Origin of the sequence: Peteryoungia algae, assembly GCF_030369675.1 — a bacterium.
Classification (GTDB): Bacteria; Pseudomonadota; Alphaproteobacteria; order Rhizobiales; family Rhizobiaceae; genus Allorhizobium; species Allorhizobium algae.
On the sequence record NZ_CP128477.1, the window covers coordinates 4,037,194 to 4,093,857 of the forward strand.

A 56,664-nucleotide genomic window follows, 5' to 3' on the forward strand; every position below is an offset into this window, starting at 1 on the left:
CGTAGAGAACACGACCACGGGTCGTCAGGCCGAACCAGTTGCCATCGGTATCGCGATACTGGGCCGGAATCTGGCTGTTGATGTCGTCGTCGTTCAGCGGCTGTGTCACGCCGCCGTCCTTGGCTTCCGTGAGCCGCGCAATATCGACCGTCAGGATGACGTCGGCAGGGGAGTTGGCGCCTTCGGCCGTGATGCGCTCGACGAGGCCCTTGTCGAGGAAGAGCACGTTCGTCTTGATGCCCGTTTCCTTGGTGAAGGCATCCATGAGCGGCTGGATCAGCTCCGGCTGGCGGTAGGAATAGATGTTGACTTCACCTTCGGCGAAGGCGGCACCGGCCGAAAGGGCGAGCGCCGAAACGGCGCCGAGTGCGAGTGCGCGAGCATGGGTCATGTAGGGCCTCCTGGTCATGATTGTTGAGGCGCATATTCATGAATTGAGATAAGCTGTCAATTGCACTCGACTTTAATCACAAACACGTGAGGTCAGAACTTGAGTATTTTGGAATTGTTCAAAACTGCAAAAGCGGCTATATAAGGCCAACAAAACAGAGGAATCGTGCATGCGTTTGACAAAGCAGACAAATTACGCCGTGCGCATGCTGATGTACTGCGCCGCCAATTCCGAACAGTTGAGCCGCATCCCGGAGATTGCGCGCGCTTATGGGGTATCCGAGCTCTTCCTCTTCAAGATCCTGCAGCCCCTCAACAAGGCCGGTCTGGTCGAGACGGTGCGTGGCCGAAACGGTGGCGTGCGCCTCGGGCGCCCCGCCGAGAAGATCACGCTGTTCGATGTGGTCAAGGTCACCGAGGACAGCTTCGCCATGGCAGAATGTTTCGAGGACGACGGTGACGTCGATTGTCCGCTGATCGACAGCTGCGGGCTGAACTCCGCTCTGCGCAAGGCGCTGAATGCATTCTTCGACGTGCTCTCGCAATACACGATCGACGATCTGGTCAAGGCGCGCCCGCAGATCAATTTCCTGCTGGGCATAGACGATCTGGAGCCGCGCAATGTGAGGCGCGCCCCGGCCGCCTGACAAAGCAACAGTCGAAACCTGGATCAACCCGCCGCAAGGCGGGTTTTTTCGTTGCGAGACAAGCGTTTGCCCCCGCCTTGCGTCCCTCCGCCGCTATGCTACGCTTACGTCCACGGCAATATAAGTCTGCTTAATGGCGTCACGGCTGAATTGCCGTGCTGCCGGGGTCTCTGGGGAGAGAGCATGTACGACTACGTGATCATCGGCGGCGGCTCGGCAGGTTCGGTGCTGGCGGCGCGCCTGAGTGAGGATCCGTCCGTCACTGTCTGCCTGCTGGAAGCCGGAGGACGCGGAGACGGCATCTTCGCCCGCGTGCCGATGGCAGCTGCAGCCGTCATTCCGGGCTATGTCAAAAGCGGCAACTGGCGCTTCTCGACTGTCCCGCAGCCGGGCCTCAATGGTCGCAGGGGCTACCAGCCGCGGGGGCGGGGTCTTGGCGGCTCGAGCCTCGTCAATGCCATGCTCTATGTGCGCGGCAACAGTCGCGACTACGACGACTGGGCCGCACTCGGCTGCGACGGCTGGTCCTGGGATGATGTGCTGCCCTGGTTTCGAAAGTCGGAGGACAATATTCGCGGTGCAGACGATCTGCATGGGCGCGGTGGTCCGCTGCAGGTCTGCGATCAGAACTGGACGCGCCCGATCAACCAGGCCTTCCTCAAGGCCTGCGAACAGAACGGCCATCGGCAGAACGAGGATTTCAACGGTCCGCAACAGGACGGGGCCGGCGTCTACCAGGCGACGCAATTCTGGAACGGACCGAAGCGCGGCGAGCGATGCTCGGCAGCCGCAGCCTATCTGCATGACGTGATGATGCGGCGCAATCTGACAGTGGTTACCGAGGCGCATGTCTCGCGCATCATTGTCGAGCGGGGCAGGGCGGTCGGCGTCGCCTATCGTCTGGGCAAGGAAGATCGTGTCGTCCGGGCGAGCCGGGAAGTCTTGCTGTCGGCGGGCGCCCTGCAATCACCGCAGATCCTGATGCTCTCGGGCATCGGCCCGGCAGAACATCTCAAATCGCACGGCATTTCTGTCGTGCTCGATTGCCCGGACGTGGGAGCCAACCTGCAGGATCATCTCGATTATACGATGATCTTCCGCTCGCCGGACACCGATATGTTCGGCATGGGCATCATGGCGACGGGCGACCTGATCCGGGCCGCGAACGAATGGCGCACCGAGCGCATGGGACATTTGCGGTCGACCTGCGCGGAATCAGGCGCCTTCCTGAAAACCGATTCGGCTCTCGACCGGCCGGACATCCAGCTGCATTTCGTCGTCGCCATGGTCGACGACCACGCGCGCAAGATGCATTGGGGGCATGGTTATTCCTGCCATGTCTGCGTGCTGCGCCCTCATTCCCGCGGCACCGTGCGGCTGGCGAGTGCCGATCCCTATGCGGCCCCGCTCATCGACCCCGCCTTTCTGTCTGACCCGCGCGACCTCGTGTCCCTGCGCAAGGGCGCGCGCATGATGTCGGACATCATGGACGCCCCGGCACTTAACAAGTATCGTGGAGAGGAACTCTATCCCGCCGGCGAGTCCGACATGGAACTCGACGCCGCCATCCGTGCCCGGGCCGACACGATCTACCACCCCGTCGGCACCTGCCGCATGGGCTCCGATGATCGTGCGGTCGTCGATCCGACCCTGAAGGTGATGGGCATCGAGGGGCTGCGCATTGTCGACGCTTCCGTCATGCCGCGCCTGATCGGCGGCAATACCAATGCCCCGGTCATCATGATGGCGGAGAAGATCGCGGCAGCCATTCGGGCAGAAAGACTGCCGGCCAGGAATCGGACGGCGGCCAGAGACGCGACGTCCAGCGAGAGCGGATTGCATTTCGCCTGAACCTTCCTATTGTCACGGCCCTTGGGTGAGGGTGCTTGAAGAGGAAGAGAATGCCGCAAGAAAATGGGCCAGCCGCTCTGCAGGCCATCATCGTCATGGGCGTCAGCGGCTGCGGCAAGTCCTCGGTGGGCGCGGCGCTGGCGTCGCGGCTTGGATTGCCCTTCATCGAGGGCGATGCACTGCATCCTGCGAGCAATGTCGAGAAGATGGCCGAGGGAACGCCGCTGACCGATGAGGATCGCTGGCCCTGGCTGAGTGTGATCGGCAAGCGCATGGCAGACGCCTTGTCGCGCGGCGAGGGGATCGTCGTCTCCTGTTCGGCGCTGAAGAAGATCTACCGCGACCACCTGCGCGCCGCGACAGGCGGACGCCTCGCCTTTGTCTATCTCGAGGGATCGCGCGATCTCCTCAATCAGCGCATGGGAGCCAGGACAGGTCATTTCATGCCGCTTGGCCTGCTCGAGAGCCAGCTGGCCACACTTGAAGTGCCGACGGGGGAAGCGGGCGTGCTGACGGTCTCCATCGATCAGGCGCTCGGCGCTATCGTCTCCGAGGCCCTTGATGGTCTGGCACAACAGGTGGCGCCGGATCAGGGCTGAGACGACCCGCTCCGGCGCCTTCCCGAAAACTCACGCTTTCAAGGCTGCAGCATAATCGCTGGCATAGGTGGCAAGCGAACGAGCGGCTTTGCCCGTCAGCGTTTCGACATCCTGCGTCACTGAAGCCGTCCAGCCTTCGCGCACGGGATGGAAGATCGAGGCAAGGAAGCCGGCATAGTCGGCGGGCACACCAGCACCCGTCAATATGCCGATAAAGGCGTCGTCGCTGATGGCGCTGTAGGTTACGGGCCTGCCGATAGCGCCGGAGAGGATCGTGGCAGCATCTGCATAGCCGAGGGCTTCCGGGCCGGTGAGGTTGAAGGCCCGGCCGTCGAACTGGCTTGAGGTCAGGGCAGCCGCCGCACTATCGGCAATGTCACGGGCATCGATGAAGCTCGATTTGCCGTTGACGGCCGGAAGCGCGATCTGGCCGTGGCCGATGCCGGCTTTCCAGAAAGTGTGGAAATTGTCCGAGAACCAGTTCGGACGCAGGATGACATAGGGCACGCCGGACTTCTCGATGAGGATCTCGATCTGGCGATAGGGGATGCTGTCATCGGCATCGACGCCCAGGACGCTCTGGAAGACGATCTTCACCTTGCGGGCAATCGCGGCCTCGACGACCGGTAGAAGCAGGTCTTTCACCGCCACGCTACCGCCCGGCAGCATGATATAGGCGCGATCGATGCCGTCAAAAGCATGCGCAAAACTGGAAGGGTCGGCAAGATCGAAAGCGACGCCTTCAGCGCCATTGACCGCCTTGCCCGAGCGGCTGGCCGCCTTGACCGTCTCGCCCTTGGCGATGAGTGTCTTGACGAGATGGTTGCCTACATTGCCAGTGGCGCCCAATACGAGAATTTTCTTCGACATCTTGCTGTCCCTCAATTCGCTGAGTGCAGGTTTCATTTGGAAACCAGCTTACGAATTGATATATACGCACTCAGAGAAATCGGGAAAGAAGGCACTTTCAGGTCACATGGTTTCCCTTCGGAAACCGCATGTCCCCTTGGGGGGACCCCATGAGTGCCGCAGGAGCAACGGATATGCAGTTTGGCTATGACGTCTATCAGGAGAATTGCCCGACACGGCATGTGCTGGACCGGCTCGGCGACAAATGGGCGCTGCTGATCCTCGACCGGCTGGAAGGCGAGCCGGTGCGTTTCAATCACCTGCGGCGGGACATTACCGGCATTTCGCAGAAGGTCCTGTCCCAGACCCTGAAGAAGCTGGAACGGGACGGCCTGATATCACGCACAGTGTTTCCAACTGTGCCGGTCACGGTGGAATATGCGCTGACGCCGCTCGGGCGCACGCTGGGGGAAACGGTCAACCTGCTGGCCCACTGGGCCGAAAAGCACATGGATACGGTGCTAGCCGCGCAGCAGGCCTATGATGCACGCAAGCCGTAAGCGCTGACTAACCCTCATGGCCCATCAGCGGACTGTATAGTTCGGGGCGACGATCGCGAAACAGGCCCCAGCTGGCGCGCTGCCGGGCGATGCCGTCCAGATCGAAAGTCGCCGTCAGCACGGTCTCGGTCTCCCGGTCTGCCGTCGCCACGATTGCGCCGGTCTGGTCGCAGATGAAGGACGAGCCGTAAAAGGTGAGCGAGGTCCCCTTGCGGCCATCTTCCTTGCCGATGCGGTTCGACGCGATGACCGGCATGATGTTCGCGGCCGCATGGCCCTGCATCACACGCTGCCAGTGCCCACTGCTGTCGAGGCTCGCATCCTGCGGCTCCGAGCCGATTGCGGTCGGATAGAAAAGCAGCTCCGCCCCCTGCAGCGCCATGGCGCGCGCCGCTTCCGGGAACCACTGGTCCCAGCAGATGCCGACGCCGATCGCCGCATGCCGCGTTTCCCAGACCTCGAAACCGGTGTCGCCGGGCGAGAAGTAGAACTTCTCGGTATAGCCGGGACCGTCAGGAATGTGGCTCTTGCGATAGATGCCGAGCACCTCGCCGGTGGCATCCACGATGGCGACACTGTTGAAGAAGGTCTGCCCCGCCTTTTCAAAGAAGCTGACGGGGATCACCACATCAAGTTCTTCGGCAAGTGCTGCGAAGTGCTCGATCAGCGCATTGTCATGCGCAGGCTTGGCCAGATCGAAGAATTCCGCAATCTGGTCCTGGCAGAAATAGGGCGTTTCGAACAGCTCCTGGATCAGCACGATCTGCGCGCCTTGGGCGGCTGCCTCGCGCACGAGCTTCTCGGCCCGAGCGATGTTGCCGGGAAGATCCCAGCTGCAGGCCATCTGGGTCGCAGCGACGGTGACTGTGCGGGCCATCTCTTCTCTCCTCAAACGCCGAGCTTGTCGCGCAAACCGTAGTACCAGGCACCGAGCGCCGTGAACGGCACGCGGAACATGCGGCCGCCCGGGAAGGGATAGGCCTGCAGCGACGACCAGACGTCGAAGCGGCTCATCTGGCCATGCACGGCCTCGCCCAGGATCTTGCCGAGCAGATGCGTGGTCGTCACCCCATGGCCGCTGTCGCCATGCGAGAAGTAGACCGTGTCGGAAAGCTTGCCCATATGCGGGATGCGCGTCAGCGTCAGTGCGAAATTGCCGCTCCAGGCAAAATCGATCTTGACGTCCTTCAGCTGCGGGAAGGTTTTCAGCATGTTCGGCCGGATCACGCCGGTCAGGTTTTTCGGGTCCTGGCCGCCATAGCCGATGCCGCCGCCATAGAGCAGGCGGTTGTCGGCCGTTCGACGGTAATAATCGAGGACGTAATTGGCATCCTCGACACAGTAATTCGCCGGCAACAGCTCCTCGATCATCTTTGCATCCAGCGGTTCGGTCGCCATGACCTGGCTGGAGACCGGCATCATTTTCTCGGTCACCTTCGGCGCAATGCCGGCCATATAGGCATTGCCGCAGACCAGGATGTGCTTGGCCTTGACGATCCCGCCTTCAGTGCAGACGAAAGGCTGCGGGCCGGTGTCGAGATGCACGACCTTCGAGTTCTCGAAGATCTTCGCGCCCAGGCTTTCGGCTGCAGCCGCCTCGCCGAGCACGAGATCGAGCGGATGCATATGGCCGCCGTGACGGTCGATCATGCCGCCGACATAACGGTCGGTCCTGGCATATTTCGCCACCTCCGGCTTGGACACCATTTCCAGACCGTCATGGCCATGCTTCATCCAGTGCGCCCGGACCTCCGCCATCTCCTTCACCTGCTTGTCGGTGAAAGCCGCGAAGAAGCCGCCCTCGACGAGATCGCATTCGATCCCGTATTTGGCGACGCGCTCGCGAATGATCCGGCCACCTTCGAGCGACATCTCGCCCAGCCGATCCGCCCGGTCCTGACCATAGCGTTTGGCGATTGTTTCGAGATCGCGGCTATAGCCGTTTACGATCTGCCCGCCATTGCGGCCCGATGCACCGAAACCGATGCGATCGGCTTCGAGCACGATGACGGCATAGCCCTTTTCCGAAAGCTCGAGCGCTGCCGAGATGCCGGTAAAGCCGGCGCCGATGACGCAGACATCGGCCGTGTGTTCGCCGTCCAGCGACGGGCGCACGCGCTTGTCACGGGCAGAGGCCGCATAATAGGAGGCCGCATGGCCGGGATTGGGTCCGATCGACTTGTTCATGGGGATCACCTCATACGGTCCGGATATAGGCGTCGTATTCGACGTCGGTCACACGCAATGAAAACTCAGAGAGTTCCTGATATTTGCAGGCGGAATAGAGGCTTCTGTATTTAGGTCCAAGCGCCGCATAGGCGAAGCTCGACTTGGTGAAGCGCTGCAGCGCATAGTCCCAGTTCGTCGGCAGGGGTTCGTGATTCACCGCGTGTTCGTCACCGGTGATGGCACCACCCGGCGAAAGCTTTTCCTTCATGCCGGCAAGTGCCGCAGAGAGGATCATCGCCAGGACGAGATAGGGATTTGTGTCGGAGCCAGCGACGCGATGCTCGATGCGGGTGGCCGGCCTGGAAGCGGTGATGACACGCACAGCCGCCGAGCGGTTGTCTATGCCCCAGGACGCATAGGTCGGAGCATGCTCGGACGGCCGCAGGCGGCGATAGGAATTCTGGTGCGGCGCAAAGATCGCCATGCTCTCGCCCATGTTTTCCAGAAGCCCGCCGACCGAGTGGAACAGCGCATCTGACGGTCCATCCTTGCCGACGTAGATGTTCTCGCCCTTGTCGTTCAGGATCGAGAAGTGCACATGCATGCCGCTGCCGGCCTGCATGCCATAGGGCTTGGCCATGAAAGTCGCATCGAGGTCGTTGGCGCGAGCGACGCCCTTGACGATGCGCTTGAGCAATACCGCATAGTCGGCGGCCGCCAGCGCATCCGGCACATGGTTGAGGTTGATTTCGTACTGGCCAGGGCCGTTTTCGCGCAGCGTTGTATCCGCGGGCACATTCTGCGCGCGTGCGGCGGTCGAAATGCCGTGGAAGACCTCTTCAAAGTCCTGCAGTTCGGAGATCGACAGCACCTGCGTCTGGCCTGTATGCCAGCGGCCGTCACGGGTGTTCGGCGGGCGCACCGGGTCGAGTGCCGACCGCACCGGGTCGATCAGGTAAAATTCGAGTTCGGTCGCGACGACGGGCGTCAGCTTGGCCGCCTTGAAGCGATCGAGCACATGGCCGAGCACCTGGCGCGGGTCGGCATAGAAGCTCTCGCCTTCCTGGGTGTGCATCTGGAGGAGGACCTGCGCGGTGGGGCGCGAAAGCCAGGTGACGCGGGACAAAGTGCCGGGGACGGGAAAGCAGATGCCGTCGGGATCGCCGGTGCCTTCGGCAAGCCCTGCGGCGTTGACGTCGCGGCCCCAGACGTCGAGCGCATAAACCGAGCGCGGCATCGCCATGCCCTTGGTCAAGACGTCGATGGCGCGCTCGCGCGGGATCCATTTGCCACGGGGCACGCCGTTCACGTCAATGACGAAGGCTTCAAGTACTTCAATATCGGGATTTGCCGCGAAGAATTCGCGGGCCTGTTCGGCCATGTCCATGGGTCACCGTGTGCTGATGTCGTTCGGGTTCGAAGCACGCTGTAAAGCGCGAGCAGATGCCTGTCCGCTAACGGTAGACACTTTTCGCGTTATGGATCAAACACCGGCGCATGCCACTGCCCGCTTCTTCCTGATCCCTCCGGCCGGCCGCATGCTGGCGATGCGTCTTGGTGTCCGACCTGTTTCCGTTGGGAAACAATTTGATCAAATTAAGAGCTCTGACTACCACCCCGGCGTCAAAAAGGCCAGCCCCCTGCGAAGGGGGCTGGCGAGAATTCGACGGTCATGCCCGGAAACGCTGAGGACCCCAGGCACTTGTATCGATGAATGTCTTCTCCCCATCCATCATTTCCGCGATCAGACGACCCGTGACCGGACCGAGCGTCAGGCCGTGATGGGCATGGCCGAAGGCGAACCACATGCCCTCATGACGCGGCGCCTTGCCGATGACCGGCATCATGTCGGGCGTGCAGGGACGCGCGCCCATCCAGGGCTCGGCGTCGAGACGTTCGGCGAGCGGGAAGATCTCGCGTGCCACCTTCTCCGCCCGCGCCAGCTGGACCGGTGACTTCGGCGCATCGCGATTTGCGAACTCCGCGCCGGTCGTCAGGCGAATGCCCTTTGCCATCGGCGCGAGGAAATAGCCGCGCTCGGCATCCATCGTCCAGTTGTTGAGAACGGCATCGCCTTCTGGCGCATAATGCATGTGATAGCCGCGCTTGACGCCGAGCAGGAAGCGGTAGCCGAACTTGCGGGTGACCTCTTCCGACCAGGGACCGAGCGCGAGCACCACATCGTCGCCTTCGACCGTGCCGTCATCGGTCTTCACCTTCCAGCCCTGACCGGAGGCTCCGGTTTCCAGGGTCGTTGCATCGCCCTTGACGAAGCGCCCGCCGAGGGACTGGAAATAGGTGAGATAGGCCTTGGTCAGGCCCTGCGGGTCGGTCACCGACCACGGATCATTCCACTTCAACCCGCCGACGAAATCGCCGCGAATATGCGGCTCTTCCTTCGCCAGATCCTCGCGGCTCAAGGCCCGGTAGCTCACGCCGTATTCGCGCGCCAGTCGCTCGGCTTCGGCCAGTTCCGCGTCGCGCTTGCCGGTGGTGCGGAAAATCTCCATCCAGCCGTCCTTGCGGATCAGGTTTTCGGCTTTGGCCGCCTGGATCAGGTCCTGGTGCTCGCTGATCGAGTTTTCGATCAGCGGTGCATAGGCCTTGGCGATCGCCTGATGGCGGCTCTTGTTCGAATGCCACCAGTAGCGCGAGAGGAAGGGCACGAGCTTCATCATCGCGCTTGCATGATAATGCGCGTCGATGCGGTTGTTGAAGCCGTAGCGGATCAGCATGCCGAGTTGCTGCGGAAAGCCGTAGGGCACGACGCCCTCGCGCTGGATCAGGCCGGCATTGCCGAACGAGGTCTCCTCGCCGGCACTGCGGCGATCCACCAGCACCACCGACCGCCCGCGACGGGCGAGATGGATGGCAGTGGAAACGCCGATGATACCGGCGCCGAGCACGATGGTGACCTTGGGCATGGGAGTTGTATTTCCTGACGGTGTGATTACGGGACAAGGATGCATTTCAGCCTGTTGCGGCGCAAACGAAAAATCGCCGCATTTGCCGCAATCCTCAAAATCCTTGGCAGATCCGAATCATGCCATATCTCAGGTGGATGCAATGTCCGCCAGCGAAGGGAACCCGATGCGCCTGCTCATTCTTGGCTGTGCCTGGCTGATGGTGGCGATCGGCGTCATCGGTGTCTTCCTGCCGGTGCTCCCGACCACCCCGTTCATGATCCTTGCCGCCGCTCTCTTCGCGCGGTCCTCGCCGCGTTTCGAGCAATGGCTGATCGACCATCCGCGCTATGGTCAGCCTCTCCTCGACTGGCGCAGGGAAGGTGCGATCGCGCAAAGGGCAAAGCTCGCCTCGGTCTCGCTGATGACGCTGAGCTACGGGATCGTGCTGTTTTTCGGACCGCCGCAGCTTTGGCTCAAGCTGTTGATCGGCGTGATCCTCCTTGTCTGTGCAGTCTTCGTACTTACACGGCCCGCGCCAGGTCGGTGATGCCGGAAAGCTTGGGATCGGGCAACAGCGAGTGGGCTGCCGCCACTTCGAGGATCTGCCGCGCCGACTGCGGTCGCCCGAAAAGGTAGCCCTGTCCTTCCTCGCAGCCCATCGCGGCGAGCATTTCGCTCTGCAAGGCGTTCTCGATCCCCTCACATACGACCTTCAGCCCCAGGCCATGGGCAAGCGTGCTGACCGCCTGCACAATGGCCTGCGCAGATGGATCGCTCACCATGTCGCGAACAAAGGACTGGTCTATCTTCAGTTTGTCGAGCGGCAGATTCGAGATGTAGCTGAGCGAGGAATAGCCGGTGCCGAAGTCGTCGAGCGCAATCGTCACGCCGAGCGCGTGCAGGGCACCCAGTTTCAGCAAGAGGTCGTCGGACCGTTCGAGGAAGATCGACTCGGTGATCTCGACATGCAGACGATGCGGTGCCAGCCCGCTCAGGGTCAGGGCTTGTCGAATGTCGGAAAGCACGTCGCCGCGCAGGAACTGCACCGGTGAGATGTTGACGGCGACGCTGACATGCGCGGGCCAGGACATGGCCGCGCGGCAGGCTTCCTTGAACATGTGCTGGCCGAGATCGCAGATGAAGCCGTTCGCTTCTGCGATGCCGATGAACTCGCCCGGCGAGATCATGCCGAGCGTCGGATGCTGCCAGCGCAAGAGCGCTTCTGCTCCGATCAGGCGCCCGGAGGCCAGCGCGACCTGCGGCTGATAGAGCAGGAAGAATTGTCCCTGATCGAGGGCGCCGCGCATTTCCGCTTCCAGCAGCCGCGAGCGGGTCCGGCGCAAGGCCGATGCCGGTTCATAGGCTCGAAAGCCACTGCCGCCGACGCGCTTGGCGTCGCTCAAGGCGAATTCCGCCGCTTCAATCCACTTGCCGGGATCGCCCAGATCGGAGGAGCCACTGCAGGCGCCCACCCGCACGTTGATCTGGATTTTGATCCCGTCCACGCCGAAGGGTGTGTCGAAGAGGGCGAGCAACTGTTCAGCAGTTTCCTCCAGCCCTTCGCGCGTCCTGGACCCCGGCGCCGCGAAACACAGGACATCGCCGGCGATGCGTGCGGCCAGCCCATTCATTCCCAGATTGCGGCGAAGTCGGGCTGCAACGGCCTGCAGGACGCTGTCGCCCTTCTCGCGTCCGAGTGTCTCGTTGAGATGGCTGAACCGATGAAGGTCAATGGCAAAGATTGTGAAATCGCCCCCGGTCTCGACCATGGCGTCGGTGAGGCCCCGCCGGTTGAGCAGTCCGGTCAGATCGTCGATCCGGCTCATTTCCTCAAGTTTGGCCGCGTAGAGCCGGCGCGCCGTGACGTCCCTCAGGGTCACGCAGACCACATGCGTTCCGACCGCCGAGAGACCCTGACCCCCGAGGCTCTCGAAGGGCGATATGGTGATCACCACATCGAGGTGCCGGTTCCGCGTCGGTGCGGACAGGTCGACTTCGAACTGGTCGCTATGCACCCGATGAGGCTCCGCCAGGTGCTTCGCTTCCAGCCGCAATACGCCGTCGAGAATGGCGTCGGGAACGAATTCCGCGAGATGCGTGCCGTGCGCGATCGGCTCGTCCAGCTCCAGCATCCGTGATGTCGTCTGGCTGGCGTCGAGGAGGGTAAGTTTCTGGTCGAGCACGATCACCGGATCGACGCTGTCATTGATCACCCGTTTGAGAACGCGCCGGATATCGCGGTTCTCGGTGATCGCGATTTCGGCGAGCCAGCCGCTCAGGTCGATCTTCTCGGCCATCAACATGATCAGGCCGCAGGCGAGCATGATCCACAAGGTCGCCGTGTAAATCACCAGCGCTTCGTGTTTGTACAGGAGGAAGACCGCCGCCTCCGCGATCGCCAGAAGGGCGAATGACGCGGCGATCGGCACGGCAAGCGGGAGGCGACGCAGGGTGAGCGCATAGGCGATGATCAGCGCGGCCAGCAGAAGCGCGATCGGCTCGATGGGCACGGGCGTCAGCAGGCGGTCCTGCACCAGGGTTTCCGCAGCCAGCACATGCAGCATGGGGCCGCTTAGAATACCATAGACAGGTACAGCGAATTGGTCTTTGAGCTCCGTGGCATAGGCGCCGACGACAATCGACCTGTCCCTGAGGCTCTCGCCTGTCACGGCACCGGACAGTACGTCGGCAACCGAATAGGTCGGCACCGTTTCGGGCCGGATGGAAAAGTCGATTTTCAGCCGGCCGGTGCGGGCATTGCTGTAGCCGGCAAGCACGGCGGGTGCGGATTGAGTGGGAATGCCGTCAATGATCTCCATGCCGGGGAAAGAACGCATCAGCCCGTCCGGATCGAGCGACACATCGACAAGCGCCGGCCATGCGTGCTCGGCAAGGAGCGGGAGTGGTGCCGTCAGCGCCAGCGGATCGCCGGAGCGCGCACCGAACGGCTGGCGGAACATCGGCAGGATCACGCCGCCGCCGGCATCCGAGAGCGCCTGAGCGAGCCGCGCGTCGCCTTCCGGCCTCGACGGCGTGCTGAAATCGATATCGAGGAAGATGTCGCGGGCACCGGCACTGACCAGTTTGTCGACCAGCTCTGCATGCACCTCGCGGGGCCAAGGCCAGGTCCCGACCTGTGTCAGGCTCTTGGTGTCGATCGCAACGAAGGCGAAGTTGCCCGTCGCACTTCTCGGCGCCGTAGTGGCCCTGAAGTCCAGCAACTGGTTGTCGAGATGCCGAACGAAGGAAAGCGACGGGAGCGCGAACGGAAGCCCTATGATCAGAGCGATCATGGCGATGCGCAGGGAGATCAGAGAAGACAGGCTGCTGCGCAATGGGATGCGATCAGACGTCATGAGCCGTCCGAAAGTGGAAGGGGATGTGGACACCCGGCATCAGTCATCGTCATCGCCTTTGTCCTTCCCATTGCCGTTGCCGTTGCCGTTGCCGTTGCCGTTGCCGTTCCCGTTGCCGTTGCCGTTGCCGTTGCCGTTGCCGTTGCCGTTGCCGTTTCCGTTGCCGTTGCCGTTGCCGTTCCCGTTTCCGTTTCCGTTTCCGTTTCCGTTTCCGTTGCCGTTGCCGTTCCCGTTTCCATTTCCGTTGCCGCCGCTGTTGCTGTTCCCACCCGCCTTCCCGTCGGACGCGTTGATACCCTTCGTTGAGGCGGTGTCAGACTGATTGTCTGTGGTGGTGGCGGTCGCACCGAATGCCCTGAGCGCGGGAGCGGAGGGAGCAACGCGCGTGATGGCTGGTTTTTGCGACAGCCCCGCAACCGTCATGCCGGACGCATCCACGCGCGCACCCTGACCCGCGCCGAGATTGCTGCGTTCGCCGCTCCGGAAGCTGGTCACCTGCACCAGCCCGCGATCGACCGCGATGGCCGCATCGATCTTTCCGACCTTCACGGTAAAGCGCGTGCCCTTCACGACGGCAGCGAGAAAGGGAGTCTGGATGGTGGTATGTGGCTGCAACCGCTTTTCGATCTCGAGGCTGATCTCGCCGACCTGCTGGACGACCTCGGTCTTTCGGTTCTGATTGTCACCCCGGGTGAAGATCGCGGCCAGTGTATTCGGCTGGAAGGCGATGCTCTCCGTTCCCCGCACGAGTTGAAGGCGTCCGCGTGGCCCGGTCGAGATCCACGCGTCATTCGGCACGGACATGCCCTTGCGCAGAGGGATCCAGGTGGTCTTGTCGAGCGTGTAGCGCACCTGCTCCGTAGCCCGTGCTGCCCTCCATTCCGGGTTGGCCGCCCAAACCGGTGCGGCAACGCAGGTCATGAAAAGGCATAAGAAAGCAGAAACGATGATGCGCATGATGGGTTCTCCCTTGGGGGAGTATCTGAGCATTTGGTCCTTAAGATTTACCTGAATTTACTTGGTTAAGATTGTCCTATGCGCCGGTTTTCAAAGAAAAATGCTGGCAAGGCCCGCGCGGCTTCCTCAGCAGAGGGTCAGCCAGAACAATCCGGAAAAGGTGATCAGGGTCGAGACGATGGCCGCGATGTGAACCGTCGTCGCGATCTGTGTCAGCGTTTCAGATGTGTCTGCTGAGCGGTCCTTGACCTGCCTCGCGGACCAGAAAAGTCCGCCAAGCAGCGCAAGGACGAGGACGAAGATTGTGGTCAGCAACAATCGGAGGACTGAGACGGGGCCGATATCGAGCTCGTGCCATCCCAGATGGCACCCGGTTGCCTGGGTTGCGTAGAGCAACAGAAAGGCCGCCGACCAGATGATGAAGCCGGTCAGGATCTGGATGAAGGGGGACACACGCATCTCACCGCCCTCCCGCACCGGTCAGGCTCTGCAGGACGAAAGGAAAGGCCAGGCCGACGAGACCGGCGATAGCCGTGTAATCATGCCAGAGGCTGCCGATCCGAAGATCCAGCTTGCGCTGCACCGAGATATAGCCCGCATGCCAACGCCACAATCCATAGCCAGCAAGCACTGCGCCAATGCCTGCATGCAGTGTGACATAGGCGGCGACGGCCAGGGCCGAAGCCAGGGCTGCATGGCTGGTCGGCGCCGGGAGCGACAGCATGACCACGGACAGGGCGCCGACCGTGACCAGATGCGCCACGAGCGTAATTGCGAGGCCAAAGACTGTCTTGCCGGATCGGCCGTCGGCGAGCCTGGTCGAGAGTGCCGCGCCCAGCAGGGCGATGCCTGCAATGATCGACGGGCCGGCAAAGGTGAAGTCGAGATCCGGTGGCGGCCAGTTCGGTGCGGACAGCCACAGGAAGAAGCCGCCGAAGATGAGCGAGGTGTAGAGCGTGGCATCCGCAGCGAGCGCAAAGACAACCGCCCACCAGGAGGGCGGTTGGGCGACCTCCTGGTGATGCAAAGCTCTTTCGCCATGTCCGACCTCCAGGGGGCCGATGTTCTGCTTCAATCCTGTCGACGGCGTCCAGAGGAGGAAGAGAGCAATGACGGCGAGAAGTGCGATCGGTGTCGCCCAATAGAGTTTGGCGAGCAGGCTGGCGAAGAAGGCAGCCGTCGCAATCGCTGTCCACAGGGGCAGGTAGGTGGGCCGGGGCAGGACGACGACATGGTCGAGGCGTCCCGTCACCATATCGACGGTCAGTGTTTCCATCCAGCCATTGCGCGTGAAGCCGAGATAACCCCGCCCCGCCGCCAGATCCGGACCCAGCACGCTTGGTTCAAGGGCGTCGGCGCGGTTGTCGATATGCGGAAGCGAACCGAAGTTGTAGGACGTTGCCGGCGTCGGCGTGGCCCATTCCAGCGTTCCGGCCTTCCAGGGATCCCGGCGGAAGCGCCGGCCGTAGCGCACCAGCATGATCAGGTCTACGGCGACCAGGGCAAAGCCGATCGTCATGACGAAGCCGCCGACCGAGGAGACGAAGTTGAGGACCTCCCACCCGGCTTCCTGCGGGTATTCGAACACCCTTCGGGGCATGCCGCGCAGCCCGGTCAGATGCATGGCGAAGAAGGTCACGTTGAAGCCGATGAAGACCAGCCAGAAGGCCGGTTTGGACAGGTGCTGCACCGGTTGCCGGCCGGTGATGTGCGGCAGCCAGTAATAGGCGGCAGCCATCATCGGAAAGACAAAGCCGCCGACCAGGACGTAATGCAGGTGAGCGACCACGAAATGCGTGTCATGGGCCTGCCAATCGAAGGGCACCATGGCGAGCATCACTCCGGTGAGGCCGCCGAGCACGAAGACGAAGAAGAAGCCGAAGACATGCAGCATCGGGATCGAGAACTGCGGTCGCCCATGCGCCATGGTCGCGAGCCAGGCGAAGATCTGGATGCCTGTAGGAATGGCGACCAGCGCGCTGGCGGCAGAGAAGAAGGAAAGCGCCACATGCGGAATGCCCACCGTATACATGTGGTGCACCCACAGGCCGAAGGAGAGGAAGGCCATGGCGACGATCGCCGCCACGATCAGTCCGTAGCCTTCGAGCCGTGTGCGCGACAGCACCGGGATGATGGTCGAGAGCGCGCCGGCCGCAGGCAGGAAGATGATATAGACTTCCGGATGCCCGAACAGCCAGAAGAGGTGCTGCCACAAGAGCGGGTCGCCACCGCGTGTGGGGTCGAAGAAGGGCAGGTCGAAGGCCCGCTCGACCTCGAGCAGTATGGAGCCGAGGATCAGCGGCGGGAAGCCGATCAGCATCATCGCCGCCACCACAAGCATGTACCAGGCGAAGATCGGCATACGCGTGAGCGACATGCCGGGTGACCGAAGCTTCAGGATGGTCACTGTGATCTCGATGGCGGCAGACAGCGCCGAGATTTCCACGAAGGTGATGCCGAGCAGCCAGACATCGGCATTGATGCCGGGCGAATAGGGGCGAGATGAGAGCGGCGTATACATGAACCAGCCGCCGTCCGGCGCGATACCGAAAAGGAGCGCTGCGACGAGGAAGGAGCCGCCGAAGAGGTAGCACCAGTAGCCATAGGCTGACATGCGCGGGAATGCGAGATCGCGCGCGCCGAGCATCTTTGGCAGGAGATAGATCGCTAGTCCCTCGAAGAAGGGAATGGCGAAGAGGAACATCATGATGACGCCATGCATCGTGAAGACCTGCGCATATTGGGCGGCATCCAGAAAGGTGCTGTTCGTCGAGGCAAGCTGCGTGCGGATCAGCATGGCGAGAATGCCGCCGATGGCAAAGAAGACGAGCGCGGTGACCATGAAACGGATGCCGACGATCGTGTGGTTGACCGCAGACAGCCGCTGCAAGCCTTGCCCCGATCCCCAGATGGCGTTCAGCTGACGGTGCAGCCGGATCGGCGATCCTGCGGTCTCGAAGCCGGTTTCGGGCCTATTGTCCATCATGATGCAGGCACCTCCGCCGTCAACGCATTCAATTTTTGCCGGTAGGTCTCCGGCGCGTGGGCCTCCACCGTGAAGCGCATGCCCGCATGGCCGGCGCCGCAATATTCCGCGCAGATTCCGGCATATCGCCCCGGCACATCGGCCTTGATCCGCAGCACGGTCTCGTGGCCGGGGACGGCGTCGATCTTGCCGGCGAGACGCGGGATCCAGAAGCTGTGCACGACATCGGCGCTTGTGACGCGAACTTCGACGACACCCCCGGCGGGAATGTGCAGCGTCTCGGTGGTCGACATGTCCGCCCCGATATCCGGATAGCGGAAGTCCCAGCGCCACATGGCGCCGCGCGCCTCGACGCGCGCCATCACCGGTTCATTCTGCCAGGCACCGATCAGGTACTCGCCTTGTGCCATGCCATAGGTCATCAGTGCGATAAGCACGGGAACCGGCAGGAACAGGCCGCCGGCGATCATCCAGCCTTTGGCCGAAAGGCTGCGCCCGAAATCAGGGCGGAAGAGAACGAGGCCGAAGAGCACGATCACAAGGGTGAGGATCGCCATGGCGCCCGCCAGCATGATCCACCAGAGATCGGCGATCGCGCCGGCATAGGGCCCGGCCGGATCGAGCGCCGACAGGTCGCCGGAACAGGAGGCGAGAATGAGTGGAGCGACAGATGCGAGGATGGGGCGGTGGAACATTCTCCACATCCCGCGCCTTTTCATCGAAAACGGAGAGTTTTCATGGCCGAGACGTCGCAGAGCAGCACGCCCAACCCTGTCATCGAGCAGTTGGAGGAAAAGGACAAGACCTCGGCGATCGCCGTGGCGGGGCACCCGTTGCATGCCATGAGCGTGCATTTTCCCATTGCTCTCGTCTTCGGCACGCTCGCCGTCGACGTCTTCTACTGGTGGAGCGCCGATCCATTTTGGCTCAGGGTCGGTCTCTGGACAGCGGGAACTGCCTTTGTCGCGGGCGTAGCAGCCGGCATCGTCGGTACCGTCGAACTTCTGGCCGTGCCCGGCATTCGTGCCCGCGTCGCAAGCTGGGCCCATGCCATTGCGGCCGTCACCCTGATCTCGGTGGCCGGCGCCAACTGGGGGCTGAGGCTGCTCGAACCGGATGCGGTTCTGCCGCATGGTCTGCTGCTGTCTGGTCTGGCAGCCGTATTGACCGGCGTCGCCGGCTGGCACGGGGGCAAGCTGATCTTCGATCACGGAATCGGCCTCATGGTGTCGCCCAAGGATTGAACGGATCGAGCAGACGCTGCAGGCCGCCTGGCTCCGACATGATGGGTGGAAGAGAGAGAGCGGGCGCCTGCTTGGCCAGAACCAGGATGAGGATGGCGACCACAACCGCGCAACAGCTGGCCGTGGCCAGCACGAAGCGCCATGGAGGATAGACCTCGCCTTCACGGAAGAGCCGGATGACCACGAGGCCGGAAAATACATGGAACATGGCCAGCAGGCCGACGAAACCGAGCTTCCAGGAGAACCAGGCTGAAAACACGTCACGGAGAAAGCTGAGCGCAATGCCGCTTGAGACCGCGATGAAGGCGGCTGGCGAGATGAGGGCGACGAAGGCGAAACGGGTCATGCGCTGCATGCGGTAAAGCGCATCGTCGTCTTCGACATGGGCCCGCTGCACATAGAGGCTCGGCAGGCTGATGAGCCCTGCCGTCCAGATGGCAATCGCGGTGATATGGACGAATTTGAGCAGGACAATCATCAGCGAGGTGCCTTGCTGTCGAAGCTTCGTCCGGAGAAGACGCTGCGCAGCCTGAGCAGGGCAGCAGCGAGATAGGGAAGCGCGGCAGGAACCCACATGAGCAGACCGGCCAGCTGCTGATCCGCCAGCGGGGAAAGCCCGAAGGCATGGGTGCTGTCCATATGGGAGGCAAAAAGCGGTTCGCGCGAGAATGTCAGGAGCGCGCCCAGCATGCCCATCTGGATCGTCGTGCCCAGCAGGAGGCCAATGGCAGCCCCCGCCGAGCGCTGCGGGGAAAGAATGTCCATCCACAGCCAGAGCGCGGAGCCGATCAGGCTGAGCTCCATCAGCCAGTAGGCAGCGGGAGAGCCGAGCGCGAAGAGATACGGACCCGGCGCATGCCAGACCCACATCAGGACCGTATGCGTGATGAACGACAGCTGCGCCGGCAGCTGCGGTCTGCGCAGTGTCTCGGCTGGCATCGCAAGGATGATGGCCGGCGCAAGCAGTGTCACGAGCACCACGTGGTGGGCGACACGGGCGGAAAAGAGCGCGGAAGCGAGCGCACAGAGTGGCGATACAAATGCCAGCAGCATCAACACGAGCGACGTCCAGGCCGCCAGTCTTTGCCGCCGGCTCTTGGCCGAGATCACCAGGAAGAGGAATATGGCAGCGACACCTGCCAGCAGGGGCGGATCGAAGTTCCACGCGCTCCAGAGAATGTCAGGTGTCGGCGCGGGGCCGCAATAGATATCGAGATCCATCAGCAGCATTCCAATTCTGGATTGATAAAACCGATTGCCCCGAACACGATTTCCCCTTTTGTGGAACCCCCACTCGGGGCGCAACACCCACGCGGCGTTTTTGTTCCATCGGGCCGGGCTGCCAGGATTTCCTGCAGGCTTGGCAAAGCGGACGGCGACGCGTCTCAGCTGGGGTCTTCGACGTTTCCCGAATTGCAGGTGCCCACCGCGAAGCGGGCGCGAGATCAGTTTGACATCAAGACGCTGACACCGCAGGAATGGGAGAATCGCAAGGCAATCGAGACGTTATTCGCACAATGAGCAGCAACCAGTATTATTCGCAGCTTGGCGGACTTCCGCCGCAGACCCAAACCTTGTCCAGCAAGGCCGTGTTCAAGACAGCCTATGCGGTCATCCCGAAGACGGTGATGAGCGACATCGTCACCAGCATTCTGCCGCATTGGGACGAAACCAGGGCCTGGATCATCGCGCGGCCGTTGAGCGGATTTGCCGAGACCTTCGCCCAGTACATCATGGAAGTGAAGCCCGGTGGCGGCAGCCTCAGGCCCGAGCCGGATGCACGGGCCTCGGCCGCGATCTTCGTTGTCGAAGGCGAGGGGGCAATCACCTATGACGGCCACGATCACCCACTGCGCGCCGGCTCGTTTGCCTATCTGCCCGCCGGCGAAAAATGGACCTTCCGCAATGACAGCGCGGCACCAATCCGATTTCATTGGGTCCGCAAGGCCTTCAAGGTCGTGGATGGCCTGGAAGCGCCGCCGGCCATCTTCACCCATGAAGACGACTGCGTGATGCACGCCATGCCGGAGACCGAGGGCCGCTGGGCGACCACGCGCTTCATCGATCCGTCCGACATACGTTACGACATGCACCTCAATATCGTGACCTTCGAGCCGGGCGCCGTCATTCCCTTCATGGAAACGCATATCATGGAGCACGGGCTTTATGTGCTGGAGGGCAAGGCGGTCTATCGCCTGAACGAGGATTGGGTGGAAGTCGAGGCCGGCGACTACATGTGGCTCCGCGCCTTCTGCCCCCAGGCCTGCTATGCCGGTGGCCCGGGACGCTTCCGTTACCTGCTCTACAAGGACGTCAATCGCCATCCGGATTTGTGAGCGAGACCGGCATTGAGGTTGCAGTGGCCTAAAGTTGTCAACGGGACGGCTTTGCGCAAGGATGCTGGTGGAGCCCAATGCCCAAGGCCGAGGGTTCCGGCGAGCAGCGGGTCACCCGGCGATGCGAGCGCGCGCGCGCGCGTCGGTGGGCTGACGGAAACTTTCTGTCCTGCTTGCCTGTAACGCTTTCAGGCGAAGAGCGTCTAACGGACAGATAAGGCCGTCGCGACCATCATCGGTCTATCTGCCACTCTTTGGGGAGTTCAGGTCATGCGAGAACCCACATGCGTGATTGTGACCGGCGCCGGGGGAAACCTGGGCCGCGCAACAGCGACAAGACTTGCCGGACAGGGCGTAAACCTGGTCTGCGTGGATCGAACGCCAGATGTACTGGCTGCCTTGGTTGAGTCACTGCCGTCAAAGGCGAAAGTTCTGACATTTGTGGGCGCCGACCTCAGCAATCCCTCGATCGCCCAGGCAATGACGGAGGCGGCAGTCGATTCTTTCGGCGGGATCGACGGCCTCGTCAACACGGTCGGCGGTTTCGCGACCGGGCCGGTCGGTGGCGATACTCTTGCCCAGTTTGATCAGATGATGAACCTGAACGCTCGGGTTGCCCTTGTCACCAGTGTCGCTGTACTCCCCGTCATGCAGGCGGCCCGGTATGGCCGCATCGTGCATATCGCGGCGGGCCCGGGCTTGAAGGCGGGCGCCAATCAGGCTGCCTATGCTGCATCAAAGGCTGCGGTGCTGAGGCTGACGGAGAGCATTGCTGCCGAACATCGCGGCAATCGCATCACGGCCAACTGCATCTTGCCCGGCACGATTGATACGCCGCAAAATCGCGCAGCCATGCCCAATGCCAACGTGGCAGACTGGGTCTCCCCCGATTCCATTGCCCGGCTGATTGCCTTCCTCATCTCACCGGAAGCAGCCGTGGTGACCGGCGCTGCCATTCCCGCAACAGGACTGGAGTGAGGTGATCGGCATGGATGTGTTCGCCGACCCCGTCCGTTTTCTGCTTCTCCTCTGGGCCGCACCGGGGCTCCTCGTGGCGGTGGCTTTCCTGTCTGTCGGTATCGACCGGATCGATCATGCCGCCGTGGGGGCCTATGCGTTTCGTCCCTTGTTGATCCCGGGCATTGTTCTCCTATGGCCTCTGGTGGTGTGGCGATGGGTTGTGCTCGCCCGAAGCAGGGGAGGCTAGGCCGATGCAACGCGCGCATCGCAAGGCTCATGGGTGGATATGGACTGTGCTCGCGATCGCCCTGCCTCTTGCCCTGGCGATTGCCTTCATATCGAAACCGAAGCTTTCGATGGACGCGCCACCCATACGGCTCGATGCCGGCGACCGGCAGGAGCAGCCATGAGCACGGCATACAAGCCCGTTGGCTGGAACCGCAACAAGCTCATCTATGACGCCATCCTCTTGTGCGGGGTGGTCGCCTACATCCTCCTCTACCTCAAGCTCGCGCCACTTCTCTCTTCCTCCGTCCGCGCGGTTGACACACCGATCTTGCGCATGCGCGCCTTCGGCTCGCTGGCCTTTCTCTTGCTGACCTTGGTGCTGGCCATCGGTCCGCTCGCCAGGCTCGACTCCCGTTTTCTGCCATTGCTCTACAACCGGCGCCATCTTGGTGTCATGACGGCGGCGGTCGCCTTTACCCATGCCATGTTTGTGCTGGACTGGTATTTCGCCTTCAGCGCCACGCCAAAATTCACGGCGCTTTTCACCAGCAATACGAGCTTCGGCAGCATTGCCGGTTTTCCGTTCGAACTGTTCGGCGTCTTTGCTCTCGTGATCCTGCTGGTGCTGGCCGCAACGAGCCACGACTTCTGGCTGTCCTTCCTGTCGCCTCCGGTCTGGAAGGCCATGCATATGGGCATCTATGCGGCCTATGCAGCCGCCGTGCTGCATGTGGGCCTGGGGGCGGCAATCGATGGGACGAACCCGATGACGGCCTTGTTCCTGAGTGCAAGCCTCGCCGCTCTGTCGGTCCTCCATCTGCTTGCCGGGCGCCGGGAGATGGCGATCGATGACGCAGCGTCTCGGATCGACGCAAAGACTGACTGGGTGGATGTCGGCGCACTGGATGCCATTCAGGAGGGGCGGGCGATCGTCGGCGTGCTTCCTCGAGGGGAGCGGGTTGCCGTGTTCCGGTTCAAGAACCGGTTGTCGGCACTTTCCAACCTGTGCTCGCACCAGAATGGTCCGATCGGGGAGGGCAAGGTGGTCATGGGTTTTGCAACCTGCCCCTGGCACGGCTATCAATATCGTCTGGAGGACGGTTGCGCCCCGCCGCCCTTCAGGGAGAGAGTGCGCAAATATCGTGTGAAGATCTCCGGTGCGCGTGTCCTGGTCGATCCGGTCGCCGTGCCGCTCGGGACGAGGATCGAGCCCGTCGTGATCGACGGTGCGCCGCCCCCTGCCTCTCCACCACTGCCGTCGAGAAGGACTTCGCCATGATGCCTCGGCCGCCAGATCCCGGATTTTTCATTGGCTATGCGAAGAAGGTCCCACCGGAAATCGCGCAGTGTGCGCTTCTCGTCAGTGTGTTCTTCCTCCTGGGCCTTGTCTCGGCGTCACTGGCCTTCTCGCTCTCGGCCCAGGATCCCGGCTCCGGTGGTTATGTCGACGAATTGAAGGGCGGGCGTCTGGCTGGCGTCCTGGAAACGCTGCCCTATCCCATCCTGCGCGTACCCGCACAGGATGGCAAAGGCCCACGCGCCATCATGCTGTCCGGGCAGGGAAAGGCGGGTGTCGCCAACGCCGCCGATCCTCTCGCTGGGCAGTGGGCCGAAGTCTCCGGCATCTTCGTCAAGCGCGGCGAGCTTGACATGCTGCTGGTAGGTGGCCGCAACGGGTTGGCAGGCGTGGAGCCACCGGCAGGTGCCGTCCAGCCTCAAGCCCCGGTCGCCCTTGGCCGCTGGCGTCTGACGGGCGAAATCTGCGACGGCAAGTGTTACGCCGGTGCCATGCGGCCGGGAACCGGGCTTGCGCACAAGGCCTGCGCCAATCTCTGCATCACTGGCGGCGTGCCGCCCGTTTTCGTGACGACTTCGCCGGTGGAAGGCCACAACTTCCTGCTGATGGCAGGCGCTGATGGAGGACCCTTGCCGCGCGCACTGCTCGATCACACCGGTTTGCTGATCGAGCTCGAGGGTGAGATCGAGCAGCGCGACGATATCATGATCTTCAAGGTCGAAACGCCCGCCAGACCTGGTGTGGCCTCATGAGCGAGGACACGCGGCCATCGCGTTTGCGCCATCTCTTGGGCCTTGTCTTCGTTGCGGGCCTCGTCTGGTTCCTGTGGATCCTGTGGACTAATGGCCCGACTTACCTGCGCGGCACGATCTTCCAGGATCTGTCCGTGATCGCCTATGTCGTCGCCGCTTTCGCAACCTTGACCCTGGCCGAGCGGATTGCCAGCGTCTGGAACAGACGCTGAAGCAGGCGGGCTCCCGCTCAATCCGCGTCTGGTTCCAGAAGCCGCAGGACTGCCTCGCGGTCGGCATCGAGATGCGGGGGGCGAGTGTGGTAGTGAACAGGCGTCACCGACATCTTGAGCGGATTTCCAAGAAGGCGAACCGGATCCTCGGCCTCATCCCCCGGCAGTTCCACCACCATTCCGCGCGCCAGCGTATGGGGATCGGTGAGGACGGTATCGATGGTCGCGACGCGGCCGGCCGGCACACCGGCGCCGAGCAGGCGCTGCTCCCAGGACAGAGCGGTATCCCTGGAAATTTCCGCCTGGATCAGGGCCTGCAGATCTTCAAGATTGGCGAGCCTGTCCCGGTTTCTTCTGAACCGGTCGTCGAGGGCGAGTTCTGCAAGTCCTATTGCCTCGGCAAAGCGTGCGAATTGCTGGTCATTGCCGACAGCAACGGCCAGATACTCATCGGATGCCGCAAATGTCTGGTAAGGCGCGATATTGGGATGTGCATTGCCGAGAGCCTTGGGCACCCGGCCTGAAACCAGATGATTTGTGGCTGCGTTGATGAGCCAGGCGACCTGGCTGTCATAAAGAGCAAGGTCGATATGCTGCCCTTGTCCCGTGCGGTCGCGGTGCCTGAGCGCCGCCAGAACGCCGACGGTTGCATACATGCCGCACATGACGTCGGCGATCCCGACGCCCACCTTGACGGGTTTGCCCCCGGCTGTCTCCGGTTCGCCGGTGATGCTCATGATCCCGCCCATGGCCTGGATGAGGAAATCGTAGCCGATGCGGTCGGAATACGGACCCGTCTGGCCAAATCCTGTTATCGAGCACCAGATGATGTCGGGCTTGATGAGCCTCAGGTCCTCATAGCCGATACCGCGGCGCGCGAGGTCTCCGGGCTTGTAGTTTTCGACCACGACGTCTGAAATGGCCACCAGCCGGCGCAGCAAGGCAACGCCTTCCTCGCTCGTGATGTCGATGGCGATCGATTTCTTGTTCCGGTTCGCAGAGAGGAAATAGGCGCTCAGGTCGCTGTCATTGCCATCGGCGTCGGGCAGAAAGGGCGGCCCCCAGCTGCGGGTATCGTCTCCGCTCCCGGGCTTTTCGACCTTGATCACCTCGGCGCCGAGATCGGCCATGAGCTGGGTTGCCGTCGGGCCAGCCAGAATGCGGGACAGGTCCAGCACGCGCAGTCCTTCAAGGCTGCCAGGTGCAACTTGTGTGTCTTGTTTGCTCATTGTGTCAAACTTCTCAGATGCCATGTCGTGTCATGCCTTCCAGGGCGCGGCCTTGAACCAGGCCACCAGATAAGCGGTACCGATAAGCAGGGCGAAGCCGGTGAGATTGGCAACCGTCATCCACACAGGCGTGCGTCCGACATGATCGAGCCAGATGCCGATCATCTGTGCGACAACCATGCCTGTGGTGAAGACGGCCAGGGATTGTTGCCCAACCTTCATCAACACGCGCGTGGCGGGATAGACGCGCGGATGGATCAACCTCTGCCCCCCGACGCCGACGGCATGGAAGGCGATATAGGCGAGTGCCACGAAGTGGACGAGCCGCAACAGGCCGAACGTGGTCTTGTTGGTCAAAGGCCGGATGGCCTGAGCGGCATCCCGGAAGAATGCGGATGCGTCGAGGACCATGTACCAGGCGAAGGGGATGGTCACGAGAACGACCACGATGGCCAAAGCCATGACCCATCGATTGTCTGGCGGCGGAACGATTGTCCCGCGCATCAGAAAGAAGCCGAGGAAGAAGATGAGCTGCCAGCCGAAGGGGTCGAAGAACCAGCGGCGATCGGACCACGGTTCCGCTGGAAAATGCACCAGGGAAAACTGAGCGGACAGCCAAAGCACGACCATCAGCAGTATCGGCAGATACCGGTTCGCTCGCTCAGCCAAGAGCATGAGCGGCATGAGGGCCAGGATCACCATGTACATCGGGAGGATGTCGAAATAGTTCGGCACATAGGTGAGGGTCATCAGTCCCGGAAGAAGCGGGGCGGGGTCGGTGAAAAGCCGGACGAGATTGAGGCTCTGTATGTAGGAGGTACCGTCCGGCTTGTTGCCGGCGGCGGCCATCAGCGTTGCGACCACGATGAAAACGCAGATATGCGACCAGTAGATCTGCCAGATGCGCTGCACCACCCGTGCCGACAGCATGACGATCCCCTCCCGGTCGAAAAGGCGACCGAACGCAATCGCCGATGCCATGCCCGACAGGAAGACGAACATTTCGGTGGCATCCGAAAATCCGAAACGCGCCGGGATCCACAGGGCCCAATGGTCGTTCGGCACATGCGCGAGCAGTATGATCAGCATTCCGATCCCGCGAAACACGTCGAGACGGGGGTCGCGGGGGCGCTTGATGCGTGGCGGGAGGTCGGAGCTGGCGGCCGGTTCAGAATGCGTTTTTGTAAGCATCGGCATCAAACTTGCATGAAATCAGAGTGAAATTCGCCCGGCCGTCTGCGGCAGCGAGCTCGCGGCGGAGATCGTCGGCGGTTTCGACGCGAACGCCGTGTCCACCAAATCCCGTTGCAATGGTGGCAAAGTCCGTTTCTCCCAGCGAGACGCCAGCGGAAGCAAGCCCCGCAGAGGACTGCTTCAACGCGATGAGCGCCAGGCTTTGATCCTGGAAGACGACCACAGTGACGGGATGGCCGTTGTCGCGCAATGTAGCCAGTTCCCCGATCCCCATCTCAAGCCCGCCATCGCCCATCACGGCAAAGACGCGGCGTTCGGGATCGGCGACCTTCGCGCCGATCGCCAAGGGTAGCGCGGCCGCCATGGTGCAGAAGCCGGCGGACTGCAGCAGGGACAAGGGGCGCTCGGCAATCCATTTCTGCGACAGCAATATCCGGTGCGCACCACTGTCGACCGTCACAAGCCCATCCGCGCCAGCGGCCTCGTTGAGCAGGTCGATGATGACATGGGGTCCCCAGTCCGATCGCGTCGCAAAGGTCGCTGCCACCCGATCCCTGGCGCTGAGGTGCTCGCCGTCAGGCCAGGATTTTCGGGGTTCGACGGCCGCCGCCAGCGCCGCTGTCGCAGCGGCAGTGTTGGCAAGGAGCCGGTTGGCCGCGTGATGCATGGCGTGATCGGGCGCGGCATTCGTGATCTCCACGATCCTGTCGGAATCGATCACGGGGTCGAGCCAACCGAGACGCATTTCGATGGGATCGTAGCCGATCATCAGGATCAGATCGGCGCGCCGCATGAGGTCGAGCATGATGGCGTCGGCCAGCGGCGACAGGCCCGCACCGCCAAGCGCCAGGGGATGGCTTTCCGGGATCAGTCCCTTGCCCTTGTAGGTCGTCACCACCGGCGCACCGATCGCCTCGGCGAGGCGCAGGATGTGCGGCCCCGCATCGGCTCTGGCCGCCTCGAAGCCCGCCAGGATCAGCGGTCGTTCGGCCTTTGCCAGATGCTCTGCCAGAGTGAGTATCGACGGATCGGCTGCCCCAACCGCAGGTGTCAGAACGGTGGTTGGGGTGATCACCCTCGGATTGGGGTCAATCATCGCCGCGACAGCCGGGGAAAGATCGAGATGAACCGGCCCCATCGGCTCTGTCAGGGCAAGAGCGAGGGCGCGGGCAACTGTCGGTCCGGCGCTTTCACATTCGATCTCGAAACTCGCCTTGACCAAAGGCCGCAGAAGCTGGGCGTGGTCAATGACCTGATGCGTGTAGCGTGCGCGTGTCGCGCGATCGACGATACCGGAGATGACGACCAGCGGCACATGCTCCTGCGCCGCGTCCGCAATCCCGTTCACGGCATTGGCAAGGCCTGGTCCGACGGTGGTGACGAGCAGGCCGGGTGTGCCGGTGGTGAGGCTTGCACCCGCTGCCATCGAGGCTGCTGCCGTCTCGTGGCGAGCGAGATGAAACGCGATCCCGGCCTTCTCCAGCCCGTCGATCAAGGTGACGACCTCGCCGCCCGGCATGCCGAAAGCGTGGCGAACTCCGTATGCGTGCAGTGTAGCTGCAACCGCTTCGACAACGCGCGCCGGCGTCATTCTGATTTCATCTGGCATTGGGCAAAAAGCCTCTCTCATTATCGTGAAGCGTCGCCAAATTGCAGCGCTCCACCAAAGACTGTACGGGAAATGAAGGGTTTCGACAGGAGGCACCAAGGTGACTATTCCGCAGTATCTGCTGATCGCGGCCGGGCTTCTCGTGCCTCATGCGGCCTATGCCGACGAGTGCGGAGATAGCGTCCCTTGCGTCGTGGAGGACGGCTCCTACAGGATCGAGATGCCGTCGTCCGGTTCGCCCAAAGGCGTCCTGGTGTACTTCCATGGATATAAGAGTTCGGCCGAGAAGCAGATGCAGCATCGGGCCTTGGTGGACGTCGCCCATGCCCGCGGGCTCGCCTTTGCGGCGGTCGATGGACTGAACGGGACATGGTCTCATCCCAACGCTCCCGGACGTTTTCGCGACGAGAAGCGCTTCGTCGGTCACGTCTTCGATGATTTGGGGGTACGATTTGGCTTCGATCAGACCAACACGCTTGTCGGCGGCTTCTCCCAGGGCGCCTCTATGGCCTGGTACACGCTGTGCCAGCAGGGAAACCGCACCGCGGGCGCGGTGACCTTTTCCGGAGTGTTCTGGGATCCGCTGCCGGCCCCGACGGACTGTGTCGCGGACATGCCGCCGCTGGTGCAGATTCACGGCTCGGCGGACAAGACATTTCCCTTGAGCGGCCGCGCCATCGGCTCGGGCTTCCAACAGGGGAACACATTCAAGAGCATGGCCATCATTCGCGAGCAGAAGATCTGCAAGCCCGAGACCACTATCCAGAAGGTCATCGGCGGTATTCCCTGCGAGGTGACGCCTGACTGCAACCGCGGTGAAGTCGCGCTGTGCATTCATGATGGCGGGCATCAGGCCAGCCCGGAGCATCTTGACGTCGCTCTCCGGGAGATTGGTTTCTGAGGCGCAAATCCGCACGCCGCCGAAACGGTGTGCGGAATGTCCAGTCTCAAGATCTTGTCCGGGCACGAGGTTTAGCGCTCACGAAACCAGACGACATAGGCAACGATCAGCCCGAAGAGCCAATGGCCCACCAGGGATACCCAGGTCAGAGGAATGAAGCCGAGGAACGGTGGGAAGCCGGCGATCAGGTGGGCCATCACATAGAGGGCGAAGATCCACAGGCCTGTCCCGAAACCGAGCCCGGTCAGGAAAAGAGGCAGACGCGGGAAAATCATCCGCTGGAGCGGCCGCGCGATGAACAGATAGCCGATCGGGTAGAGGATGATCCCGACGATCGCGTGGATGATTTCGGCGGCAAAGCGGTTCTGGAAGCCGAACACGCTCTGGATGAGCCCGGCCGGTTCGAGCGGGCCGCCGACGAGCAGCGGCGTGATCCCTCTTGCCCAGATTTCCCAGGTCATGTCTGCAACCAGTCCAGCAATGACGATGGTGGTCAGCAGTCTCCCTGAAAGCCGTGGCAGAACAGGCGCCTTGTCGGTCTCGATCATGGTCATTGTCGTTCCCCCTTGTTGAGCGAAAATAGGGTCCAGCCTGGAAAATCAGAGTGTTCTGTGCATGTCGATCGACCCGATCAGGCGATCTTCGGCGCGCAGCAGGCCGCGCACGGCGCGGATCCGGGAGAAGCCCGCGCTGTCACCATTCGTGCCCGCAGCCTTGGCGACTGCGAGAAGGAAAAAGTCGCGCTGGGCATTGCTGCCACCGATCATCGGCATGTCGAGGACGAGCTGATCCAGCTTCTGCCGATCGGCCGCAGTGCTCATTCCGGCGATGATGCGGGCCAGAGGCAATCCGACCTTGGCGGCAACCTGCGCCTGGTCGCCGTTGCCGGCGGCCTTCACCTCCAGCCCGCTGATGAGGTCGCGCACGCCGGTGTATTCGCCAAGGGCGACAAGAGCCGCCAGCGTGTGCAGAGAGGCAAATATCAGCGTCGTATCATGTCGCCGCTTCAGCGCGATCTCTGCCAGGTCCCCCCATCGGGATCCCACATCCACACCTGTCTGGTTGAGCCGCCACAGAAGCGAGACGGCGTTTGCCATGTCGCGGAAATCGTCCGTCTGTTGCGGACGCACTTCCTCGTCATAAATCCTCAGGACCTGTTCGTGATCGCCACGCTCGAGATGCAGCAGCGCCAGATGCCAGGCCATGTGGAAGGCGAAGTTGTTGCAGCGTGACCACGAACTGCGGCCCTCTTCGAGCCAGGTTATGCCGGCTGCGGTGTCGCCCCTCATCTCGTGGACATGGGACACGGCATGCAGGCCCCAGGCATCATCCGGCTGCAGGCGAACTGCGCGCTGTCCGGCCGCTTCGGCGGCCTGATAGAAGCCATGCTCCTCGAGTGCGAATGCATGACAGCCGAGCAGGAAGCCGGCAGCCGGCAAGTCGTCGCTCCAGACTTCCATCACACGGTTGCTTGCCGACAGCATTCCGCTGGCATCGCCCAGCATGAAGCGAAGGGCGTGCGAAATCTTGAACGGGAGAAAGGTGGCCGGCCGCTCGGCAAAGCCCTCGTCCAGCCGGTGGGCGGCGGTTGCGAAGGAGCCATCCACGGCCGCCGCAAGCGCATGCACCAGAACCTGCTCGTCCCGTGTTCCGCCATCACGATAGGCCATGGCCTTTCGCGCCGCAGCCAGTGCGTCGGCCGCTGGCATTGCCAGTTCAGACCGCGCGAGAATGAGGTTCGCAAAACCCTTGAGCGCAAGTGCTGCGACGTGATCGGGGTCCGCCGTGAGGGTCGACTGGAGTGCGACCCCGGTGTCTGGGCTATGGGCGGCGAGACCATGGACCGCCGCCTCGAAAGCCGTTTCAGCGTCTGAGCTTACCGTGCTCGTCGATAAATTATAGGCATCTAGTCTCATTCGTTCGGCTCCTTGAAAGAACCATCGCGATCCGGGTTTTTGAGACCAAGCGTTTGCAGGAGTTCGTCGGCCACGGGTCCCCGAACGCTCTCGGAGATCAGGGTCCTGGTGATCTTCAGCCCGCCGACATAGCTTCTGCAGTTTTTGCATTGCGCCAGATGAAGAGACATCATCATCCGGGTCCGCATCGAACCCTCGCGATTGATGTAATCGCTGGCAATCTCTGGAATGTCTCTGCAACGCAACAATGTCGTTCGCCTCTTGGTCTAAACCCGGTCGGGTTCTGCCAGTAAGACTTGGCTTGACCGGGAACGTTACAGCATTCCTTTCACGCTTGCGTGATGCCCGGCATCCTTTCCGACAAGCAAGATTTCGATCTCATTGCGGATACGGGTGCGGGCGCGGTGCAGCATGACACGCTGGTTCTCAGGGGTGAGTTCGAGAAGCTCGCAGGTTTTCGCGGCATCATGACCCTCAACATCACGCATGATGAGAACCGCTTTCTGCGCGGGAGGAAGTCGATCGATCATCTCGCGAACATGGTTCCACAACTGTCGCCCGGCGAATATCCGCTCCGGGTTCAAGCCGTCGAAGGAGCGAGGTGCGTTGGCCCAGTGCCCTGTCGCATCGAAACGCGATGGCGACACGGTGTGCTTCTCATCGCCCTGATCACGGTCCTCGGCGAGAGGCGCATAGCGTCCTTCACGTTTGGCGTGGGTTTTCGCCTTGTTCAGCAGAATGGCGATAATCCAGGTCGACAGGGCAGCCTTGCCTTCAAATCTGGAGATGTTGGCAATGACCGAAAGCCAGGTTTCCTGAGCGACGTCTTCGGCCATTGCGCGGTTCTTCACGATGGTCTGCGCCAGGCCGACAAGGGCAGCCTGATGACGCTCGACGAGCAGACGCAGCGCCTCGGGGTCTCCGCTGCGAAGCTGATCGAGAAACAGCCCGTCTGCGTGTATGCGCAGGCCGAAGCCGACTGCGGCGACGAAGAATGTGAAGCCCATATGTACTCCGATCACTGCGCGCTTACCCGACGCTGCGGAGCTACTAAACGTCGTTGAAGACAGGAAAGTAAAGGTCATGGAGGCCGGGTCTCGGGAAATTGAAGACCGTGTCCCGCGACGTGGTCACCGGTGTCCTTCCGGCGGGGTCGGGTTGCTTGGCGTCAGGCTGAGGGCCATGACATTGCCCGCCGATGCAGTGGCGAGGCAATATAACTCCCGGGCGCCGTGGCATGGCTGGCATTAAGGCAAGCCAGGTGCAGCGACGGTGCGAAGACATGGGTGAGCCGAAAATCCTCTGATCACAACGAAACGCGCTCTGTCTCACGGGCTTGGATCCCGGACAGGCAGCAGGCCTTCAACGGCGAGCTTGGGTTCACTCTGGTTCAGCCTGCCATGGCGTCATATCCGACTTTAACGGCAGGAAAACAAAGCTCGACACGTGTTCCTTCCCCGAGGCGGGATTCGATCCTGACTTCACCACCGGACTGGCGGACGAACCCATAGACCATGGCGAGCCCGAGGCCCGATCCCCCGGTTTTCGAGCGTGTCGTGAAATAGGGTTCCATCGCTTGATCCAGGACTTCAGGAGACATTCCGACACCTTCGTCAACGACTGCGATGATGATGGTTTGGGAATTTTCCAATGCTTCCACGCGGATTGCTCCCCCGTCCGGCATGGCGGCCGATGCGTTGAGACACAGGTTGAGGATGGACTGCTCGAGCAGCGCGGGATCGAGGCTGACAGTTGGCAGATTGCCTGCAACTTTCAGCTCCAGCCGATTGCGGCTGCCGATCGCCATTTCCAGGACATCGGCCATCCCTTGAAGGATCGTGCCGACCTCGATCGAAGTCGGACGTATCTGCTGCTGGCTGCCGACGGACAACATGCTGGAGGCGAGCGCTCGCCCGCGCTCGGCAGCCTTGCGTATGCGTCCCAGGTGGCGCTTCTGCCGCTCCGTGAAACCCGGTTCTCGCTCAAGCAGGCCAAGGCTTCCGGTGATGATGCCGATCATGTTGCCGACCTCGTGGCTCACCTGGTGTGTCATGCGCATCACAACATCCAGTCGCTGGGCACGCGCCGCTTCCATCTCCTGGCGATCCAAGGCCGTCACGTCACGGGCAAGCAGCACCACCCCTCCGTCGGGTTGCCGTGATGCTGAAATCTCCACAACCTGGTCGTCGGCAAACCGGTGCCGCAGCATTTGTCGCTCGACAAGCGACCCCCTCTCGTTTTCGGTCGGCATGAGCAGAGGATTGATCTCCGGGACCGTTCCGACGAAGCGCCGCAGCGACATCTTCCGCGACGAACCCGTCTGTCGCATGAGCTCGATGATGCGACGGTTCATGGTGATCGGTCGGCCTGCGGGATCAAAGAGCGCAATGCCTTCGTTCATCGTCCGGAATGTCGATCGGATTGTGCGGGCAGCCGCTTCGGCGGTTCGTCTCAGGCGGGACACACGATCCACGCTCTCCTTGAAAGCGCGGAAGGCGTCAAGCAAGCGGATCAGTTCCGTTTCAGTTCCGGCATAAACGGGCGGCCCCACATTTTCCTCTCCGCGCGCCAGCGCATTCATGCCGCGCGAGAGATCCCCTATTCCATGCGAAACCCGCATCACCGAGCGGATGGAGAGAATGGCAAGGATGACCACCGCGAAGGATGCCAGCGCGATCATGACGAGCAGCTGGCGCAAAGCGCTTGAGGTGGCTTCGAGGTTCTGGTTCAGCGCGCTGGCAACGAATGCGCTCTGGGTTTCCGTTGCATGGGAGAGGTCACGCGAAACCGTGTGCAGGCGCGAGACGGAGGCGCGGATGGTGAACATCTCGAGGAGGTAACGGGTCTGGGCCTCGAAGATCCGCCGATACGGTTCGAGCTGTTCAGGCGAGACCCGCAGGTCGGGGCTTGGTACCAGCATTCGGGCAGTCGTCTCGGCCACGAAGCGACGTTGAAGTTCCCCGAGCTGGAACAGGCTGTCTGATGTCGAGGCGGATTGTGCGATGCCATTCAGGCGTTGCCGCAGATCCTGATCCTGGATCGTGCGAGCGGTCGCTATTTCTCCGAGCGCCACAGCCGCTTCAGCCTTGTGCTCTTGGGCGGCATCGGCATTTGCCGCAAGGGCCAGCGTCTGTGCTTCGATATCCTCGAGCAGTTCGATGATCCGGCGCGCACCGGCGCCTTGCAAGGTCACACCTGGCTGATCCGGTGCCATTGTCTCAAGCAGTGTCTCGACCTGTGCGACCACGGCACGGCTCTCGCTCGAAACACGGTAGGGAGACGTGGCATTCATCAGGAATGGCGCGCTGGAAACAAGGTCGGAAACTTGCCTGGAAACAAGTGAGGCCTTGGCGAGACTTGTAAACGCCTGCACGCTATAGGCCGACATTTCGCTGCGCGCTCTTTGCAGGCCATAAATGGCGACGGTCGACAGGAGGAGGACCGAGACGCAGATGAAGGCGATTGCAAAGGGCAATCGAAAGGCGATGGAGGAGAGGAAGGCGCGGTTGATCAAGGCGATGATCCGGCGTCGTCGATGTGCAGCACATAGCCCTTGCCGCGTCGTGTCTGGATATGGCTGGGCAGGTCGGGGTTGCGCTCGATCTTGCGCCGCAGCCGCAGCACCAGGACATCGACGTTTCGATCGACGAAGCGATCGGAATCAGCCCCCATCCGGTCGAGAATCTGTGCGCGGCTGACGGGCGAGTTCGGCGTCTCGGCGAGTATTTCCAGCAGGGCGAACTCGGCAGAGGTCAGTGTCTTCGTCGGATCGGTCAGGCAAACAGCCCGGCGTTGAGCGAGATCGATGGCCCATTCGCCGAGCCGCAGCGCTGCCGGCGTCTGTTCGCGGTCGCTTTCCCTGTCGTGGCGCAGTTGCGGATGGGTGCGTCTGAGAACGGCCTTGATCCGTGCGGTCAGTTCGTTCGGTTCGAACGGCTTGACGACATAGTCGTCGGCTGCGGTCTCCAGTCCGAGCACCCGATCGGTCGCACTTCCCGCTGCCGTCACCATGACGATGCCGACATCGGTCTGGGCTCTCAGACGCTGCGCGAAGGCCCGACCGGACAGACCGGGCAGATTGTGATCGACCAGAACCAGTTGAACCGTCTCGTGCTGCAATCGCTCCTGCGCGATCTCGGCGGAGGGCGCCGTGATCGGGATCCAGCCCTCTGCCTCCACCAGATCGCAGATAAGCTCCGCCATATCCGGATCGTCCTCGACGATCAGAATTTTTACCTTCTGGTTCAACAAGTTGCAGTCCTCCCATCAGCATCATAACCGCGCCGGGCGAAAACGCCAAAGACTTGGTGGTTATCGGCAAACGTCACAATTGTAACATTTGCAATCTCTGCAATGGGTGACGATGGTGCGGTGAAAGATCGGTAACCATATCCCGGCTTGCCAGCCCGGACCGTTATGGACATGCTTCATCTATTGGAACGGGGAGGTTCCAAGGGAGGACGACGTGAAGTTACTGACCGCCATCGGCGCCGGGTTTTTTGCAACCCTCGCCATGACCACCGCGACCCGTGGAGCCGACGCGCTGAACGTTCTTTGTGGCGTCGACGAAGTCTGGTGTGCCGTCATGGAGAAGACCTACGAGGCAAAGACCGGCCTTGCGGTCAACATGCCACGGATGAGCACCGGCGAAATACTCGATCGTGTTCGCGATGAGAAAGATCAGCCCACGGTTGATGTCTGGTGGGGTGGCACCGGGGTTACACACCTGCAGGCGGCCTATGAGGGGCTGCTCGAACCCTACCGCCCGCAGCAGGAAGCTGACCTTCTGCCCTGGGCGCGGAATTTCTTCTCCCTGTCTGGTGGCACGGCCGTCGGCCTCTATGCCGGTGCGCTCGGCTTCGCCTACAACGCGGATCTTCTCTCGGCTGCCGGTTTGCCGGCGCCCAACTGCTGGAAGGATCTCGCCAAGCCCATCTATCGCGGGCATATCCTGTCCGGCAATCCGCATTCCTCGGGCACGGCCTTCACGACCCTCGTCACGCTGGTGCAACTCCTCGGCGAAGACGAGGCATTTGTCTACATGCGCGAGCTCGGCCGCAACATCACCGAATACACCAAGGCCGGTGCCGAGCCGGTCAAGGCGGCGGGCAGGGCAGAGATCACCATCGGCATCTCCTTCATGCATGATGCCGTCACTCAAAAGGAGGCGGGCGCTCCCCTCGTGATCGTCGCACCCTGCGAGGGTACCGGCTATGAAATCGGAGCCGTCAGCATCGTCAAAGGCAGTCGCAATCTGGAGGAGGCGCGCCGCTTCGTCGATTTTGCCCTGAGCCCGGATGGACAGGCAACCGGCGCCACCGCCGGCCAGAACCAGGTGCCATCCCACGCCAGGGCCATGCTGCCGCCTGCCGCTCCCGACATCTCGATGATCAAGATGGTGGACTATGATTTCGCCACCTTCGGTTCACCCGGACAGCGAAGTCGGCTGCTGAGCCGCTTCGACAGCGAGATCAACCCGACCAACTGAACCTTCAACAACTGGACGGTCCCTCGATCGGCGCCTTTTCGGCACCGCCGCCGAAGGCTTGTCCTTTGTCTTCGACTTCCATCAGACGCAAGCAACAGGAGGATACCCATGCGACTGACTATACTCTCCACTCTACTCTTCGCCGGCACGAGCTTGTCTGCCGGCTCGGCCTTGGCCGCCGGTGAGCTCAACCTCATCTGCGCCGCGGACGTCGTCATCTGCGAACAGATGCAGGGCGATTTCGAAAAGGCCCATGACATCAAGGTCAACATGGTTCGCATGTCTTCGGGCGAGGCCTATGCCAAGATCCGTGCAGAAGCCCGCAACCCAAAGACCGACCTCTGGTGGGCCGGCACCGGCGACCCTCATCTCCAGGCCGCCTCCGAGGGGCTGACGGAAGAATACAAGTCGCCAATGCTCGACGAGTTGCAGGATTGGGCGAAGAATCAGGCCGAAAGCTCGGGCTTCAAGACCGTCGGCGTTTATGCCGGGGCGCTCGGCTGGGGCTACAACACCGATATCTTCAAACAGAAGGGCTACAAGGAACCGGTCTGCTGGGCCGACCTCCTGGCGCCGGAACTGAAGGGCGAGATCCAGATCGCCAATCCCAATTCGTCCGGGACGGCCTATACGGCACTCGCCTCGCTCGTGCAGATCATGGGTGAAGACAAGGCCTTCGAATACCTGAAGGCGCTCAACGCCAACATCTCGCAGTACACCAAGTCCGGCTCCGCGCCGGTCAAGGCGGCTGCCCGTGGTGAAACCGGCCTCGGCATCGTCTTCATGCATGATGCCGTAGCCCAGACGGCCGAAGGTTTCCCCGTCAAGTCCATCGCACCTTGCGAGGGCACCGGCTACGAGATCGGCTCCATGTCGATCGTCAAGGGCGCCCGGAACATGGAAAACGCCAAGGCCTGGTACGACTGGTCTCTGAAGCCGGAAGTGCAGTCGCGCATGAAGGACGCCAAGTCCTTCCAGCTTCCCTCGAACAAGACAGCCGAGATCCCCAAGGAAGCGCCGCGGTTCGAAGACATCAAGCTGATCGACTACGACTTCAAGTCCTATGGCGATCCGGAAAAGCGCAAGGCTCTGCTCGAGCGCTGGGATCGTGAGATTGGCGCCATCGCCAACTGACGTTTGACCCTATCCGCCGGCGGTCTTTTGACCGCCGGCCCATCTCCTTCTCGCGAATTTACTGATGAGGTCGACCATGAGACATGGCAACCGCAGACTGGACCTGTTGCTGGCCTTTGGCGCCGCGTCCTTCTTGATGCTTCCCTGGTATAGGCTGGATAGCGGCTTCTTCGGCCTTGGCTGGCTCGGCGATTACCCGTTGTCGGAGCAAAGCGCGCCAGGTGTGCTTCAGCTTTTGGGTCACGGCCGCCTCTGGCTTCTTGGTGTTGTCCTCTTCTTCGGGCTCGGCTTCGCCGCCCGGTTCATCGCCGACCCGATGCGCCGTGGAGCCTTCTTCTCGGCCGCAGGCGCTGCGGGTCTCGTCTATCTCTGCCTGCAGGGACTCGCGGTTGGCTTCTCCGGCTGGACCTGGGCGATTAGCGAAACCCTTTTCGGACCACTCTCCGACGGTCAGGCCTCCATGGGCGCCGGTGCCGTCACCATGGCGATCGTCTTCGTGCTCATGTTCGCCTTCGGCCTTGTCGAGCGTGGGGTCATGAAGGGTGACGCCTTCGTCGTCGGTTCGATCTCGCTGCTCGTGTTTCTGGTCTTTGTGTTCGTTTTCTATCCGATTGGCAGCATGCTCGTCGCTGCCGTCCAGGATTTCGACGGTTCCTTCAAACCGGACGGTTTCATCCGCAATCTGCAGGATCCGGGTATCTGGAGCCTCAGCTGCCTGATTGGCGACGGACGCTGTGGCGTCGCCTGGCGCACCTTCACGCTTGCCATCATGACGGCGTCTGCCTCCACTCTGCTGGGCTTGGCCTTCGCGCTCGTCGCGACCCGCACCCGCTTCCCATTCAAGAAGGGTCTGCGCCTTCTGACCGTTCTGCCGATCATCACGCCACCCTTCGTCATCGGTCTTGCGCTCGTGCTGCTCTTTGGCCGGGCGGGCGTTGTCACCGAAGCCCTGTCGAGCCTCTTCGGCATCGAACCGGGGCGCTGGCTCTATGGCCTGACAGGCATCTGGATCGCCCAGGTCCTGTCCTTCACCCCGATCTCGTTCCTTGTCCTGATCGGCGTTGTCGAGGGCGTCAGTCCCTCGATGGAGGAAGCCTCGCAGACACTGCGTGCCGACCGCTGGCGCACCTTCTGGCGCGTCTCGCTGCCCCTGATGAAGCCGGGTCTCGCCAATGCCTTCCTGATCGGCTTCATCGAGAGCATGGCCGACTTCGGCAATCCGCTGGTGCTCGGCGGCAGCAATGGCGTGCTCTCGACCGAAATTTTCTTCGCCGTGGTCGGCTCGCAGAACGATCCATCCCGCGCGGCTGTCCTCGCGCTTGTCCTCCTGTTCTTCACCCTGTCGGCCTTTCTCGCCCAGCGCGTCTGGCTGTCCGGCAAGAATTTCGCCACCGTCACCGGCAAGGGGGACAGCGGCGCTCATATCGCCCTGCCGCGCAGCATCTCCATCGGCGTGCATGCGATCGTGATCCCGTGGATGGTCTTCACCGTCGTCGTCTACGGCATGATCCTCGTCGGGGGCTTCGTCACCACCTGGGGCCTGGACAACACGCTGACCCTCGAACACTACGCCCGCGCGTTTTCCGTGAGCATCCAGAACGGTTCGATCGCCTGGACGGGTGTCGCCTGGAATTCTTTCTGGACGACCATGGAGATTGCCCTCATCTCCGCGCCGCTGACGGCGGCCGTCGGCTTGCTCACCGCCTACATCATCGTCCGGCAGAAGTTCGCCGGCCGGAACCTCTTCGAGTTCGCCCTGATGATGAGCTTTGCCATTCCCGGAACGGTCATCGGCGTCAGCTACATCATGGCCTTCAACCTGCCGCCGCTTGAAATGACGGGCTCGGCACTGATCCTGATCGCCTGCTTCGTTTTCCGCAACATGCCGGTCGGCGTGCGCGGCGGGATCGCGGCGATGAGCCAGCTCGACAAGAGCCTGGATGAAGCCTCGCTGACGCTGCGGGCCGACAGCTTCCGCACGGTGCGCAAGATCATCCTCCCGCTCTTGAGGCCGGCCATCACCGCTGCACTCGTCTATTCCTTCGTGCGGGCCATCACCTCGATCAGCGCTGTGATCTTCCTGGTCAGCGCCGAACACAACATGGCGACCTCCTACATCGTCGGCCTCGTCGAAAACGGCGAATACGGGGTGGCAATCGCCTATTCCTCGATGCTGATCGTCGTGATGATCACGGTCATTGCCGGCTTCCAGCTCCTTGTCGGCGAACGCAAGCTTCGCCGCGAAAATCGTGTTGCCGGTCTCGGCAACAACAATCCCGTTCCTCTCGGTCAGGAGAAAACCGCATGATCACCGTCAAAGCCGGATCCGTCACGTTCCAGAATGTCCGCAAGACCTTCGGTGCCTTCACCGCCATTCACGACCTTTCCCTCACCATCGAGCCGGGGACCTTGGTGACCCTGCTCGGGCCCTCCGGTTGCGGCAAGACGACAACATTGCGGATGCTGGCAGGTCTGGAACATCCGACATCCGGAAAGATCCTGATCGGTGGCAAGGATGTCACCATGCTGCCCGCCAACGAACGCGACGTCTCGATGGTCTTCCAGTCCTATGCGCTTTTTCCGCACATGACCTCGCTCGAAAACGTTGCCTATGGCCTGCAGTCGTCCGGCTTGGCCAAGAAGGAAGCGCGTGAGAAGGCCGAAGAGGGTCTCAAGCTTGTGGGCCTCGCCGCTATGGGGCACCGGCTTCCGGCAGAGCTTTCGGGTGGTCAGCAGCAGCGTGTCGCTGTCGCCCGTGCTCTGGTTCTGGAGCCGCAGGTGCTGCTGCTCGACGAGCCGCTTTCCAATCTCGATGCACGTCTGAGGCGTCGTGTCCGCACCGAAATCCGCGATCTCCAGCAGCGTCTCGGCTTTACCGCCGTCTACGTCACCCATGACCAGGACGAGGCACTCGCTGTCTCGGACCGGATCATCGTGATGAAGGACGGCGAGATCGCGCAGTCGGGTGCGCCGCGTGAACTCTACGAAGCGCCGGCCTCGCCTTTCATCGCCGATTTCATGGGGGAGGCGAATGTGCTGCCCTGCGAGGTCGTGCAGTCCGATGGCAGCGAAGTCCTGGTGCGTGTCAGCAATCTCGAGCATCGGCTGCAGTCCAAAGCGGGCCAGGGCCCAGCCAAACTTGCAGTCCGCCCCGATTCCATCCGGATCGGCTCTGCCGGCGCAGACGGCCTGAAGGGACGCATCCTTCACTCTGCCTATCTCGGCGGCCACGTCGAATACGAGGTCGAAACCGATGTCGGAACGCTTTTTGTGATCGATCACGATGTCGATCATGCCCATGCCGCCACGAGCGACGTCACACTGGCGTTCAAGAACCGTGGCATTGCCGTCATCAGCGGCTGAAACCGATTTCAGAAAGTTCAAGGATAAAGAGAATGACGGTAAATGATACGGCGCTTGCAGCGCGTTTCTCCCTGGCCAGGACGCTGGCAGCCGAAGCGGGGGCTATGGCGCTCGACTATTTCAACCGGCGCGATACGCTGGTGATCGAAACGAAGCGCGATCTTCAGGACGTGGTGTCCATCGCCGACCGCAACGTGGAGACATTCCTCAAGACGCGTGTTGCTGAAATCTATGCGAATGACGGGTTCCTGGGAGAGGAGTTCGGCCATGACGAAGGCACCTCCGGTTTCACTTGGGTCGTTGATCCAATCGACGGCACGGCCCCCTTCGTCAACGGCATGCCCACCTGGTGTGTCTCCGTCGCCATCGTTCGCGATGGTGAACCGGTCGTCGGCGTGATCCACGTGCCCTGCTCGGATGAGCTTTACGCCGCGGCCCTCGGTTTCGGTGCGACGCTGAATGACCAGCCCCTGCGTCTCGATCCCACCCGCAATTTGCAGAATGCGATGACGGGGATCGGCTGCAACAACTACGTCACACCCGAACGCGTCGGCGCCATTATCGCCGGCCTGATGGAGCGTGGCGGCAACTTCATCCGCAACGGGTCGGGTGCACTGATGCTCGCCTATGTCGCCGCTGGTCGCCTGGTTGGGTACTATGAGCCCCACATGCGCGCCTGGGACTGTATGGCGGGTTTCTGCCTGGTGCGCGAAGCCGGCGGCAAGAACCTTCACTTCCCGGGCGCGGGCGCCGAGTTCCTGAACGGGCATCCGGTGCTCGCCGCCAACCCGTCATGTTATGACGAACTCCTGCAGCTTCACACGAGCAATCTGTGACACCCATGCGGTCCCGCTGACCGTTGCGGCGAGGCGTGCTCCGCCTGCCGCAACGTCTCGCCCGCCGCTCCGCCCATGCTCAAAGGCGTTGCGCTCTGTACCCCCGGACTGAAGACCACTGGATCAGCCCGACACCGGCCAGAATCGAGACAAGTGCGATATATCCCGAAAGCGGGATCGTCTCACCCACGAGCGCCACGCCGATCAGGAGAGCCACGACCGGCGGTACGTAAGTGACGCTGGACGCAGCCAGCGCACCGAGAGTCTCGACGATGTGGTAGTAGGCGACATAGGCCAGACCCGTGCCGCAAAGGCCAAGACCGAGGATCAGCCCTGCGGCTGCGCGATGGTCATCGAACACGGCGCCAATTCCCTGCAACGGTGTCACAAGTGCCAGAAGCACCATGCCGATACCAATCTGCCATGTCGTCAGGGCTGCGGCCGGAAGCTTCAGCGGGCTGATGAACTTGCGTGCATAGACGAAGGAACAGCCGACACTGAGCGATCCGCCGATCATCCAGCCGATGCCGTCAATGTCGATCTGTCCCGTTGCGGACCACGGTTGCGCGACCAGAAGCACGCCAAGAAAGCCGAGGACCAACCCTGCCATCTTTCCCCTGCCAAGCGGCTCCTCGCGCAGGAACAGGAAGGCGCAGACGAGCGTGAAAAGAGGGATCGCCCCGCTGAGCATGCCCGCAACACCTGAGGGCAGAAGCACCGTTCCACGGGCGAATGCATAGTAGTAGAGCGCAGTTGCGAGCAGCGCCATGATGACGAAGTGGTGGCCGTGGCGAAGCTGGCTCCATCTCAGATCGCCCCGCCAGAGCGCGTAGACGACGACGGGAATGAAGCCGAAGATGACGCGCAACAGCGTGATCTGCACCGGCGTGATATGGAGAGCCGCCCATTTGACGAAGATGAAGTTGCTCCCCCACACAAGCCCGAGAAAGCAGAAGGCGACAAGTGCAGAATTCCTCATCGAATTATACGGACCTCGTCACGCCGCCATCGACACGAATGTTCTGGCCGGTGATGTAGGCCGCACCATCCGAGGCGAGGAACGAAACGGTCGCCGCAATCTCCTCGCTTGTGCCGTAGCGCTTCATCGGCACGCTGTCGCGCCGTTCCTCGGTGGCCGGAAGGCTGTCGATCCAGCCCGGCAGGACATTGTTCATGCGGATGCCTTCTGCGGCATAGGTGTCGGCAAACACCTTGGAGAAGGAGGCAAGGCCCGCCCGGGCGACGGCGGATGTCGGAAACATCGCGCTCGGCTCGAACGCCCAGGTGGTGGAAATGTTGATGATGGAGCCGGATTTCTGGCGCTGCATGATAGGCGTCACCAATCTGGTCGGACGCACCGCGTTCAGGAAGTAGACATCGATCCCGGCATGCCAGTCCTCGTCGGTGATTTCGAGGATCGGCTTCCTCGGGCCGTGGCCGGCACTGTTGACCAGAACATCGATGCGGCCCCAACGGTCCATGGTGCCGTCGATCAGCCGCTTGAGGTCGTCGTTCGACTGGTTCGAACCCGTAACTCCCAGGCCGCCGAGTTCCTGCGCCAGCGCTTCGCCCTTGCCCGACGACGACAGGATGGCCACTTTGAACCCATCAGCGGCCAGACGTCGGGCTGATGCCGCCCCCATACCGGAGCCGCCAGCAACCACCACCGCCACTTTTCCTGCAGACATGTCGATCTCCTTCGTTGGAATTTGCGTTATCTGTTCACGGTGATAGCATGATGCGAAAGCGCAAACGAACCAGAACGAAGCGCATCATCCAGTAGAAAAACTATTCAATGGCTGACGATACAAGGCGGCTTCCTCCCCTCAATGCGCTCCGGGCCTTCGAAGCGGCATCGCGACATCTGAACTTTCGGCTAGCTGCTGAAGAACTCGGGGTGACGCAAGGCGCGGTGGCCCAGCAGGTCCGCGGTCTTGAAGCGGTCCTGGGGCTGAAACTCTTCGACCGCCGTGCAAGGACAATCGCGCTTACCGAACCGGGGAGAAGCTACGTCAGCAATATCAGCCGTGCTTTCGAGCTGATCTCTGACGCGACCGACGCTCTGAAGCCTGAACCCCGCCACCTGACCATCAGCGTCACACCAACCTTTGCATCGCGCTGGCTGATCCCGCGATTGCCGGACTTCACGGAAGCGCACCCCGATATCGACCTGCGAATCCTCGCGACGGATCGGATCTCCAATTTCCAGACGGATGCGGTAGATCTGGCCGTGCGCTACGGCCGGCCGCCTTTCGGCCCAGGCCTCGTTGCCGACCTTCTGTTCGAGCAGGTGCTCGTTGCGGTAGCCAGTCCGCTGCTGATCGACAAGCTGGGACCACCCAATGATCTCGACAACCTCAGGCACTATGCGCTCTTGCATGATTCCCATGATCTTTGGCCGCAATATCTGGAGGCCGCCTTTCCGACTGGTTCGGTCGCAACGGGCAAGAACATCCGGTTCAACCAGACCTCTTTGGCCATTGAGGCGGCAGTGGCCGGACAGGGCCTTGCTCTCGCCAGCCTCTTTTTCGTGAGGCATGACCTGGAGTCGCGTCGCCTTGTCCAGCCGCTGAAGGAAGAGTTGAGGGTCGGCGCGGATTTCTATCTCGTTTCCCCGCGAAAACCCCGTTATCCGGCGGCGGTCCGGGAGGTTCGAGAGTGGATGAACGCACGCCGTTGAAGGCATCAGGCCTTTCGCCGATGAGTTCGCCACCACCTGATAGTCTCTGACGGAGTGAAAAGCGGCGCATCGGGGAATTTTTTGTCTCGACCTGGCCGACCGATCTGCAGACGCGGTCATCAAAACCCGGGCGAAGCGCCGTGGTAAGGCGCCGCACAGTTCGCGCGGACGGCGTCGACGTGAGAGGCTGGCACGCCATTCTTCAACAGATTTGGGCCTCCGTCATCCGCACGCGCGGCTGCATGCGAAACGCTGCATCCAGATCCGGCTAGAAACAGGGTTGACAGACAGTTTGGATCGTTCCATAAAAATTGGAACGATCCAAGTTGTGTTGGAATGTGGAAGGAAATGCGAATGCGGTGGGCGTTGATCGGAGCCAGCACAATTGCGCGTCAGTACATGGTCGGCGCCATTCGCGCTGGGCATGGCGAGATATCGCATGTGTTGAGCGCATCGGCGGAGAGGGCCGGAACCTTTGCCGCTGCGCATCACATCCCGAACTTCGGAAGTGATCTGGAGGAGATTCTTGCAGATCCAGACATCGACGCAGTCTACATTTCCACCACCAACGAAAAGCATCTGTCTCAGGCCTTCGCAGCCGTGAAGGCCGTCAAGCATGTGCTGTGCGAGAAGCCCCTGGCGCTCACGCTGGAGGATGCGGTTGCCATGGTGCGCGCCGCTGACGAAGCAGGGGTTGTCTTCGCGACGAACCACCACCTGCGTTGCTCAGGAAGTCATCGTGCCGTGCGTGCGCTGATCGCGTCCGGCAGGATCGGCCGGGTGCTTTCCCTGCGCCTGCATCATGCCGTCCATTTACCGCCGCATCTTCAAGGGTGGCGCATCAACGCTCCGGATGCCGGCGGCGGGGTCATTCCCGACATCACTGTTCACGATGCCGATGTCGCCCGCTTCCTGCTCGGGGAAGATCCCGTTGCGGTCGTGGCGCAGATGGCAAGCTCTGGCCTGGGTGAGGGCGTCGAGGACTCGGCAATGTCCGTGTGGACCATGCCGTCGGGTGCCATGGTGATGAGCCATGAGAGCTTTACGCATCCCTTCGCGGGCTCTGGCCTCGAGGTGCACGGCACGGATGGGTCGATCTTCGCCCGGGATGTCATGACCCAAAACCCGATTGGCTTGGTCGATTTGGTCACCGCTTCCGGACGGGAGGCAATCGAATTCGAGAAGCACGATTTGTACGAGGAGGGCGTGCGCCGCTTTCATGCTGCCGTGGCTGGTGAGGGTGAACCGGCGGCAACCGGCCTCGATGGGGTGAAGTCACTCGCCGTAGCGCTCGCCGTGCGTGATGCCGCAATCCGGGGCGTACGGGTTGACGTCAACTATGGAGGTCTGGTTTGAGCAAGCTCGTCACCCCTTCCGAAGCTGTCTCGCGGATCCCGGATGAAGCTGTTGTGACGGTGTCCTCGTCTTCGGCGCTCGGCTGTCCGGATCTCGTCCTCGCTGCCCTGGGGCAACGCTTTGATGTTGAGGGCTATCCGCGCAATCTCACCATGCTGCATCCGATCGCCGCTGGAGACATGTATGGTGTCAAGGGCATCGACCATATCGCGAAAGACGGCCTGATCAGCCGTGTGCTTGCCGGCTCTTATCCATCCGGTCCGTCGAACCTGCCCATGCCAGAGATCTGGAAGATGGTCGTCGAAAACAGGGTCGAGGCCTACAATGTCCCCTCGGGCATCATGTTCGACATGCACCGTGAGGCGGCTGCACGGCGTCCCGGCGTTTTGACGCGGATCGGCCTTGATACTTTCGTCGATCCCGTCCGCGAGGGCTGTGCGATGAATGAAAGAGCATCGGCCCGCCCCATCGTCAGCCGTGTGGAATTCGCCGGCGAAACCTGGCTGCACTTTGCCAACATCCATCCGGATGTCTGCATTCTCAGGGCCACCACTGCCGACGAGCGCGGCAATCTCACCTACGAACACGAGGGAGCCTATCTTGGCGGTCTCGAACAGGCGATCGCGACGCGCAACAATGGCGGTCTCGTCATCGCCCAGGTGAGCCGCGTCACCGCAGCCGGCAGTCTGCGTCCCCATGACGTGCGCGTCCCCGGCCATCTCGTTGACCTCGTCGTCCTGGATCCCGACCAGAAACAGACCTGCGAGACGCCATATGACCCGGCCATATCGGGGCAGATCATGCGGCCCTGGTCGAGCTTCAAGCTGGCCGAACATGGCGTCGAGAAGGTCATCGCCCGCCGAGCCGCACTCGAACTGAAAGCGGGGATGACTGCCAATCTCGGCTTCGGCATCAGCGCGCAGGTGCCGCGCATCCTGCTTGAGGAAGGGCATCCCGAGGCGGTCACCTGGGCAATCGAACAGGGTGCCGTCGGCGGCATGCCGCTCACCGATTTTGCCTTCGGCTGCGCCTCGAATGCCGACGGTTTCATGCCCTCGCCACAGCAGTTCATCTATTTCCAGGGCGGCGGTTTCGACGTGTCTTTCCTGTCCTTCCTGGAGGTGGACGTGGAGGGCAATGTCAATGTCTCGAAGCTTGGCAAGAAGCCCTATCTGACCGCAGGCTGCGGCGGCTTCGTCGACATCACCGCGCATGCGAAGAAGATCGTTTTCTCCGGCTGGTTCGAGGCCGGTGCGACGGTCGACCTAACCGAAGACGGTATCCACGTCCGCAGTCCGGGCAAGTTCACGAAAATGGTGGAGAAGGTCGAACACGTGACCTTCTCCGGCCGCAGAGCCCGTGAGCAGGGGCAGGACGTTCTCTACGTCACCGAGCGTTGCGTGATGCGCCTGACGGCGAGCGGTCTCGTCGCAACCGAGATCATGCCGGGCATTGAACCCGAGCGGGACATCGTCGTTGCCTCGCACGGCCGGGTGAAAATCGCACCGGATGCGCACGTCATGTCGACATCCCTCCTGTCGATGGATCCGATGGGGTGGGCACCATGAGCGCGGTTCACCTGGAGATCACAGACGGGACCGCGGAGATTCGGCTGGATAATCCTGCCAAGCTCAATGCCTTCACCGTCGAAATGCTGGCGCAGCTGGCCGACCATCTCGACCGACTTGATAGGGCGCAGGACGTTCGTTGCGTCATCGTCACGGCTGAAGGCGAGCGGGCCTTCTGCGCAGGGGCCGACATCAACGCCTGGGGCGATCTGACGCCCGCCGAATTCGCCCGGCACTGGGTGCGCGATGGGCACCGCATCTTTGATCGCCTCGCACGATTGTCGAAGCCGGTGATCGCGGCCATGGCGGGTCACGCCTTTGGCGGCGGTCTGGAACTTGCTGCCGCCTGCGATGTCAGGGTCATGACCCCGAACGCGACGATTGCGCTTCCGGAAGCTCATGTCGGCATCGTCCCGGGCTGGTCGGGTACGCAGCGCCTGGGCCGGCTGCTCCCCGAACCGGTCTTGAAGGAGATGGCCCTCTTCGGTCGGCGGATCTCTGCCGAGCGGGCACATGCCTTCGGGTTCGTGGCCGAGGTCTCGGCAAACCCTGCCGAGACGGCCCGAAGCATGGCCCAGGCGGTCCGCGGTCTATCCCCGCGTTCCGTCGAAGTGGCGAAATTCATGATCCATGCGGGCCGGGGCGAAGATCGCGACGCAATGATCGAGGCACTCGGCAGTGCCGCAATTTCGGCCAGTGCCGATCGCGACGAAGGTGTCGCCGCCTTCTGCGCGAAACGCAAACCCGCATTCTCTGGAGAATGACATGAACGACATGACCATGACCGCGACCGTCTCGCATCCGCTGCCAGAAGCACCCTTCGAAGGCCGCCACCTGATTGACGGCATCTGGCAGGAGAGTGCTGATAGCGCGACCTTCGACAGGGTGTCGCCCTCTCACGGCGTCGTCGTCAGCCGTTCCGCCCGCGGTGGTGCCAAGGAAACCGAAGCCGCGATTGCAGCGGCACGGCGGGCCTTCAATGGTGGCAAGTGGAGCCGCGCGACCGGCAAGGAGCGGTCGATGTTTCTGCTCAGGGTCGCCGATTTGATCGAGGCCAATGTCGAGCGCATGGCGCTGCTCGAAACGCTCGAAAGCGGCAAGCCGATTTCCCAGTCCCGCGGTGAGGTCGCAGGTGCCGCCGACCTCTGGCGTTATGCGGCCGCCCTTGCCCGTACCCTGCATGGCGACAGTCACAATTCACTGGGCGAAGAGATGCTGGCCGTCGTGCTTAAAGAACCGATCGGCGTCGTCTCGATCATCACGCCCTGGAATTTCCCCTTCTGGATTCTCAGTCAGAAGCTGCCATTTGCCCTCGCCGCAGGCTGTACCTGCGTGATCAAGCCGTCGGAAATGACCCCCTCGACGACCGTGATGCTGGGAGAGCTTCTGGTCGAAGCGGGATTGCCTGCCGGCGTCGTCAACATCGTCCTCGGTTTCGGCCAGCCGGTCGGCGCGCTGATGGCGGAACATGCTGATGTCGACATGGTGAGCTTCACCGGGTCGACCGCCGTCGGCAAGGCGATCAGTGCGGTTGCCTCAAGGACACTGAAGAAGGTCGCGCTCGAATTGGGTGGCAAGAACCCGCAGGTCGTCTTCCCGGATGCCGACCTGGATGCTGCTGCCGATGCGATCACCTTCGGCGTCTACTTCAACGCGGGCGAATGCTGCAATTCCGGCAGCCGCATCATCGTGCACGAGGACATTGCGGACGCCCTGGTCGGGAAGGTTGTGGCACTTTCGCGCAAGGTCGCATTCGGCGATCCGCTCAATCCCGAGACCCAGGTCGGTGCGATTATCTCCACGACCCATCAGCAAAAGATCGCGGCCTATGTGCGCGATGCGGTAGCCGCAGGCGCCAGTCTTGCCCTCGGAGGCAAGGCTGTAAGTCACCCTGGCTTGCCTGGCGAGTTCTACGCACCAACCGTGGTCACCAATGTCACACCTGACATGCCGATCGCCCGCGAGGAGGTCTTCGGCCCGGTACTTGCCGTCCTGACCTTCAAGACGATGGAAGAGGCGGTCTCGCTGGTCAACGATGCGTCCTATGGCCTCTCGGCCGGCGTCTGGAGCGAGAACGTGCACACTTGCCTTGCCTTCGCGCGCCGCGCAGAGGCCGGCACCGTCTGGACCAATACCTGGATGGACGGCTTTCCGGAGGTTGCCTTCGGCGGTTTCAAGCAGAGCGGGCAGGGCCGCGAGAATGGCCGCTACGGCCTTGATGAATTCCTGGAGATCAAATCCGTCGTGATGCGCATTGGCCAGACGAGGCCAAATTGGGTCAGGGGCCAGCAGGACCATGATTGAGGCAGGCTTCACACCCTTGCGACAACGCCGCGATGCGAGCGCGCCTTTATGTCAGTATTTTCTGCAGGATGTTCACGTCCGCGCCGGAAATCCTTTGGAGCAGCAGCTTGGCCAGATGCTCGCCGGCCTCCGTGAGATCCTCGTAGATCGTGTCCACGCCGGGCTGAATATCGGTAAGAAGTTGCGAGGTCTGCTTGGCGACGATGTCGTATTCCGATCCGAGCGACCAGCCGCCATCTGCAAGTCCGGTAATCGCGGCCATGGCCGAGACTTCGCCCGGGCATATTATGGCGTCCGGCGGGTCGGGACGGTCGAGGCGATGCCGGAAATAGTCCCTCACGACGCCGGCTTTCGAGTCATGGTTGATCCCGTCCGCGAGTTCAAACGGTATTCCGGCTTCGCGGACAGCCGTCATGAAGCCATGCAGCATGTGTTGGCTGAAAGTCAGTCGCCTGGGAGGCAGGATGATCGTCAATTTCCGGCGGCCCTTGGCAATCAGCCGGCGGGCGGCCTCATAGGCGAAGGCATAGTTGTCGTAATCGACGAAGGGGTGTTCCGTCGCAAATTCGGTCCTGCCATGGCTGACGAAGGGAAAGTCCTTTTCGCTCAGGAGGCGAACGCGGGGGTCGAGCGTCTCGGTACGTGTGAAGATCAGGCCATCAGCGAGGTTGTTTCGGATGATGTGCTCGACGGCTTCAATGTTCGATTCGTCAAGGAAGTTCGGCATGACGATCAGGTGGTACGGCGTGCCTTTCAGCGCCTTGGTCACGCCGTAGAGAAGCGAAGTTCCGAAGCCGAGAATTTCCTCGTGCGGATCGAGGAGCACGCCGATGACGTTTGTCCGCCCGGTCTTCAGGCGCTGCGCTGCTCTATCCGGCACATAGCCCAAAGCCCCCGCGATTTCACGAACACGCTCGCGCGTCGTGATGCTGATCAAAGGGTCACCGGCAAGCGCTCTCGATACGGTGGTGACGGCGATCCCTGCGGCTTCGGCCACGGTCTTGAGCGTCGGCCTGGATGGCGATCCCTGCTTGCTTCGTTTTTCGGATGCTCTGGTCGTGGTCTCGCGCACTTTCGGGGATCTTTACCATTTCGACAACGGATGAACTTAACGCCATGTGAAACTGGTCGCAAGCACATGCGATCGATTTTTTAAAACGATTTAATGTTGTGTGCGTTTCGGAAAGGCGGGGTGTAGTGCCATGGGCCCGGTATTTGTGCCGTTAACGCCGAGAATGCGGAGACTGACAGTTCTTGACTTTGCAAAATTTGTAACGTTTTAAATTGTAGCTCGGCGCTCGGGAACGGAGGTTCTTGGCATCGGGATGGCGGGTGGGAGACCCGATAACTTGTGAATGAGGAGGATGAAATGAGCAAGTTCCTGACAACGACTGCAATTGCACTGACAATGATGGCGGGTGCCGCCAAGGCGACCGATGTGGAGGTGCTCCATTGGTGGACCTCTGGTGGTGAAGCCGCAGCTCTCAACGTTCTGAAGGAGGATCTGAACGGCAAGGGTATCGGCTGGGTCGACATGCCGGTCGCCGGCGGCGGCGGCGAGGCTGCAATGACTGCATTGCGTGCCCGCGTCACGGCCGGAGATTCGCCAACAGCCGTCCAGATGCTCGGCTTCGACATCCTTGACTGGGCGGAGCAGGGTGCGCTCGGCAATCTCGACGAAGTTGCGAATGCTGAAGGCTGGGACAAGGTGGTGCCGGAAGCGCTGCAGAAGTTCTCGAAATATGACGGTCACTGGATCGCTGCCCCGGTCAACGTTCACTCGACCAACTGGGTGTGGATCAACAAGGCAGCACTCGATGCGGCCGGTGGCAAGGCGCCCGAGAGCTGGGACGAACTCGTCGCTGTCCTCGACAAGATGAAGGCGAATGGCATCACCCCGCTCGCCCATGGTGGTCAGCCATGGCAGGACGCCACCGTTTTCGACGGCGTCGTGCTTTCCAAAGGCAATGACTTCTACAAGAAGGCCTTCATCGACCTCGACGAAGAAACGCTTGGTGGTGCCGAGATGGCGGACGCTTTCGATCGCCTGATGAAGCTGCGCAGCTATGCCGACGACAACTTCTCCGGCCGCGACTGGAACCTTGCTTCGGCCATGGTCATCGAGGGCAAGGCCGGCATGCAGATGATGGGTGACTGGGCCAAGGGCGAATTTCTGAAGGCCGGCCAAAAGCCGGGCGAGGACTTTGTTTGCATCCGTTTCCCCGGAACGCAGGGCTCGGTAACGTTCAACTCCGACCAGTTCGCGATGTTCAACGTTTCGGGTGACGACAATGTCAAGGCGCAGATGGCCATGGCCTCCGCGATCGAAAGCCCGAAATTCCAGTCGGCCTTCAATGTCGTCAAGGGATCCGTCCCGGCCCGCACGGATGTGCCGGACACCGATTTCGACGATTGCGGCAAGAAGGGCATGAAGGACCTGGCCGCAGCAAGCTCCGCAGGGTCGCTCTTCGGCTCCATGGCGCATGGCCATGCCGCTCCGGCTGCCGTGAAGAACGCCGTCTATGACGTCGTGACCAAGGCCTTCAACGGCGGCTTCAAGGATGGCGCAGAGGCAGCCACGGCGCTTGCCCAGGCCGTAGCCGCCGCAAGGTAACCTCCCCGTCTCGAGCGGCCTTCTCGTCGCTCGAGACCCCTCCGACGCCGTCTGCAAGGTGAGCGACGGCGTCGGTCTTTCCATACCGTAAAGGGAGACCCCTCATGACAGGCTCGACCAGGGCTGACTTGCGCACCCGCGTCCAGGATTGGCTGCCGAAGCTGGTGCTTGCGCCCTCATTCGCCGTCATTCTGCTGTTCGTCTACGGGTTCATCCTGTTCACGATCTTCTTGTCCTTCACCGGCTCGAAGATGCTGCCCATCTACAACTTTGTCGGCTTCACCAATTACAGCCGGCTCTGGGCACAGGAGAATTGGCACATCGCGATCAGCAATATCGCAATCTTCGCCAGTCTCTATATCGTCATCTGCACGGCGCTCGGTCTGACATTGGCGATTTTCCTCGACCAGAAGATCCGGGGCGAGGGGCTGTTGCGCCCGATCTATCTCTACCCGATGGCATTGTCCTTCATCGTCACCGGCACGGCCTGGAAATGGTTTCTCGATCCTGGCATCGGGCTCGAGCGGATCATACGTCTCTGGGGCTGGGAGAGCTTTTCCTTCGCCTGGATCAAGGACAATGACATGGCGATCTACACCATCGTCATCGCGGCGGTCTGGCAGACCAGCGGCTTCGTCATGGCCATGTTCCTCGCCGGCCTGCGCGGCATCGACAACGAGATTCTGAAGGCGGCCCAGATCGATGGCGCCTCGAGCTTCCAGCTCTATCGCCGGATCGTAATTCCCATGCTTCGCCCGGCCTTCCTCTCGGCTTTCGTTATCCTCAGCCACCTCGCGATCAAGTCCTACGATCTCGTCATCGCGCTCACCGGTGGGGGGCCAGGGCGCGCCACCGAGATGCCCGCGACCTTCATGTATTCCTACACATTCACCCGCAATCAGATGGGCGTCGGTTCGGCCTCCGCCGTAATAATGCTGATGACCATCGCGGCCATCATGGTTCCCTATCTCTATGCCGAACTGAAGGAGAAGCACTGATGTCTGCCGTCAGCCAGGACACCGCGGTCAGGACCGGTCGCGTTACCCGCACCTTCATCTATCTGGTGCTTCTTCTTTTCGCGCTTTTCTACCTGCTGCCTCTCTATGTGATGGGCATCAATTCGCTGAAGCCGCTGCCGGAGATCACCGGTGGCAACATGATGGCGCTGCCCGACACCTGGACCCTGGACGCCTGGCGCTCCGCCTGGTCGACCGCCCAGATCGGCGTCTCGCCCACCGGCCTCAAGCCCTACTTTCTGAATTCCATGCTGATGGTCGTGCCGGCCGTTGCCATCTCCACGATCCTCGGCGCGCTCAATGGCTACGTGCTGACAAAATGGCGCTTCCGCGGCGACACGATCATCTTCGGTCTGATGCTGTTCTCCTGCTTCATCCCGTTCCAGATCGTGCTGATCCCGATGGCGCTGGTGCTCGGTAAGCTCGGGCTCGCCGGCTCCGTTCCAGGCCTCGTCCTGGTGCATGTGGTCTATGGTATCGGCTTCACCACGCTCTACTACCGCAACTACTACGCCACCTTCCCGACGGAGCTGGTCAAGGCGGCACAGATCGATGGTGCCGGCTTCTTCCGCATCTTCTGGCGCATCCTGCTGCCGGTCTCAGGCCCGATCACGGTCGTCTCGGTGATCTGGCAGTTCACCAACATCTGGAACGACTTCCTGTTCGGCGTGTCCTTCGGCGGCACCAGCCAGCCAATGACGGCGGCGCTGAACAACCTCGTTCAGTCTTCCACGGGCGTGAAGGAATACAACGTCCACTTCGCGGGCGCGATCATCGCCGCCCTTCCTACTCTTCTCGTCTACGTCGTCGCCGGGCGCTATTTCGTGCGCGGACTGATGGCCGGTTCAGTCAAAGGATAAGATCATGGGCTTTCTCGACATCCGGAACGTCACCAAGTCCTATGGGCAGCTCGAAGTCTTGCATCGCGTCGACATCGCGGTCGAGGAGGGGGAGTTCCTCGTGCTCGTCGGCCCCTCCGGCTGCGGCAAGTCGACCCTTCTCGGCATGATCGCGGGCCTCGAGCCCATTTCCTCCGGTGAGATCGCGATCAAGGACCGCGTCATCAATGGGGTTCACCCGTCAAAGCGCAACATCGCGATGGTCTTCCAGTCCTATGCGCTCTATCCGAACATGACCGTGGGGCAGAACATCACCTTCGGCCTCGAGATGCATGGCGTGCCGAAGCCGGAACGCGAAAAAGCGCTGCTGGATGTCGCCAAGCTCCTGCAGATCGATCATCTCACCGACCGAAAGCCCGGGCAGCTCTCCGGTGGCCAGCGCCAGCGCGTTGCCATGGGCCGTGCCTTGGTGCGCGATCCGGACGTCTTTCTCTTCGACGAGCCGCTTTCCAACCTTGATGCCAAGCTGCGCGTCGATATGCGCACCGAGATCAAGAAACTGCATGCCAAGCTCAAGCGCACCATCGTCTACGTCACCCATGACCAGATCGAGGCGATGACGCTCTCGACCCGGATCGCCGTGATGAACAAGGGTTACATCCAGCAGCTCGGCACGCCGAAGGAGATCTACGACACCCCGGCCAATGTCTTTGTCGCCACCTTCATGGGAAGTCCTGCGATGAATGTCGTGCCGGCGCGCGTCGTCGTCGCCAATGGTGTGCCGCATGCCGAAGTCGTGCTGGGGGACGACTCGAAGAGCTTGCTCGCCTTCAGCCAGCCCGGGCTCGCCGCTTGGGATGGCCGCGAGATATTGCTCGGCATCCGGCCCGAAGCAATCACCGATCCCGAAGGAGCGGACCGCAAGTCGCAAAACATTGTCAGTCTGAAGAACCGGGTGATCGTGACCGAGCCGGCAGGCTCCGACACCTTCGTCACCATGAGCCTCGGAGCTAGAGATGTGATTGCGCGCATGCGGGCCGATGTCGATATCGCCGGCGGTGACGACTTCGAATTCGCTGTCAACATGGAGAAGGCTGTGGCCTTCGACCCGAAGACGGAAGAGCGCATCCGGAAATGAGCGACGCCGACGTCATCATCATCGGATCTGGCATGGGTGGCGCGACGCTTGCCGCGCAACTCGCCCCGACGGGCAGACGCATCCTGATCCTGGAAAAGGGCGAACGGCTGAAACCGTCACCCGCAGACAGGGATGCCGAAGCCATCTTCGGCAAGGCGCATTTTCGGCCGAAAGAGGAATGGCTGGACGGGGAGGGGCGGCCCTTCAATCCGGGCAATTACTACAATGTCGGCGGCAATTCGAAATTCTACGGTGCCGTGCTGCTGCGCTATCGCCGCGAAGACTTCTCGTCCCAACGTCACATGGGCGGAACAACACCGGGCTGGCCGATCGCCTATGAGGGCCTAGAGCCCTGGTATCAGGAGGCCGAACAGCTGTTCGAGGTCAGGGGAGTGCTGGGCGAGGACCCGACTGAACCGCCACATTCCGGAACCTACGATCACCGGCCCGTACCGGACGAGCCTGTTATCGCCGATCTTCGCCGCCGCCTGAGCACCGTCGGTCTTCACCCGGCATCCCTGCCGCTCGGTGTCGACATCGACCAATGGCTCAAGCATGGGCGCACGACCTGGGACGCCTATCCGGATACATGCGGTGGCAAGAAGGATGCGGAGACGGTCAGCCTCGCTCGAGCCCTCCGCCATCCCAACGTCACGCTTGCAACAGGGTGTGAGGTCATCCGTCTGTTGCCGGGTGAGGACGGTCAGATCAGCGGTGTTGAGGTTCAGAACCGAGGCGAGACGAAGCTGCTGAGCGCACCGCTCGTGGTTCTCTCGGCCGGTGCTGTCAAAAGCGCTGCCATCCTCCTCTCATCGGTCGATGAGCGGCATCCCGAGGGTCTGGCAAACCGTTCCGACCAGGTCGGCCGCAACTTCATGAACCATAACTGCTCGGCGGTGTTGGCGCTCCACCCATTCAGGCGCAATCCGTCGGTCTACCAGAAGACCCTGCTGGTCAATGACTTCTACCTGACGGGCGGACCGAACGGCGAACCGCTCGGCAATATCCAGTTGCTCGGCAAGATCACCGGCCCGATCCTGGCCGCAAGCTCGCCATTGCCGCGACCGCTCGCGCACTGGATCGCGGACCGCTCGCTCGATCTCTATGCGATGTCGGAGGATCTGCCCAACCCGGAAAGCCGCGTGCAGGTCAGGAACGGTCGCATCGTGCTCGACTGGAA

General features: G+C 61.9%; 52 protein-coding genes (2 of these 52 cut by a window edge). 28 read left to right on the forward strand and 24 right to left on the reverse strand.

The annotated features are described in order from the left end of the window. On the reverse strand, positions 1-391 hold the start of the coding sequence (locus tag QTL56_RS19105) for a Fe(3+) ABC transporter substrate-binding protein (protein WP_229573016.1). 647 nt of this gene lie to the left of the window's left edge; only the first 391 of its 1,038 coding nucleotides appear in the window; it begins with the start codon at positions 389-391; the stop codon falls past the left edge of the window. Between the two features lie 169 nt (positions 392-560). Between QTL56_RS19105 and rirA the strand changes: the two genes are divergently transcribed. The 3 genes from rirA (at position 561) to QTL56_RS19120 (ending at position 3,487) form a co-directional block, all read left to right on the forward strand. Further along, positions 561-1,037 carry an iron-responsive transcriptional regulator RirA gene (gene rirA / locus QTL56_RS19110; RefSeq protein WP_245134832.1) on the forward strand — a complete coding sequence of 159 codons (477 nt, stop codon included), beginning with the start codon at positions 561-563 and terminating at the stop codon, positions 1,035-1,037. Between the two features lie 183 nt (positions 1,038-1,220). Then, positions 1,221-2,888, forward strand: coding sequence for a GMC family oxidoreductase (locus QTL56_RS19115; protein WP_245134834.1), 1,668 nt, complete (start codon positions 1,221-1,223; stop codon positions 2,886-2,888). Between the two features lie 50 nt (positions 2,889-2,938). Next, complete coding sequence (locus tag QTL56_RS19120; RefSeq protein ID WP_245134836.1) at positions 2,939-3,487, forward strand: gluconokinase; 549 nt, start codon at positions 2,939-2,941, stop codon at positions 3,485-3,487. 30 nt (positions 3,488-3,517) lie between these two features. On the opposite strand, the gene QTL56_RS19125 is transcribed toward QTL56_RS19120, so the two are convergent. Further along, the gene (locus QTL56_RS19125) at positions 3,518-4,357 is read right to left on the reverse strand and encodes an SDR family oxidoreductase (protein ID WP_245134839.1); all 840 of its coding nucleotides are present in this window, start codon (positions 4,355-4,357) and stop codon (positions 3,518-3,520) included. A gap of 173 nt (positions 4,358-4,530) precedes the next feature. Between QTL56_RS19125 and QTL56_RS19130 the strand changes: the two genes are divergently transcribed. Continuing rightward, positions 4,531-4,896, forward strand: coding sequence for a winged helix-turn-helix transcriptional regulator (locus QTL56_RS19130; RefSeq protein ID WP_245135495.1), 366 nt, complete (start codon positions 4,531-4,533; stop codon positions 4,894-4,896). A gap of 7 nt (positions 4,897-4,903) precedes the next feature. Here QTL56_RS19130 and aguB read toward each other — a convergent pair whose 3' ends face one another. From aguB to QTL56_RS19150, 4 genes are all read right to left on the reverse strand, one after another. Beyond that, a complete protein-coding gene (gene aguB, locus QTL56_RS19135; protein WP_245134841.1) occupies positions 4,904-5,773 on the reverse strand; it encodes an N-carbamoylputrescine amidase in 870 nt (289 codons plus the stop codon). Between the two features lie 11 nt (positions 5,774-5,784). Then, positions 5,785-7,083, reverse strand: coding sequence for an NAD(P)/FAD-dependent oxidoreductase (locus tag QTL56_RS19140; RefSeq protein WP_245134843.1), 1,299 nt, complete (start codon positions 7,081-7,083; stop codon positions 5,785-5,787). Between the two features lie 10 nt (positions 7,084-7,093). Continuing rightward, complete coding sequence (locus QTL56_RS19145; RefSeq protein WP_229573008.1) at positions 7,094-8,452, reverse strand: glutamine synthetase family protein; 1,359 nt, start codon at positions 8,450-8,452, stop codon at positions 7,094-7,096. A gap of 283 nt (positions 8,453-8,735) precedes the next feature. After that, a complete protein-coding gene (locus QTL56_RS19150; protein ID WP_245134844.1) occupies positions 8,736-9,989 on the reverse strand; it encodes an NAD(P)/FAD-dependent oxidoreductase in 1,254 nt (417 codons plus the stop codon). A 166-nt stretch (positions 9,990-10,155) separates the two neighbouring features. Between QTL56_RS19150 and QTL56_RS19155 the strand changes: the two genes are divergently transcribed. Beyond that, positions 10,156-10,518, forward strand: a complete 363-nt coding sequence (locus QTL56_RS19155) for a YbaN family protein (RefSeq protein ID WP_370660374.1) — start codon at positions 10,156-10,158, stop codon at positions 10,516-10,518. Here QTL56_RS19155 and QTL56_RS19160 read toward each other — a convergent pair. From QTL56_RS19160 to coxB, 5 genes are all read right to left on the reverse strand, one after another. After that, entirely contained in the window at positions 10,493-13,327 is a 2,835-nt protein-coding gene (locus QTL56_RS19160; RefSeq protein WP_245134846.1) for an EAL domain-containing protein, read from the reverse strand. The two genes, QTL56_RS19155 and QTL56_RS19160, sit on opposite strands and share 26 nt — an antisense overlap. A gap of 39 nt (positions 13,328-13,366) precedes the next feature. Then, positions 13,367-14,284, reverse strand: coding sequence for a FecR domain-containing protein (locus QTL56_RS19165; RefSeq protein WP_245134848.1), 918 nt, complete (start codon positions 14,282-14,284; stop codon positions 13,367-13,369). A 126-nt stretch (positions 14,285-14,410) separates the two neighbouring features. Next, positions 14,411-14,743, reverse strand: coding sequence for a hypothetical protein (locus QTL56_RS19170; protein ID WP_245134850.1), 333 nt, complete (start codon positions 14,741-14,743; stop codon positions 14,411-14,413). 1 nt (position 14,744) lies between these two features. After that, positions 14,745-17,270 carry a cytochrome c oxidase subunit I gene (gene ctaD, locus QTL56_RS19175; RefSeq protein WP_245134851.1) on the reverse strand — a complete coding sequence of 842 codons (2,526 nt, stop codon included), beginning with the start codon at positions 17,268-17,270 and terminating at the stop codon, positions 14,745-14,747. Next, complete coding sequence (gene coxB, locus QTL56_RS19180; protein WP_245134854.1) at positions 17,267-17,965, reverse strand: cytochrome c oxidase subunit II; 699 nt, start codon at positions 17,963-17,965, stop codon at positions 17,267-17,269. The genes ctaD and coxB overlap by 4 nt, the downstream gene beginning before the upstream one ends. A gap of 42 nt (positions 17,966-18,007) precedes the next feature. Between coxB and QTL56_RS19185 the strand changes: the two genes are divergently transcribed. After that, positions 18,008-18,514, forward strand: coding sequence for a DUF2231 domain-containing protein (locus tag QTL56_RS19185; protein ID WP_245134856.1), 507 nt, complete (start codon positions 18,008-18,010; stop codon positions 18,512-18,514). Here QTL56_RS19185 and QTL56_RS19190 read toward each other — a convergent pair. Then, positions 18,492-18,992 carry a CopD family protein gene (locus tag QTL56_RS19190; RefSeq protein WP_245134859.1) on the reverse strand — a complete coding sequence of 167 codons (501 nt, stop codon included), beginning with the start codon at positions 18,990-18,992 and terminating at the stop codon, positions 18,492-18,494. The two genes, QTL56_RS19185 and QTL56_RS19190, sit on opposite strands and share 23 nt — an antisense overlap. Beyond that, positions 18,992-19,735, reverse strand: coding sequence for a cytochrome c oxidase assembly protein (locus QTL56_RS19195; protein ID WP_245134861.1), 744 nt, complete (start codon positions 19,733-19,735; stop codon positions 18,992-18,994). The genes QTL56_RS19190 and QTL56_RS19195 overlap by 1 nt, the downstream gene beginning before the upstream one ends. A 296-nt stretch (positions 19,736-20,031) precedes the next feature. Here QTL56_RS19195 and QTL56_RS19200 point away from each other — a divergent pair, with 296 nt between their 5' ends. The 6 genes from QTL56_RS19200 to QTL56_RS19225 all read left to right on the forward strand — a co-directional run bounded on the left by QTL56_RS19200 (position 20,032) and on the right by QTL56_RS19225 (position 24,299). Then, positions 20,032-20,850, forward strand: a complete 819-nt coding sequence (locus QTL56_RS19200) for a bifunctional allantoicase/(S)-ureidoglycine aminohydrolase (RefSeq protein ID WP_229572997.1) — start codon at positions 20,032-20,034, stop codon at positions 20,848-20,850. A 270-nt stretch (positions 20,851-21,120) separates the two neighbouring features. Beyond that, positions 21,121-21,828 carry an SDR family NAD(P)-dependent oxidoreductase gene (locus QTL56_RS19205; protein WP_245134863.1) on the forward strand — a complete coding sequence of 236 codons (708 nt, stop codon included), beginning with the start codon at positions 21,121-21,123 and terminating at the stop codon, positions 21,826-21,828. Between the two features lie 233 nt (positions 21,829-22,061). Beyond that, the gene (locus QTL56_RS19210; protein WP_245134865.1) at positions 22,062-22,220 is read left to right on the forward strand and encodes a hypothetical protein; all 159 of its coding nucleotides are present in this window, start codon (positions 22,062-22,064) and stop codon (positions 22,218-22,220) included. Next, complete coding sequence (locus QTL56_RS19215) at positions 22,217-23,317, forward strand: Rieske 2Fe-2S domain-containing protein (protein WP_245134868.1); 1,101 nt, start codon at positions 22,217-22,219, stop codon at positions 23,315-23,317. The genes QTL56_RS19210 and QTL56_RS19215 overlap by 4 nt, the downstream gene beginning before the upstream one ends. After that, positions 23,314-24,087: a hypothetical protein gene (locus tag QTL56_RS19220; RefSeq protein WP_245134870.1), complete on the forward strand. Its 774-nt coding sequence runs from the start codon at positions 23,314-23,316 to the stop codon at positions 24,085-24,087. Before QTL56_RS19215 ends, QTL56_RS19220 begins: the two co-directional genes overlap by 4 nt. Next, positions 24,084-24,299, forward strand: coding sequence for a hypothetical protein (locus QTL56_RS19225; RefSeq protein ID WP_245134872.1), 216 nt, complete (start codon positions 24,084-24,086; stop codon positions 24,297-24,299). Before QTL56_RS19220 ends, QTL56_RS19225 begins: the two co-directional genes overlap by 4 nt. A gap of 17 nt (positions 24,300-24,316) precedes the next feature. On the opposite strand, the gene QTL56_RS19230 is transcribed toward QTL56_RS19225, so the two are convergent. The 3 genes from QTL56_RS19230 to QTL56_RS19240 form a co-directional block, all read right to left on the reverse strand. Continuing rightward, complete coding sequence (locus QTL56_RS19230) at positions 24,317-25,528, reverse strand: CaiB/BaiF CoA transferase family protein (RefSeq protein ID WP_245134873.1); 1,212 nt, start codon at positions 25,526-25,528, stop codon at positions 24,317-24,319. A gap of 30 nt (positions 25,529-25,558) precedes the next feature. Further along, positions 25,559-26,617 (reverse strand): OpgC family protein, encoded by a 1,059-nt coding sequence (locus tag QTL56_RS19235; RefSeq protein ID WP_245134876.1) that lies wholly within the window; start codon positions 26,615-26,617, stop codon positions 25,559-25,561. Positions 26,618-26,696: 79 nt separating this feature from the next. Then, positions 26,697-28,313: a thiamine pyrophosphate-binding protein gene (locus tag QTL56_RS19240; RefSeq protein ID WP_245134877.1), complete on the reverse strand. Its 1,617-nt coding sequence runs from the start codon at positions 28,311-28,313 to the stop codon at positions 26,697-26,699. A 118-nt stretch (positions 28,314-28,431) separates the two neighbouring features. Here QTL56_RS19240 and QTL56_RS19245 point away from each other — a divergent pair, with 118 nt between their 5' ends. Beyond that, positions 28,432-29,232: a CE1 family esterase gene (locus QTL56_RS19245; protein ID WP_245134879.1), complete on the forward strand. Its 801-nt coding sequence runs from the start codon at positions 28,432-28,434 to the stop codon at positions 29,230-29,232. Positions 29,233-29,303: 71 nt separating this feature from the next. Here the strand turns inward: QTL56_RS19245 and QTL56_RS19250 are convergent, their stop codons facing one another. The 5 genes from QTL56_RS19250 to QTL56_RS19270 all read right to left on the reverse strand — a co-directional run bounded on the left by QTL56_RS19250 (position 29,304) and on the right by QTL56_RS19270 (position 35,399). Continuing rightward, complete coding sequence (locus QTL56_RS19250; protein ID WP_245134880.1) at positions 29,304-29,786, reverse strand: hypothetical protein; 483 nt, start codon at positions 29,784-29,786, stop codon at positions 29,304-29,306. Positions 29,787-29,831: 45 nt separating this feature from the next. Further along, positions 29,832-31,148 (reverse strand): tetratricopeptide repeat protein, encoded by a 1,317-nt coding sequence (locus QTL56_RS19255; RefSeq protein WP_245134882.1) that lies wholly within the window; start codon positions 31,146-31,148, stop codon positions 29,832-29,834. 314 nt (positions 31,149-31,462) lie between these two features. Then, positions 31,463-32,155: an RNA polymerase sigma factor gene (locus QTL56_RS19260; protein ID WP_245134884.1), complete on the reverse strand. Its 693-nt coding sequence runs from the start codon at positions 32,153-32,155 to the stop codon at positions 31,463-31,465. A gap of 383 nt (positions 32,156-32,538) precedes the next feature. Next, positions 32,539-34,662, reverse strand: a complete 2,124-nt coding sequence (locus QTL56_RS19265; protein ID WP_245134886.1) for a sensor histidine kinase — start codon at positions 34,660-34,662, stop codon at positions 32,539-32,541. Next, positions 34,659-35,399 (reverse strand): response regulator transcription factor, encoded by a 741-nt coding sequence (locus tag QTL56_RS19270; RefSeq protein ID WP_229572983.1) that lies wholly within the window; start codon positions 35,397-35,399, stop codon positions 34,659-34,661. Before QTL56_RS19270 ends, QTL56_RS19265 begins: the two co-directional genes overlap by 4 nt. Before the next feature lie 214 nt (positions 35,400-35,613). Here QTL56_RS19270 and QTL56_RS19275 point away from each other — a divergent pair, with 214 nt between their 5' ends. The 5 genes from QTL56_RS19275 to QTL56_RS19295 all read left to right on the forward strand — a co-directional run bounded on the left by QTL56_RS19275 (position 35,614) and on the right by QTL56_RS19295 (position 41,969). After that, positions 35,614-36,636: an ABC transporter substrate-binding protein gene (locus QTL56_RS19275; protein WP_502572671.1), complete on the forward strand. Its 1,023-nt coding sequence runs from the start codon at positions 35,614-35,616 to the stop codon at positions 36,634-36,636. Positions 36,637-36,744: 108 nt separating this feature from the next. After that, entirely contained in the window at positions 36,745-37,770 is a 1,026-nt protein-coding gene (locus QTL56_RS19280) for an ABC transporter substrate-binding protein (RefSeq protein WP_245134888.1), read from the forward strand. Positions 37,771-37,846: 76 nt separating this feature from the next. After that, a complete protein-coding gene (locus QTL56_RS19285; protein ID WP_229572981.1) occupies positions 37,847-40,078 on the forward strand; it encodes an ABC transporter permease in 2,232 nt (743 codons plus the stop codon). Next, a complete protein-coding gene (locus QTL56_RS19290; protein ID WP_245134890.1) occupies positions 40,075-41,133 on the forward strand; it encodes an ABC transporter ATP-binding protein in 1,059 nt (352 codons plus the stop codon). Before QTL56_RS19285 ends, QTL56_RS19290 begins: the two co-directional genes overlap by 4 nt. Positions 41,134-41,165: 32 nt before the next feature. After that, complete coding sequence (locus QTL56_RS19295) at positions 41,166-41,969, forward strand: inositol monophosphatase family protein (RefSeq protein WP_245134891.1); 804 nt, start codon at positions 41,166-41,168, stop codon at positions 41,967-41,969. Between the two features lie 79 nt (positions 41,970-42,048). Here the strand turns inward: QTL56_RS19295 and QTL56_RS19300 are convergent, their stop codons facing one another. Both QTL56_RS19300 and QTL56_RS19305 read right to left on the reverse strand, forming a co-directional pair. Further along, positions 42,049-42,948, reverse strand: a complete 900-nt coding sequence (locus QTL56_RS19300) for a DMT family transporter (protein WP_245134894.1) — start codon at positions 42,946-42,948, stop codon at positions 42,049-42,051. A gap of 4 nt (positions 42,949-42,952) precedes the next feature. Further along, complete coding sequence (locus QTL56_RS19305) at positions 42,953-43,657, reverse strand: SDR family oxidoreductase (protein WP_245134896.1); 705 nt, start codon at positions 43,655-43,657, stop codon at positions 42,953-42,955. Positions 43,658-43,764: 107 nt separating this feature from the next. On the opposite strand from QTL56_RS19305, the gene gcvA reads away from it, so the two are divergent. The 5 genes from gcvA (at position 43,765) to QTL56_RS19330 (ending at position 49,877) form a co-directional block, all read left to right on the forward strand. After that, positions 43,765-44,649: a transcriptional regulator GcvA gene (gene gcvA, locus QTL56_RS19310; protein ID WP_245134899.1), complete on the forward strand. Its 885-nt coding sequence runs from the start codon at positions 43,765-43,767 to the stop codon at positions 44,647-44,649. 348 nt (positions 44,650-44,997) lie between these two features. Next, the gene (locus QTL56_RS19315; protein ID WP_370660310.1) at positions 44,998-46,005 is read left to right on the forward strand and encodes a Gfo/Idh/MocA family protein; all 1,008 of its coding nucleotides are present in this window, start codon (positions 44,998-45,000) and stop codon (positions 46,003-46,005) included. Next, entirely contained in the window at positions 46,002-47,573 is a 1,572-nt protein-coding gene (locus QTL56_RS19320; protein ID WP_245134903.1) for an acyl CoA:acetate/3-ketoacid CoA transferase, read from the forward strand. Before QTL56_RS19315 ends, QTL56_RS19320 begins: the two co-directional genes overlap by 4 nt. Beyond that, positions 47,570-48,337, forward strand: a complete 768-nt coding sequence (locus QTL56_RS19325) for an enoyl-CoA hydratase/isomerase family protein (RefSeq protein ID WP_245134904.1) — start codon at positions 47,570-47,572, stop codon at positions 48,335-48,337. Before QTL56_RS19320 ends, QTL56_RS19325 begins: the two co-directional genes overlap by 4 nt. Positions 48,338-48,347: 10 nt before the next feature. Continuing rightward, positions 48,348-49,877, forward strand: a complete 1,530-nt coding sequence (locus QTL56_RS19330; protein ID WP_245135496.1) for an aldehyde dehydrogenase family protein — start codon at positions 48,348-48,350, stop codon at positions 49,875-49,877. Positions 49,878-49,923: 46 nt separating this feature from the next. On the opposite strand, the gene QTL56_RS19335 is transcribed toward QTL56_RS19330, so the two are convergent. Beyond that, positions 49,924-50,949, reverse strand: a complete 1,026-nt coding sequence (locus QTL56_RS19335) for a LacI family DNA-binding transcriptional regulator (protein ID WP_245134905.1) — start codon at positions 50,947-50,949, stop codon at positions 49,924-49,926. Between the two features lie 297 nt (positions 50,950-51,246). Between QTL56_RS19335 and QTL56_RS19340 the strand changes: the two genes are divergently transcribed. The 5 genes from QTL56_RS19340 to QTL56_RS19360 all read left to right on the forward strand — a co-directional run. Next, on the forward strand, positions 51,247-52,491 hold the full coding sequence (locus tag QTL56_RS19340) for an ABC transporter substrate-binding protein (protein ID WP_245134906.1): 1,245 nt from the start codon (positions 51,247-51,249) through the stop codon (positions 52,489-52,491). Positions 52,492-52,595: 104 nt separating this feature from the next. Beyond that, complete coding sequence (locus QTL56_RS19345; protein WP_245134907.1) at positions 52,596-53,489, forward strand: carbohydrate ABC transporter permease; 894 nt, start codon at positions 52,596-52,598, stop codon at positions 53,487-53,489. Then, complete coding sequence (locus tag QTL56_RS19350; protein WP_245134908.1) at positions 53,489-54,367, forward strand: carbohydrate ABC transporter permease; 879 nt, start codon at positions 53,489-53,491, stop codon at positions 54,365-54,367. The genes QTL56_RS19345 and QTL56_RS19350 overlap by 1 nt, the downstream gene beginning before the upstream one ends. 4 nt (positions 54,368-54,371) lie before the next feature. Beyond that, positions 54,372-55,484: an ABC transporter ATP-binding protein gene (locus QTL56_RS19355; protein ID WP_245134911.1), complete on the forward strand. Its 1,113-nt coding sequence runs from the start codon at positions 54,372-54,374 to the stop codon at positions 55,482-55,484. Beyond that, positions 55,481-56,664 carry the 5' portion of an FAD-dependent oxidoreductase gene (locus tag QTL56_RS19360; RefSeq protein WP_245134913.1) on the forward strand. 316 nt of this gene lie beyond the right edge of the window, so only the first 1,184 of its 1,500 coding nucleotides appear in the window; its start codon is at positions 55,481-55,483; its stop codon lies beyond the right edge, outside the window. Before QTL56_RS19355 ends, QTL56_RS19360 begins: the two co-directional genes overlap by 4 nt.

Excerpts from the sequence above, each read along its gene's own strand:
- QTL56_RS19295 (WP_245134891.1), top strand. The coding sequence starts at position 41,166 with ATGACGGTAAATGATACGGCGCTTGCAGCGCGTTTCTCCCTGGCCAGG.
- QTL56_RS19240 (WP_245134877.1), bottom strand. The coding sequence starts at position 28,313 with ATGACGCCGGCGCGCGTTGTCGAAGCGGTTGCAGCTACACTGCACGCA.
- QTL56_RS19280 (WP_245134888.1), top strand. The coding sequence starts at position 36,745 with ATGCGACTGACTATACTCTCCACTCTACTCTTCGCCGGCACGAGCTTG.
- QTL56_RS19260 (WP_245134884.1), bottom strand. The coding sequence starts at position 32,155 with ATGGGCTTCACATTCTTCGTCGCCGCAGTCGGCTTCGGCCTGCGCATA.
- QTL56_RS19225 (WP_245134872.1), top strand. The coding sequence starts at position 24,084 with ATGAGCGAGGACACGCGGCCATCGCGTTTGCGCCATCTCTTGGGCCTT.
- QTL56_RS19250 (WP_245134880.1), bottom strand. The coding sequence starts at position 29,786 with ATGACCATGATCGAGACCGACAAGGCGCCTGTTCTGCCACGGCTTTCA.
- QTL56_RS19190 (WP_245134859.1), bottom strand. The coding sequence starts at position 18,992 with ATGATTGTCCTGCTCAAATTCGTCCATATCACCGCGATTGCCATCTGG.
- QTL56_RS19355 (WP_245134911.1), top strand. The coding sequence starts at position 54,372 with ATGGGCTTTCTCGACATCCGGAACGTCACCAAGTCCTATGGGCAGCTC.
- QTL56_RS19125 (WP_245134839.1), bottom strand. The coding sequence starts at position 4,357 with ATGTCGAAGAAAATTCTCGTATTGGGCGCCACTGGCAATGTAGGCAAC.
- rirA (WP_245134832.1), top strand. The coding sequence starts at position 561 with ATGCGTTTGACAAAGCAGACAAATTACGCCGTGCGCATGCTGATGTAC.
- QTL56_RS19340 (WP_245134906.1), top strand. The coding sequence starts at position 51,247 with ATGAGCAAGTTCCTGACAACGACTGCAATTGCACTGACAATGATGGCG.
- QTL56_RS19200 (WP_229572997.1), top strand. The coding sequence starts at position 20,032 with ATGAGCAGCAACCAGTATTATTCGCAGCTTGGCGGACTTCCGCCGCAG.
- QTL56_RS19195 (WP_245134861.1), bottom strand. The coding sequence starts at position 19,735 with ATGGATCTCGATATCTATTGCGGCCCCGCGCCGACACCTGACATTCTC.
- QTL56_RS19150 (WP_245134844.1), bottom strand. The coding sequence starts at position 9,989 with ATGCCCAAGGTCACCATCGTGCTCGGCGCCGGTATCATCGGCGTTTCC.
- QTL56_RS19235 (WP_245134876.1), bottom strand. The coding sequence starts at position 26,617 with ATGCTGATCATACTGCTCGCGCATGTGCCGAACGACCATTGGGCCCTG.
- QTL56_RS19345 (WP_245134907.1), top strand. The coding sequence starts at position 52,596 with ATGACAGGCTCGACCAGGGCTGACTTGCGCACCCGCGTCCAGGATTGG.
- QTL56_RS19120 (WP_245134836.1), top strand. The coding sequence starts at position 2,939 with ATGCCGCAAGAAAATGGGCCAGCCGCTCTGCAGGCCATCATCGTCATG.
- QTL56_RS19220 (WP_245134870.1), top strand. The coding sequence starts at position 23,314 with ATGATGCCTCGGCCGCCAGATCCCGGATTTTTCATTGGCTATGCGAAG.
- QTL56_RS19130 (WP_245135495.1), top strand. The coding sequence starts at position 4,531 with ATGCAGTTTGGCTATGACGTCTATCAGGAGAATTGCCCGACACGGCAT.
- QTL56_RS19160 (WP_245134846.1), bottom strand. The coding sequence starts at position 13,327 with ATGACGTCTGATCGCATCCCATTGCGCAGCAGCCTGTCTTCTCTGATC.
- QTL56_RS19315 (WP_370660310.1), top strand. The coding sequence starts at position 44,998 with ATGCGAATGCGGTGGGCGTTGATCGGAGCCAGCACAATTGCGCGTCAG.
- QTL56_RS19325 (WP_245134904.1), top strand. The coding sequence starts at position 47,570 with ATGAGCGCGGTTCACCTGGAGATCACAGACGGGACCGCGGAGATTCGG.
- QTL56_RS19285 (WP_229572981.1), top strand. The coding sequence starts at position 37,847 with ATGAGACATGGCAACCGCAGACTGGACCTGTTGCTGGCCTTTGGCGCC.
- QTL56_RS19300 (WP_245134894.1), bottom strand. The coding sequence starts at position 42,948 with ATGAGGAATTCTGCACTTGTCGCCTTCTGCTTTCTCGGGCTTGTGTGG.
- QTL56_RS19305 (WP_245134896.1), bottom strand. The coding sequence starts at position 43,657 with ATGTCTGCAGGAAAAGTGGCGGTGGTGGTTGCTGGCGGCTCCGGTATG.
- QTL56_RS19290 (WP_245134890.1), top strand. The coding sequence starts at position 40,075 with ATGATCACCGTCAAAGCCGGATCCGTCACGTTCCAGAATGTCCGCAAG.
- QTL56_RS19140 (WP_245134843.1), bottom strand. The coding sequence starts at position 7,083 with ATGAACAAGTCGATCGGACCCAATCCCGGCCATGCGGCCTCCTATTAT.
- QTL56_RS19165 (WP_245134848.1), bottom strand. The coding sequence starts at position 14,284 with ATGCGCATCATCGTTTCTGCTTTCTTATGCCTTTTCATGACCTGCGTT.
- QTL56_RS19350 (WP_245134908.1), top strand. The coding sequence starts at position 53,489 with ATGTCTGCCGTCAGCCAGGACACCGCGGTCAGGACCGGTCGCGTTACC.
- QTL56_RS19145 (WP_229573008.1), bottom strand. The coding sequence starts at position 8,452 with ATGGACATGGCCGAACAGGCCCGCGAATTCTTCGCGGCAAATCCCGAT.
- QTL56_RS19115 (WP_245134834.1), top strand. The coding sequence starts at position 1,221 with ATGTACGACTACGTGATCATCGGCGGCGGCTCGGCAGGTTCGGTGCTG.
- QTL56_RS19155 (WP_370660374.1), top strand. The coding sequence starts at position 10,156 with ATGCGCCTGCTCATTCTTGGCTGTGCCTGGCTGATGGTGGCGATCGGC.
- QTL56_RS19210 (WP_245134865.1), top strand. The coding sequence starts at position 22,062 with ATGCAACGCGCGCATCGCAAGGCTCATGGGTGGATATGGACTGTGCTC.
- aguB (WP_245134841.1), bottom strand. The coding sequence starts at position 5,773 with ATGGCCCGCACAGTCACCGTCGCTGCGACCCAGATGGCCTGCAGCTGG.
- gcvA (WP_245134899.1), top strand. The coding sequence starts at position 43,765 with ATGGCTGACGATACAAGGCGGCTTCCTCCCCTCAATGCGCTCCGGGCC.
- QTL56_RS19255 (WP_245134882.1), bottom strand. The coding sequence starts at position 31,148 with ATGAGACTAGATGCCTATAATTTATCGACGAGCACGGTAAGCTCAGAC.
- QTL56_RS19170 (WP_245134850.1), bottom strand. The coding sequence starts at position 14,743 with ATGCGTGTGTCCCCCTTCATCCAGATCCTGACCGGCTTCATCATCTGG.
- coxB (WP_245134854.1), bottom strand. The coding sequence starts at position 17,965 with ATGTTCCACCGCCCCATCCTCGCATCTGTCGCTCCACTCATTCTCGCC.
- ctaD (WP_245134851.1), bottom strand. The coding sequence starts at position 17,270 with ATGATGGACAATAGGCCCGAAACCGGCTTCGAGACCGCAGGATCGCCG.
- QTL56_RS19205 (WP_245134863.1), top strand. The coding sequence starts at position 21,121 with ATGCGAGAACCCACATGCGTGATTGTGACCGGCGCCGGGGGAAACCTG.
- QTL56_RS19215 (WP_245134868.1), top strand. The coding sequence starts at position 22,217 with ATGAGCACGGCATACAAGCCCGTTGGCTGGAACCGCAACAAGCTCATC.
- QTL56_RS19185 (WP_245134856.1), top strand. The coding sequence starts at position 18,008 with ATGGCCGAGACGTCGCAGAGCAGCACGCCCAACCCTGTCATCGAGCAG.
- QTL56_RS19330 (WP_245135496.1), top strand. The coding sequence starts at position 48,348 with ATGACCATGACCGCGACCGTCTCGCATCCGCTGCCAGAAGCACCCTTC.
- QTL56_RS19230 (WP_245134873.1), bottom strand. The coding sequence starts at position 25,528 with ATGAGCAAACAAGACACACAAGTTGCACCTGGCAGCCTTGAAGGACTG.